The organism is Mycetocola sp. Y171, assembly GCF_056713165.1.
On sequence record NZ_JBWYGX010000001.1, the window covers coordinates 1,020,035 to 1,077,073 of the forward strand.

The window sequence follows — 57,039 nt, forward strand, 5'->3', positions numbered from 1 at the left end:
TCTGGCCCTGCAATCCGTCGATCACGTCGGACACCGCCGTGGGCGGAGGCGTGGTCCCTGGGGTGGCAGGCGGCGTCGTGGGCACCGGAGCATTCGGGTCGGCCTCGACTCCCGTGCGGTTGGCGTCCGGGTCGGGAGAGAACGGCTGGTCGGCGGCGATCCGCGAGAAGAGCTCGTCAGCGAGACTGCTGAGGGGAATCACCCGGTTGCGGTCGTAAGGGTCGTCCATCACCGGGTACTGGATGAGGTTGAGCTTGTCGAGGTCGATGGTCTGCAGGGTGCGGGCCATGGCGACCATTCTGGTCAGGTTGGTGAGCGAGGTCGACAGTTTGACGTTCTTCGCCGCCACCTGAGCGAGAGCGTACAGCTTCCCCACATCCGTCAGGGTGTCATTGCTCTTGATCGTGCGCACCAGGGAGGAGATGTACTGCTGCTGACTGGCGATGCGTGACAGGTCGCTTCCGTCGCCGACGCCGTGGCGCGTGCGCAGGAACTCGAGGGCGGTCTCGCCAGAGACCACCGTCGTGCCTGCGGGGAGGTCGAGCCCGGAGCGGCGGTCCTTGACCGCTGCGGTGAGGCAGACGGGAACCCCGCCGACGGCATCCGTCATCTTCACGACGGAGGCGAACGACATGAGGGCCGCGTACTCGATGTTGAGGCCGGTCAGCTCCGAGATCGTGGCGACGACACACGACAGCCCTCCGCGTTCGAACGCGGAGTTGAGGGGCTGCGCCCGCATGGCCCCGTGGTTCTCCCCGGTCTCCGGATCGGTGCACGTGGGGTGCGGAATGACGAGGTCGCGCGGGAAACTCACCACGACGGCGGTCGAGTGGTCTTCTGACACGTGCAGCAGCATGTTCACGTCGTTCAGCGTGACGTCGCGCCGTCCGTACGCGTTCCCCTGCTCAGGGTCGTTGTCCGCTCCGACGACGAGTAGGTTGAATCCGCCCTCGAACGCGTTGATGTTCGGGACCTCGGGGAGCGGCGTGTTCTCATCATCGGGCTGGCCGATGTCGATCGCGTTGGAGGTGACGTTCGAGGTGAGGTCCCAGACGACCCAGGCGGCAACCGATACACCGCTGACGAGCACGACGGCCAGGACGATTCCGATGCCACGGAAGAGAGTCGCGACCGCGCCTCGACGCGGCTGACGGCCGTGTTTGACACCCGCCTGGTTTCTCTTCGACCTGCTCACAGAGCAACTCTAGGGGGCAGACAGCCGAGGGGAATCCCCTACTGACCGGGATGTCTAATCGTTACCCTTCGAGCAGGTGTAGTCGCCGGCCGTCTGGCCCTGGACGGATTCGTCGAGCACGACGCCAGGGGGTGTTGCTTCGCCCGTGGGCGGAGCCGTGGTTTCCGGGTCCGGTGTTTCAGCGACGGGCGCGTTCGGATCAATGACGGAACCCGGGCCGGTCTCACCGGTGAGGGTCAGTGGCTCGTCCGCGGCGAGGGCGTCGAACAGCTCGGTCGCGGGCCCCTCGAGCGGGAGGACTCCCTCGTAGCCGTTGATATCGCCGTACTCGGTGGGGTACTGGGCGAACACCACCTGGTCGAGCGGGATGTTCTTGAGCGCCATGGCGATCGACACCATCGTGTTGAGGTTCGACAGGCTCGTCGACAGGGTCATGTTGCTCGCTGCCGCCTTGGCGATACCGAACAGCTTCGACGGGTCGGTCAGGGTCTCGCTGCTCTTCAGCGTGCGAACCAGAGACGACAGGAACACCTGCTGGTTGCTGATGCGGCCGAGGTCGGAGCCGTCACCGACACCGTGGCGGGTACGCAGGAACTGCAGGGCAGCCATCCCCTGGAGAGTGTGCGTGCCCGCGTCGAGGTAGGTCTCTGTCCGCCAGTCGTCGATCGGCTCGGCGACACAGACGTCGACACCACCGACGGCGTTGGAGAGTTCGATCACTCCGCCGAACTTGACCTCAGCCGCAAACGGGATGCTCAGACCGGTGAGCTTCTCGACCGTGAGTACCGTGCACGCCAGTCCGCCGTACGACAGTGTCGTATTGATCTTCTGCGCAGCCATGGCGTCGTACGTTCCGCCGTCCTCCTTCGGGCAGGAGGGGATCGGAACGAACATGTCTCGGGGGAAGCTCACCACAGTTGCCGAGGTGTGATCCTCGGAGATGTGCATGAGCATCGTCACGTCGTTCAGGGTCGCCGAGTCCTTGTCGACATCGCCGAAGACGGCATCCTGACCTGAGCGGCTGTCGCTGCCGACGAGAAGGAGGTTCACCCCTCCTTCGATGGCATCGATGTTCGGCGCGGCAGCGCCGGGTGTCTCGTTGGCGAGCGCGACGGGAGGAGCGACGCTGGAGGTGATGTCCCAGACCGCGTACGCCGCGATGGCGGATCCGCTGACGAGAACGACGGCAAGAGCTGCTGAGATGAACTTGGCGATCGTGCCCGCAGGTGTCGACTTCTTGAGCCGGCCATGGCGGGCGGTCAGCGGAGAACGCCGGGAACGGCGGACGGGTTCGCTCACGCAACGTTCCTTTCGCGACATGCTGGTGTCAGGTGGGGCTTCGGCGGAGGGCGTGGGATTCGAACCCACGAGACATTTCTGCCCACCAGTTTTCAAGACTGGCTCCATCGGCCGCTCGGACAGCCCTCCATGCACGCCGTTCGGGAACAGCGGGCAACGCTCGATTGTAGCCGATGAGGACTGTTCCAGAGTGACAGGACCTCCTGACAGGAGCCTGAATGACCGGGTCAGAGCGAGGCGAGCACCGCGACGAGGCCGTCCTCGTCGATGGTCCCAGTGACCTCGGTGGCCGCGGACTTCACTTCGTCAGGAGCCTGTCCCATCGCGACGGCGCGACCGGAACGGCCGGCCCACTCGAGCATTTCGATGTCGTTGCGACCGTCTCCGACGGCGACGATCTGCTCCGCGGGGATGTCGAGCCATTGCCGCACCCTTTCGAGCGCCGTCGACTTGTTGACGCCGAGCGGGGCGATGTCGAGCCATGCCGTCCAGCCGATGGCGTACGTGACCTGGTGCAGGCCCATCTTCTCGACGATCGAGAGGAAATCGAGCTCGTCGTGCTCTGGCGAGACGACGACGACGCGCGTGACCGGCTCAGAGAGGAGCCGCTCGAAGTCGACTTCTTCGGCGTTCTCGAGATTCCAGTCGGTCATGCCCTCGGTGTAGCGGCGGTATCCGCTCGGGTATTCGACCATGTAGCGGCCGTCGGCGAGATGGGAGCGGATGGTCCTCAGCACTTCACCCGGATCGAAGGTCTCGATCAGGTGGCGGTTGTATCCGGTCGGCTCGGTCGGGTCCCTGCGCATGACGAGGGCGCCGTTCGCGCAGACGACGTACTCGGGAGTGATCCCGAGCTGATCGAGGACCTGGTGGGTGGTCTCCCAGCTGCGACCCGTCGCGAGCATGAGGTGGTGCCCACGATCGGATGCCGCCTGCGCGGCCTCGATGACGGCATCCGCCATCGTGCCGTCCTCGTGGAGCAGGGTTCCGTCGACGTCGAGTGCGACGAGAAGACCGGTGCCGGTCACAGGGGCCTGACGACGTCGAGTCCGCCGAGGTACGGACGCAGCGCCTCGGGAATGACGACCGACCCGTCCGCCTGCTGGTGAGTCTCGAGCAGGGCGACGAGCCAGCGGGTCGTGGCGAGCGTGCCGTTGAGCGTGGCCACCGGTGTGGTCTTGCCGTCTTCGCCTGCCCGATAACGGATGTTCAGTCGCCGCGCCTGGTAGGTGGTGCAGTTCGACGTGGACGTGAGCTCGCGGTAGGCATCCTGCGTCGGAACCCACGCTTCGACGTCGTACTTGCGAGCCGCGCTCGAGCCCAGGTCGCCTGCGGCGGTGTCGATCACGCGATAGCTCAGGCCGAGGGCCTTGAGCATGCCTTCCTGCCAGCCGAGCAGGCGCAAGTGCTCGGCTTCGGCTTCGGCGGGTGTCGTGTAGACGAACATCTCGAGCTTGTTGAACTGGTGCACGCGGATGATGCCGCGGGTGTCTCGCCCGTAGGAGCCGGCTTCGCGTCGGTAGCAGGTGGACCAGCCCGCGTACCGGATCGGGGCATCCGCGACGTCGATGATCTCGTCGGCGTGGTAGCCGGCGAGCGCGACCTCGCTCGTGCCGGTGAGGTAGAGGTCGTCTGCAGGCAGGTAGTAGACCTCGTCGGCGTGGGCGCCGAGAAATCCGGTCCCTGCCATGATCTCCGGCTTCACCAGCGTCGGGGTGATCAGCGGGATGAAACCTTCAGCGAGCGCCCGGTCGAGCGCCATGTTCATGATGGCGAGTTCGAGGCGAGCCCCGATGCCACGGAGGTAGTAGAAGCGGGCACCAGAGACCTTGGTTCCCCGCTGCATGTCGATGGCGCCGAGGAGTTCGCCGAGTTCGAGGTGGTCCTTCGGTTCGAAGTCGAAGCCCGGCTTGTCGCCGACCTCGCGGAGGGTGACGAAGTCGTCCTCGCCGCCGGCGGGCACGCCGTCGAGAATCGGATTCTGGATGGCGCCGACGACCTCGGTGAAACGGGCCTCGGCATCCGTCGCCCGCTGCTGGGCGAGCTTGACCTGCTCAGAGAGGCCTTTGACCTCGGCGAGGAGGGCGGGCTTCTCCTCTTTGGACGCCTTGGCGACCCGCTTGCCGAACGCGTTCTGCTCGGCGCGGAGTTCTTCGAAGGCGGTGATCGCCGTACGGCGTTCACGGTCTGCGTCGAGGGCCTGGTCGACAAGGTCGACCGGCGATCGCCGCGCCTCCTGCGAACGCCTGATGAGGTCTGGGTTTTCGCGGAGGAGCACTGGATCAATCACGGGTGCAAGTCTAACGGCGCGGGGTACGGTTGCAGGTATGAGTGAGCCAGGCCGGAAGCACGCGGCCGTTATCTACAACCCGACCAGGGTCACCGTCGGGTCCCTTCGACCACTCATCGACCGCGCAGCCGCCGACGCCGGCTGGGACGAAACACTCTGGTACGAGACGACAATCGAGGACCCGGGGGCCGAGGTGACGCGCGAGGCCGTGCGCGCAGGGGCGGGCTTGGTCTTCGTCGCCGGCGGAGACGGAACGGTCAGGTCGGTGTCCCAGGGCATGCGTGACTCCGGGGCCGCTCTGGCACTCCTGCCGTCTGGCACCGGAAACCTGCTGGCCAGGAACCTCCGCATCCCCGTGGCGAACCTGGCCGAGGCGATCGCGATCGGCTTCACCGGCAGGACCCGCAACATCGACCTCGGCATCGCAACACTGAGCCGCGTGGACGGCACGATCGAGGAGCACGGTTTCGTCGTCATGGCCGGTATGGGGATCGACGCCGACATCATGGCGAACACCAACGAGACCCTCAAGAAGACCGTCGGCTGGCTCGCCTACGTTGACGCCGGCATCCGGGTCATCCCCGACGCTCGCCCGTTCCGGATCCGGTACCAACTCGACGACAAACCACAACACAGTGCCCACGTGAGCACCATCCTGTTCGGCAACTGCGGCACCCTGACCGGCGGTCTCGAGATGATGCCGGATGCCATCGTCGACGACGGCCTGCTCGACGTCGCCGTGCTCCAGCCGAAGGGCACGCTGGGCTGGATCGAGGTGTGGCGCAAGCTGCGCTGGGAGAACGGATTCCTCCGCCGGTCGAGCATCGGGCGCAAGATCATCAAGGCGACCTCGGGGAGCGCGTCGACGATCACCTACCTGCGCAGCGCGGGCATCACGGTCTCGCTCGACAAACCGCGTGACGTCGAGCTCGACGGCGACGAGTTCGGTGTCGTCTCCGGGGTGCGTTTCGCAGCGGATGCCGGCGCGCTGGCCGTGCGGGTGCGGTAGCAGTACACGCCAGACAGGAGAATGTGCTGCCCGCGCATACCCAACAGGAGTCAGAGCCCCGTTTGAACGCACTCTTCCTGTTGAGTGGCCACGGACGAGGACGTGCCGGCTAGATCACGCCCTGGGCGAGCATTGCATCCGCAACCTTGACGAAGGCTGCCGTGTTTGCGCCGATGACGTAGTCGCCCGGGTGACGATAGCGCTCGGATGCCTCGTACGCGGCAGCGTGCACGCCACGCATGATGTTGTGGAGACGGTCCTCGCTGTCGCTGAAGCTCCAGCGCTGGCGCGAAGCGTTCTGGCTCATCTCGAGCGCACTGGTCGCGACACCGCCGGCGTTCGCCGCCTTCCCCGGGCCGAAGAGCACACCTGACTGCTGGAACGCGTGGACGGCGTCGGGGTAGCAGGGCATGTTCGCGCCCTCTGAGACGGCTTCGACACCGTTGGCGATGAGGGACTTCGCGTCGGCGAGCGTGAGCTCGTTCTGGGTGGCGCTCGGCAGCGCGATCTGTCCAGGCACGTCCCAGACGCTGCCGCCGGAGATGAATCGCGCAGATGGGCGACGCTCGGCGTACTCCGAGATCCGCAGGCGCTCGACCTCCTTGATCTGCTTGAGCAGGTCAAGGTCGACACCCTTCTCGTCGACGATGTACCCGGACGAGTCGGATGCCGTGATCGCGCGCCCGCCGAGCTGGTGAACCTTCTCGATGGCGTAGGTAGCGACGTTCCCCGAGCCTGAGACGATGGCGGTCTTGCCGTCGATCGACTGGCCCTTCATCGCGAACATCTCCTCGGTGAAGAAGACGGCTCCGTAGCCTGTCGCCTCCGTGCGGACCTCCGCGCCACCCCACCCGGTGCCCTTGCCTGTGAACATCCCCGACTCGTGGCGGTTGGTGATCTTGCGGTACTGGCCGAAGAGGAAGCCGATCTCGCGCGCGCCGACTCCGATGTCACCGGCAGGCACATCGGTGTGCTCGCCGAGGTGACGGTACAGCTCGTTCATGAAGCTCTGGCAGAACCGCATGATCTCGGCGTCGCTCTTGCCGTGCGGGTCGAAGTCGCTTCCTCCCTTGGCGCCACCGATGCCCTGCGCCGTCAGCGCGTTCTTGAAGATCTGCTCGAACCCGAGGAACTTGATGATCGACAGGTTCACCGTGGGGTGGAACCGGAGTCCGCCCTTGTACGGGCCGAGCGCCGAGTTGAACTGCACCCGGAATCCGCGGTTGACCTGCACGCGGTTCCTGTCATCGGTCCACGGCACGCGGAAGATGACCTGGCGCTCGGGCTCGACCAGGCGCTCGAGGATGCCAGACTCACCGAATTCCGGATGCTCGGCGAGCGCAGGCTCAATCGACTCGAGGACTTCGTGGAGCGCCTGATGGAACTCCGGCTCCCCCTGGTTCCGTGCGACCGCGGTTTCATAGACGGCGCGGGTGAGTTCGGCTGGCGTGGGAGAAGAGGGCACGGAGGGACTTTCTGGAGCGTGGAGAAACGCGGACGACGCTGTACGCGGGAACGGGCGGAAACGCCCGGACGGTGGATCTACCGGGTGCGCGTCGCGCAGAAAGGCCGTTGTGCGGCCTCAGACAGTCTGACCCGGCCGGGAGGCATCCGTCAATTTCAGGCGAGCGGATGCCGTGGGCGCCACCGGGCCGCTGCGACGAAGAGCGAGCCGATGACCATGGTGAGTCCGGCGAACACGACAAGCGCGAGAGGCTTCGGTTGCCAGCCGCCGAGCGACCCGACGATCGGGGTGTCCTCGGGTGCCCAGGACCACGTGATTCCTTCGTCGCCGTCGGAGATGTCCAGCACGAGTTTCGGCATCGGCCCACCGGTCGTCAGTCCCCGGGTGATCAGCCAGTCGCGGTACGACTCCTGGCCGATGTCATCGATTCCCGCTTCGCTGAGCTGTTCGAGTTCGTCAGGGGTGAGGTACACGGCGGCGGTCGCAGCGTCCATCCTCAACTGCGACTCCACGGCAACGAGGGTGACACCGATGATCAGGAGAAGGATGCCGGCGAGCGCGGCGAATCCCACCACGCCGACGCGGCGAACCAGGCCTGGCTCAGCGGACGACGTCGATGTCATCGAAGTCGCCGTACTCGTCGTCGGTGCGCGCCCGATGAGGCCGCCAGGTGACGGCCACGAAGAAGATCACGCCGAGCAGAGTGAGCACGCCGGCGAGCGCGACCAGCGGCGAGAGTCCCCACGCGATCTGCGCCGACAGCCAGGCCTCCCGTGCCTCCGAATCTTCACTCGCGAAGCCGTACTGGCCCATGTAGACCTGCTCGACCGACCACCGGAACGCGCCGACCCCTGCAGCCAGGAGAATCAGCCCGACGATCGTGAGGACGATGACCCACGGGTTCCTCCACGGCGAAACCCTGACATCCTCCACCGGTTCGGCGAACTCCCCGGCTTCGCCGTCAGGCAGGGGCGGCGGCGGAACGACGTCACCCTGTGCCGGCGCCGGGGGCACGCGCTGCGCGACGGGCTCAGGGATCACCGGGATGCGCTCGTGCGTCTGCGGACTCGTCGCCGGTCCGTTGTGGACGGCGGGATCGAAGCCGCGCTGGAACTCCGGGTTGTAGCGGGGGTCGAATCCTGCGCGGTCCATCAGGAGCTCCTTCGTCGGCATCCATGTCGATGTCTGGAGCCTAGTCAACCGGCGCCACGGCGGCGAGAGGTCACTCCTCGGGTTCGCCCGAGATCAGCCCGCGGAGCCAGTCGCGCGCCTCGACGAAGACCTCGTCTGAATACCGGGAGTCGAACTCGATCGACGCTTTGTCCGCTCGCGGGTACGACCCGAGGAACCGCACGCTCGGGCTGAACCGTCGCACGCCGAGCATGGCATCTGCGACCCGTTCATCGCGGATGTGTCCGTCCGCGTCGATGATGAAGCGGTACCGGCCGAGTTCGTCTCCGATCGGGCGGGACTCGAGAAGGCTCATGTTCACGCCGCGTGTGGAGAACTGCTCGAGCAGTTCGAGCAGCGCGCCGGCCCGGTCGACGGGAAGCTCGGCGATGAGGCTCGTCTTGTCCGCTCCCGTCGGCTCTGGCAGCACGGCGGTCCGGCTGACGAGGAGGAAGCGCGTCACGGCGTTGGGGTTGTCGCCGATGTTCTCGGCGAGCACGTCGACGTCGTAATGAGCGACGATGCCGGGTGGAGCGATGGCGGCGTCGGCCAGGTCGTTGTCGAAGAGGGCGGATGCCGCAGCCACGTTGCTCGTCGCCGGGATGTGCCCGTGTCCGGGGAGCGCTGCGTCGATCCAGAGGTGGCACTGCGCGTACGCGACCGGGTGGGCGTTGATGACCTTGACGTCGGCGAGGGTGGTCCCCTTCCTGGCGACGAGGACGAAGTTGACCGGCACGAGGTACTCGCCGATGATCCGAAGTCCTGGGATCGTCGCGAGCGCATCCTGGGCGACCGAGACCCCGCCTTCGATCGAGTTCTCGATGGCGATCACCGCGGCGTCACTGCGTCCGGCGAGAACGTCGTCGAGCGCCTCGCCGACATTGTTGACCGACCGCCAGTTCTGACCGACAGCCTCAGGCACCTGGGCGAGTGCCGCCTCGGTGAACGTCCCGCGCGGACCCAGATAGCTGTAGGTGCGGATCGGGGGGCCGTCTGGGGTCTCTGCCATGGTTCAGAGCCTACTGGTCACTGCCCGGACTGGGGCCGCTGCAGGCCCGAACTGGGACTGCGCAAACGCCCCATGCACCGATACAGTTGGGGAGTCTGCCCAACTGCGTCTTCGCCGATGGGAGCGACATTCGGGAGTCGTGGGACAGAGGTTGGAGTCAAGTGGGCGTATGGGGGGCTGCCAGGGGAACGATGTCACGTCGTCTCTCCCCGGTCTTGCATGCCTTCGGTGGCGCTGCCACTGCGCTCGCGGTCGGAGCCGCCGGTGTGGGTTTCATCGCAGACCTCCGTCTCCCTGATGGCCCGATCCACGACATCGTCTCGGTGGAGCCGATCCCGGTGCACGGGGACGAGTTCGTCGCCCAGTTCACCGGCCGGGAGTCCGAGGCGGCTGACGCCCTCCTGACCCTCTCACCGCTCGAGGTCGCTACGCTCTGGGTTGATTTTCCCAGCGCGTTCGTGAGCGACCTCATCCAGCAACGACCGGATGCCGTCGGCAACCTCGAAGGCGCCAGTTACCTCGCTCGCGACCGCGCGAACATCCGCAGGCTCGCCACTGTCAAGAAGGAAGCCGTCGCTGCCGAACAGCGGGCGCTGTCGCGGATGCATGCGACGGGACCGCAGAGCGCTTCCGGACGGGAACTGGCCGAAGCGGAAGACCGGGTCGAATCGGTCGAGGTCCTGCTCGGACTGTTCGATACCCAGCCGGCGACGGCGACGGACCCGCGCCGCTACCTGATCAGCCTGGACGACTCGGTCGACGGCCCACCGCTCGCGGCCATCTCGGTCGGCGACCTCGACTCGGCGCTCTACGCGACCTATTTCGTTCCCGGCATGAACAGCTCGGTGCTCGAGGCGGAGGACTATCTCCGCGGAGTCACGCGCATCCAGCAGGCGTCAGACGACAGCGCTGCGGTGCTCTGGCTCGGTTACGAAAGCCCCGGTCCTGTGGAGACCGTTTCGACGGCACGCGCTGAGGCCGGCGCCCTCCAGCTCGGCAAAGCCCTCGATGGGTACGACTCCCGGCGGGACACCGTCGGCCTCCCCTCCGAACTCACCGTCCTGGCTCACTCATACGGTTCGACGACAGCGGCCATCGCCCTGACCGGCGGCAACTACGGGGTGAGCTCGTTCGTGATGATCGGCTCGGCAGGCGTTCCGGCAGACATCAGCCTCGATGACCTGCACGTACTGCCCGAGCGCGTGTACGCATCGGAGGCGATGGCGGACGTGATTGCCGGCAAGGGTCAGTTCTGGTCCGGCAGGGTCAACCCGGCATCGGTCGACTGGGGCGCCCAGCTGTTCGGTAGCAACGGAACGACGCTCGAGGACGGAACGATCCTCAGCGCCGTCACCGCCCACGACGTTGTCGGCCCTGACACCGACGCAGACCACGACAAGTACCTCGGCGACGGCACCGAGAGCCTGTACGACATCCGTAACATCGTCACAGGGCGATTGCACGAGATCACGCCAGGCGCTCGCACGCCGTCCGCCGACTCTCCTATCCTCGCCGAAGGGGCGAAGTAATTCGCTGACGCATGCCGGTGGCTTGGTGCCACAATGGGGGCATGACCGACCGCGCAGGAACTCCAGCAGCTGAGTCCGACCTCATCGACGTCCCCGCCCTCCTCGATGCGTACTTCGTCCTGAAACCCGACGTCTCGATACCTGAACAACGGGTCATTTTCGGAACGTCAGGTCATCGCGGCTCGTCCCTCAACACGGCGTTCAACGAGCACCACATCGCCGCAACGACGCAGGCGATCGTCGAGTACCGCGCAGACCAGGGCGTCACAGGACCGCTGTTCATCGGATCGGACACCCACGCTCTCAGCCACCCGGCCCAGACCACAGCGCTCAAGGTCCTCGTCGGAAACGACGTGCGCGTGCTCGTCGACGAGTTCGACGACTACGTTCCCACCCCGGCACTCAGCCACGCCATCCTCGCCTGGAACCGTTCGGGCGCCGAGGAGCAGGCTGATGGAATCGTCGTCACCCCCAGTCACAACCCGCCGGCCGACGGCGGCTTCAAGTACAACCCACCGCACGGCGGACCTGCGGACAGCGACGCCACGAGCTGGATCGCCAACCGCGCCAACGAGATCATCGAAGCGGGGCTCATCGACGTGAAGATGGCGGAGCCGAGCGCCGTCGAGACGTACGACTTCCGTGGGAAGTACGTCGAGGACCTCGGCAACATCATCGACATGGATGCCATCAAACGCTCGGGAATCCGGATCGGCGCCGACCCGCTCGGCGGCGCGAGCGTTCACTACTGGCAGGCGATCGCCGACCGTTACGACATCGACCTGACCGTGGTGAACCCGCACGTCGACCCGACCTGGCGGTTCATGACGCTCGACTGGGACGGCAAGATCCGAATGGATCCCTCGTCGCCGTCGGCGATGGCATCCGTACTCGCCCGCAAGGATGACTACGACATCCTCACGGGCAACGACGCGGATGCCGACAGGCACGGCATCGTCACCCCTGACGGCGGGCTGATGAACCCGAACCACTTCCTCGCCGTCGCGATCGACTACCTCTACCGCAACCGTTCGGGCTGGGGGGCGGATGCCGCGATCGGCAAGACGCTCGTCTCCAGCTCGATCATCGACAAGGTCGCCGAGTCGCTCGACCGCACCCTGTGGGAGGTCCCTGTCGGCTTCAAGTGGTTCGTTCCAGGGCTCATCGACGGGTCGGTGGCGTTCGGCGGCGAGGAGAGCGCCGGCGCGAGTTTCCTGCGCATGGACGGCACGGTCTGGACGACGGACAAGGACGGCATCCTGCTCTGCCTGCTCGCGTCCGAGATCCTTGCCGTCACCGGTAAGACACCATCGGCGCTCTACCGCGAGCTGACCGAGAAGTACGGCGACCCGGTGTACGAGCGTGTGGATGCCGCTGCGTCTCCTGCTCAGAAGGCGGCTCTCGGCAAGCTCGATGGCGAGGCGATCACGGCCACCGAGCTGGCAGGCGACGCCATCGTCGCGAAGCTCAGTGCGGCCCCAGGTAACGGCGCGGCCGTCGGCGGAGTGAAGGTGGTGACCGCGAACGCATGGTTCGCGGCTCGTCCGAGCGGCACGGAGGACGTCTACAAGATCTACGCCGAGTCCTTCGTGGGACCGGACCACCTCAAGCAGGTGCAGGCTGAGGCGAAGCTGATCGTGGATGCGGCCCTCGGAGCGTAGAGCGCCCTAGAGCCCGAGCTTCTTCAACTCGGTGTCCATGCGCTCGGCCATGGCCGCGTAGCCGTCGTCGTTGGGGTGGATGCCGTCGGCGGCCATCCACTCCGGGTGACCCTCGATCCAGTACGACGCACCGGCGATGTAGTCGGCGCCGACACCCTCGGCGGCGTCCCGGACCCACGAGATGATCGAGTCGACGGATGCCGGCCGCTCGTCGGTGTACCAGAACGGCTCGACGACGATGAGCCGCGCTTCCGGAAGCTCGGCCGCCAGCGTCTCGATGTCGTCGCTGATCGCGGCTTCGATCTCCGCGGCGCTGCCAGGCATCGAAAAGTTGTCGTTGAGCCCCATGGTCACGAAGACGATGTCAGGGTCGGCATCGATGATCCGGCCGATGAGGTCGCCAGGAAGCGCTGAGCGGTTGTTCACGAATCCGAGACCGTTCACGCTCGGATTGAATTCCGCCCAGCCGCGGTCGGCGCAGATGAGCGTCGACCAGCGCTGGGACGGTTCGCTCGCGCCGGTGCCCAGCGTGTAGGAGTCACCGTAGAAGGCGACGACCGGTTGCCCCGGTGTCGCCATCGGCACACCGCCAGGCTGGGCCGACGTGCACGCCGTCAGCGCTCCGACGCCGACGAGCAGCCCGATGGCTGCGAGAAGCCGTGTTGCCGCAGTTGCTGTCACACGAGTCATTCGTGGCCCGCCCCTTCGCGGATTGGCGTTGCAGACGATTATGCCGGGATGCTCCAGAACCAGGCGTTCCCACCCGGGTGCTCGTCGGTGATCGCGACATCGAGGTCTCGGTATGGGCCGTCGAGGTTGTGGCTTGCGAACCCGATCCTGGTCACGCCGTCAACGACCTTCACGCTCGACACGAGCATGACGTGGTCAGGAATGTCGTTGTTGTTCCAGTCGAACATACCGATGTCGCCGATCTTGACCTGGTCACGCTGGTCGAGGTTCAGCCGGGTGACATCAGGACCGTTGTCGCTCGCGAACCAGTCGTGCATAGCGGGCACGTAGCCCCAGGCCGGGCTCCAGTCAGCGGTCGTGGCCGCAGCGTTCTTGTTGAACCAGGTGGAGTTCTGCACCCAGCCGCGCTGAATCAGCGTCTGGCTCACGAAGTTCGCGCAGTCGCCGCCGACCGGGTTCAGGTTGCCCCACTCGGCCTCGTTGTAGTCGTCCCAGTGCGCGAGGGCGTACTGCATCTGGGCGTCGACTCCGGTGACGACGGCGTACGAGTGCGTCAGGGCCTTCGGCTGTGAAAGTGCCTTCTCGGCGGCCGAGACGACGATGGCGGCGTCCGCCGGCTGGTAGTCGACAGCAGCGGGCGCGACCGCCGTGACCGTGCCGTCAGCGGTGACGGTGACGTCGGTGGCCGGGATCCCGCCGACGGTTACGTCGGTGACATCCGCCAGCCCTGTGCCTGTGATCGTGAGAGTCGTTCCGCCCGTGACCGATCCGGATGCCGGCGACACGGCGGTCACCGCGCTCACCGCCGAAGGGGTCGGGGTGCTGGTCGGTTGCGGGCGCGTCGCTGTCGGTGTCGAGGGGCTGGCACATCCGGCCCACAGCAGTGCAGAGCAGGCGATGACGGCGGCGGCCACGATCCTGCGGCTGCCGACACGGATGCGTGAGGGCCTGCGGACACTGCTCGACACGAAAACTTCCTTCGGATGGGCTGACCCTCCATCGTAATCGACCTCTTTGGGCAATCTCTGATGGCGCGCTTGACAACAGGCTCTTCCACAACGTAGCTTGTCCGTAATCCGTGAGAGCGCTCTCATGCTTCGAAATGAGAGCGCTCTCACGAAGCCACTGCACCCGTCCACGCACACACAAAGGAGTGACCGTGAACCTCTCACGACGCACCAAGCTCGCCACCGGCATCGCCGGCGCCGCAGCTTTCGCCATTATCGCCACCGGCTGCGCCCCCCAAGGCGGCGGCTCATCCGAAGACGAGCAAATCGAACTCTCCATCACGACGTTCGGAACGTTCGGCTACGACGAGCTCTACAAGGAGTACGAAAAGGCCAACCCGAACATCACGATCAAGGCAGAGAACATCGACACCGGTGGAAACGCCCGCACCGATGCATTCACCAAGATCTCAGCCGGCTCTGGCCTCACCGACATCGTCGCCATCGAGGAAGGCTGGCTCGGACAGATCATGGATGTCTCCGACCAGTTCGTCGACCTCAACGAGTACGGCGCAGAAGACATCAAAGACAACTGGGTTCCCTGGAAGTACGAGCAGGGCACAGACTCCGAGGGCCGCGTCATCGGCTACGGTACGGACATCGGCCCGCAGGGCCTCTGCTACAACGGCAAGCTCTTCGAAGCCGCTGGCCTCCCGAGCGACCGCGAGTCGGTCGCCGAACTCTTCGGCGGAGACGACGCCACCTGGGACACCTACTTCGAACTCGGTGAACAGTACAAGGAAGCCACGGGCAAGGCCTGGTACGACCACTCCGGTTTCGTCTGGAACTCCATGGTCAACCAGCTCGATGAGGGCTACTACACCAAGGACGGCGAGCTGAACGTCGAGGGCAACACCGAAATGCGCGAGCGCTTCGACCAGCTCGCAGCAGGAACCGCCGCCGGCCTCTCCGCCAACCAGAAGGCATGGGACTGGGGCAAGGGCAAGGCCTTCGTAGACGGCTCCTTCGCCACCTTCGTCTGCCCGGGCTGGATGCTCGGAACCATCAAAGGCTCCCTCGAGTCCGGCGGCGGCGACGCCTCCACCGGCTGGGACTTCGCCGACGTCTTCCCCGGCGGCGCGTCCAACTGGGGCGGCGCATTCCTCTCAGTGCCGACCACGTCTGAGCACCCTGAAGAAGCAGCTGCACTTGCCGAGTGGCTGACCGACCCCGAGCAGCAGGTCAAGCAGTCGGCTGCAGCTGGCAACTTCCCCAGCACGATCGAAGCTCAGAAGAAGCTCGCCGAGGAGGCAACGCCGAACGAGCTGTTCAACAACGCCCCGACGGGAGCGATCCTGGCATCGCGCGCCGAAGGCGTCGTCGCTCAGTACAAGGGCCCGGATGACTCGCTCATTCAGGAGAACGTCTTCGGCCCCGCGCTGAAGAACCTTGACACCGGCAAGATGAACGCTGACGAGGCGTGGGACCAGGCGCTCCAGCTCCTCAACGACCTGGTCGTCAACAACTAGGAACACCAACCGCGAGGCTCCCGGGAGAAATCCCGGGAGCCTCCGATCTGGACGCGAGAACATGACAAGCACACTGAACAGGCCGCCGGTCGAGAGCTCTTCTCCTGGCAAGCCGCGAACGCCAGCCAAGGCGCCGAAATCACTCAAGCATCGCCTGAGCGCCTTCGACGTCAAAGCCTCCCCCTACTTCTACGTCGCTCCCTTCTTCATCCTCTTCGCCATCGTCGGTCTCTTCCCGCTGATCTACACCTTCGTGGTGTCGCTCTACGACTGGCACACGCTCAAGGGCCAGGGCGACTTCGTCGGTCTCGACAACTTCACCGCCGTCCTCGGCGACCGGTACTTCTGGAACTCCCTGTTCAACACCGTCAGCATCTTCTTCCTTTCGACGATCCCGCAGCTCATTGCGGCCGTCGTCATCGCTGCCGTCCTCGACCAGAACCTGCGCGGCAAGACGTTCTGGCGCATGAGTATTTTGTTGCCGTACGTCGTCACGCCCGTCGCGGTCGCCATGATCTTCTCTAACGTGTTCGGCGAAAGCTACGGTCTCATCAATAACATCCTCGTCAGCTTCGGCGTCGACCCCGTGATGTGGCAGAACGAAACGCTGCCGAGCCACATCGCCATCGCCACCATGGTCAACTGGCGCTGGACCGGCTACAACGCCCTGATCCTTCTGGCCGCGATGCAGTCTGTTCCCCGAGACATCCACGAATCTGCCGCTCTTGACGGCGCCGGGGCCATCCGCCGCTTCTTCAGCATCACCCTTCCCTCGATCCGCCCGACGATGATCTTCGTCATCATCACGGCGACCATCGGCGGACTGCAGATCTTCACCGAGCCGCGCCTGTTCGACCCGGTGACAGCGGGTGGATCGCAGCGCCAGTTCCAGACCACGGTGCTGTACCTCTGGGAGATGGCCTTCTTCAGGCAGAACTTCGGCAAGGCGTCGGCAATCGCCTGGCTGCTCTTCCTTCTCATCGTCATCTTCGGGCTGATCAACTTCCTGCTCTCGCGGAGCATAGCCACCGCGGAAGGGCGAGGAGCGAAGGCTCGGTCACAACGCCGCCTCCTGAAGGTGCGCCAGCGTCAGGCGCGGGCCGCTGTGCGAACGGGCAGCGCGGCATCCGTTGTCGATGAAGTGATTCCCGTACCCGGTCCAGCAGAGAACATCGAACAGTCCGGATCGACAGAAGAAAGGAGCATCCGATGAGCGCGAGCACCCTCACCCGCCCGGCTGAGACTTCCGGAAGCCTCCCCACGCGGCGCAAGGCCAGGTTCTTCGGCATCGACAAACGGCCCGGTTGGCTGACCTACTCGCTCCTCGGCGTGTTCTTCCTCTGCTCGGCTTACCCCCTGTGGTGGTCGTTCGTGATGGGAACCCGCGACAACGCGGCATTCGGCTCGACGTGGCCTCCCCTCCTTCCCGGCGGCAACTTCTGGAAGAACGTCGGCGAGGTCTTCGACACCGTCCCGTTCTGGCTGGCTCTCGGCAACAGCATCCTGATCTCGAGCATCATCACCGTCTCGGTGATCACTTTCTCGACCCTCGCCGGCTACGCGTTCGCGAAGCTCAGGTTCAAGGGTCGCAACGGGCTGATGGTCTTCGTCATCGCGACCATGGCGATCCCGACCCAGCTCGGCATCATCCCGCTGTTCATGGTGATGAGGACCCTCGGCTGGACCGGCGAGATCGGCGCGGTCATCATCCCGACCCTCGTCACGGCATTCGGTGTGTTCTTCATGCGCCAGTACCTCGTCGACGTCATCCCGGACGAACTGATTGAAGCTGCACGCATGGACGGGGCGAGCATGATCTCGACGTTCTGGCACGTCGCTGTTCCGGCAGCCCGCCCGGCCATGGCGATCCTCGGTCTGTTCACGTTCATGACCGCATGGACCGACTTCCTCTGGCCGCTCATCGTTCTCAACGCGAGCAACCCCACCCTGCAGACGGCTCTCAGCCAATTGCAGTCAGCGCGGTACGTCGACTACTCGATCGTGCTCGCCGGGGCCATCATGGCAACACTCCCCCTGCTCGTACTCTTTATCGTGGCAGGCAAGCAACTCATTTCAGGCATCATGCAAGGAGCAGTGAAGGGCTAATGACGTTCAACTTTCCCCCCACCTTTATCTGGGGGTCCGCCACCGCTGCGGCCCAGGTCGAAGGCGCAGCCCACGAAGACGGCAAGGAAGACTCGGTCTGGGATGCGTTCGCTCGCGTCCCAGGGGCCATCGCCAACGGCGAGAACCTCGATGTCGCTGTCGATCATTACCACCGCTACGCCTCCGACGTCGCGATGATGAAGGAGCTGGGCCTCGACTCCTACCGGTTCTCGACGAGCTGGTCGCGCATCGTTCCCGGCGACCGCGAGCCGAACGCCGCGGGACTCGACTTCTACTCCCGCCTCGTCGACGAACTCCTGGGTGCCGGCATCCTGCCATGGCTGACGCTGTACCACTGGGACCTGCCGCAGGCCCTCGAGGAAAAGGGCGGCTGGGCAAACCGGGACACCGCTCTGCGCTTCGCCGACTACGCCGAGACCGTGTACGGAACGCTCGGTGACCGCGTGAAGAACTGGACGACGTTCAACGAGCCGTTCTGCTCCTCGCTGCTCGGCTACGCCGCAGGCGTCCACGCCCCTGGGCGGCAGGAACCGGCCGCCGCCGTCGCCGCCATCCACCACCAGCACCTCGGTCACGGCCTCGCCGTCAACCGGCTGCGCGACCTCGGCGCCGAGCAGATCGGCATCACGCTGAACCTGTCGAACGCCATCCCGCTCGACGCGAACGACCCCGTCGATGTCGAGGCAGCCCGCCGGTTCGACGTGCTGCAGAACCGCGTCTTCCTCGACCCGATCGTGACCGGGGCGTACCCGGAAGACGCGCTGTCCGACCTCGAGCAGTTCGGCATCCGCGACGTGATCCAGCCGGGTGACATGGAGATCATCGGAACGCCGATCGACTTCCTCGGCGTCAACCACTACCACGACGACCAGGTCTCCGGACATCCGGACGACTCGGGCACGGACGGCCATTCCGGAGCGACCGAGAGGGAACTCTCCTCGTGCTGGATCGGGTCGGAGTACATCACGTTCCCGAGCCGTGGCCTGCCCCGCACCGCCATGAACTGGGAGGTCAACCCGTCTGGCCTGCACAAGCTGCTCGTGCGCCTCGGCCGTGAATACCCGAACATGCCTCCCCTCTTCGTCACCGAAAACGGGTCGGCATACGAAGACGTCGTCTCCGCAGACGGCCACATCCACGACGTCGAACGTACCCAGTACGTCACCGATCACGTGCAGGCGGTGTCGGATGCCATCGCAGACGGCGCGGATGTGCGCGGCTACTTCGTCTGGTCACTTCTCGACAACTTCGAGTGGTCGTGGGGCTACGGCAAGAGATTCGGCATCGTCCGCGTCGACTACGACAGCCAGGAGCGAACCATCAAGGACTCCGGCCTGGCGTACTCGCGGATCATCGCGGACGCCAAGGTCGGGATTCCCGCGCATTAGAGTGGTGCCATCGAGGGGAGGCTGGGGACCATGACGACACAGACGCAATCTCCGACACTGGAGATGGTCGCGGCACGCGCAGGCGTGTCACGCGCGACCGTGTCGCGCGTGGTCAACTCCTCCCCCAAGGTCACCGCCGAGGTCGTCGAACTCGTCAATTCCGCGATCGCCGAACTCAACTACGTACCCAACCGTGCCGCGCGTTCCCTGGCCAGCCGGAAGACGCAGGTGATCGCGCTCGTGGTGCCCGAGTCGACGGCGAAAGTGTTCGCCGACCCGTTCTTCGCATCCGTCGTGCAGGGCGTCGCGCTGTACCTCGCCGACACGGATTACACGCTCAACCTGCTCATCGCATCCGAGACGAAGTCTGACAAGACCAGGCGCTACCTCCTCGGCGGCAACGTCGACGGCGCTCTCGTCGTCTCGCACCACTCCGGCGACCACTCGTACACGCACCTCGGACAGAAGCTGCCGATCGTCTTCGGTGGCCGGCCGATCAGCCCGGACACCTCACAGGGCCACTTCGTCGACGTCGACAACGTCAGCGGCGCCCGCGTTGCGACGCAGAGGCTGATCGACCGCGGCTGCCGCTCGATCGCGACCATCGCCGGGCCACAGGACATGCCGCCAGGGGTCGACCGGCTCACCGGCTGGCGGGATGCCGTCACCGGCGCCGGACTCGACGATGCCCTCGTCGAATATGGCGACTACTCACCCGATGACGGTGCTGCAGCGATGCGCCGCCTGCTCGCTCGCGGCGTGCCCATCGACGGGCTGTTCGCCTTCAGCGACCAGCTCGCCGCCGGCGCGTACACGGTCCTCAAGGAGGCCGGGCTCCGGATCCCCGAGGACGTCGCGGTTGTCGGCTACGACGACGACCGTTACGCGGCGACGGTGAGTCCGACCCTGACGACCGTCAACCAGGCCCCTGTCGAGATGGGCGCGAAGATGGCCGAGATCGTGGTGCGACTCATCGACGGCGAGCAGGTCGAGACGGCGACGATCATGCCGACGAAGCTCGTCGTGCGGGAGTCCGCTTAAGCTCGCGAATTGCTGGGTTTGCGGTGGTTCAGACACCAGGGAACCACCCCAAAGTCAGCATCTGGCGGGGTGTTGGGGAGACAATAGAAGGAATACCGCGCTGCTACCGGTGCTTGACACAGGTGGACGCCCGGTCACCGGTGCGAGCGACGGCGCTGCCCCCGGACGCCCAGCCGTGCCCCGAAAACAGATCGTGAGTTGCCCATGCCCCACCCCACCGGATCGACGACGGAGCTGGCGACCACCCCGCTGACCGACGCCGAGGTGCTGCTCCTGCGCCGCGACTTCCCCGCGCTGAACCAGCGGGTGAACGGGCACGAGCTCGTCTACCTCGACTCCGGCGCCACCTCGCAGAAACCGGTCAGCGTGCTCGACGCCGAGCGTGCGTTCTACGAACACGACAACTCCGCCGTCCACCGTGGCGCACACACGCTCGCCGCCAACGCGACCGAACTCTTCGAAAACGCGCGCGCGACGGTCGCCCGCTTCGTGGGCGTGGGCGAGAACGAGATCATCTGGACCTCGAACGCCACAGAGGGCCTCAACCTCATCGCATACGGCATGTCCAATGCCAGCCTCGGTCGCGGTGGGGCGGATGCCGCTCGGTTCGTTCTCGGCGAGGGAGACGAGGTCCTGACCACGGAGGGTGAGCACCATGCGAACCTCGTGCCGTGGCAGGAGCTCGCGGCACGCACAGGGGCGACCCTGCGGCACATCCCGGTCGCGGACGACGGAACGCTGCGGATGGATGAGGCCGAACGGCTGATCAACCCGCGCACGAAACTCGTCGCATTCACGCACGTCTCCAACGTCACCGGTGTGATCAACCCGGTCGATGAACTGGTCCGGCTCGCTCACGGCGTCGGAGCGCTCGTCGTGCTCGACGCCTGCCAGTCCGCTCCGCACCGTGCGCTCGACCTCGCCGCGCTCGACGTCGACTTCGCCGTCTTCTCCGGCCACAAGATGCTCGCCCCCACCGGGATCGGCGTGCTCTACGGCAGGGGCGAACTTCTCGACGCCCTCCCTCCCTTCCTCACCGGTGGTTCGATGATCACCACGGTGACGCTCGAGGCATCCGGCTACCTGCCTTCGCCGCAGCGGTTCGAAGCGGGTACCCAGAAGGTGTCGCAGGCCATCGCCCTCGCCGCGGCGATCGACTACCTCGGTGCCGTGGGAATGGACCGGATCGAAGCCTGGGAGACCGAGCTGGGCGCCCGGCTGGTCGAGGGATTCAGCTCCATCCCAGGGGTCCGCGTGCTCGGTCCGGATGCAGGTGTTGAACGGGCGGGGCTCGCGAGCGTCGACGTCGACGGGGTGCACGCCCACGACGTCGGCCAGTTCCTCGACGACAGGGGGATCGCCGTGCGGGTCGGGCACCACTGCGCGCAACCGCTTCACCGTCGTTTCGGGGTGACCGCTTCGACGCGGGCGAGCGCCTACCTCTACAACACCACGGCAGACGTCGACGCGGTCATCGACGGCATGCGCGACGTGCGCTCGTTCTTCGGGGTGAACTGATGGCTTCAGGAGATCTCGCAGGCCTGTACCAGCAGGTCATCCTCGACCATTCGAAAGAGAAGCACGGCTTCGGGCTCAAGTCTTCGGCGGATGCGTCCAGCCACCAGGTCAACCCCACCTGTGGTGATGAACTCACCCTTCAGCTGCATGTCGCGGACGGCGTCGTGAGCTCCGTCACGTGGGAAGGGGCAGGATGCTCCATCTCGATGGCATCCGCATCGCTCCTGCACGACCTCGCACCGGGGCTCACGCTCGCTGAAGCACGGGAACGGATCGCGCTGTTCCGTGAGCTCATGCACTCCCGCGGTGCCGGCGTCGAGGACGAGGACGAACTGCTCGGCGACGCCATCGTGCTCGAAGGCGTCTCGAAGTACGTGGCGAGGGTCAAGTGCGCGATGCTCGCGTGGGTGGCACTCGAGGCGGACCTGGCTCAGCTCGAATCGTCTCACTGACGCCTCCGCCGCACCCGCGCAGGCTCGACAGGAGAAACCCGCACTTCTCAGTCGGGGTCTCCTGTTGAGGGTTCGGCGGGCGGCCTCACCAGGCACGCTGCTCGACCCCCACCGGGGGTCTACGCGAAGTGCGGAACCACCTCGGCGGCCAGGAACTCCAGGTGCTCGAGGTCGCTCAGGTCGAGGATCTGCAGGTATGTGGTCTGCACACCGTCGTCCTGCAGCGCACCCAGCCGATCGATGATCTCTGACGGCGTTCCTGCCAGACCGTTCTGACGCAGTTCGCCCGGCGCCCGGCCGATCGCGGTCGCACGACTGACGTATTCGGCCTCGCTCGCGCCGGCGGCCGCCACGAATGCCGCCGAGTACACGAGCTCACCCGGGTCTCGGTCGATCGCCTCACACGCCGCCCTGACCCCGGCGAACTTGCCGGCGATCTGATCGAACGGCACAAACGGCAGATTGAACTCCGTCGCGAATCTGGCGGCAAGCGCCGGCGTGCGTTTGGCGCCGCCTCCGCCGACGATGATCGGCAGCTGCGACTGGACGGGCTTCGGCAGCGCAGGCGATTCGGTGAGCGAGTAGTGCTTCCCGGCGAACGAGTAGGTGTCGCCGACGGGGGTCTCGAACAGGCCTGTCACGATCTCGAGCTGCTCCTCGAGCATCCCGAATCGCTTCGGAGGGAACGGTATACCGTAGGCGGCATGTTCTTCTTCGAACCAGCCGGTGCCGAGTCCGAGCTCGACGCGACCGCCGGACATCTGGTCGACCTGCGCCACCTGGATGGCGAGGATCCCCGGCGAGCGGTACGTCACACTCGATACGAGGGTGCCGAGTCGGATGCTATTGGTCTCGCGCGCGAGGCCTGCGAGGGTCGTCCAGGCGTCGGTCGGACCAGGCAGCCCGGAGAAGTGGTCACCCATCACCATGTAGTGATCGCTGCGGAAGAACGCATCGAAGCCGAGTCTCTCGGCTGTCTGTGCGACCGCGAGGAGATCGTCGTAGCTCGCGCCCTGCTGCGGTTCGGTGAAAATGCGGAACTTCATCTGCGGGGTTTCTCCTCGGGGTCCTGGATGGTGTGCCATTCGACGGGTATGCCGTCGAATCGCTTCTGCATGACGGTGAGCGCTTCGGGGTTCTGGTCGATGAGAACGAACGAGCGGCCGAGGGACGCGGCGACGGCGCCGGTCGTGCCGCTTCCGGCGAAGAAGTCGAGCACGCGGTCGCCTTCGCGGCTGGATGCCTGGATGATCCGCCGCAGCACGCCGATGGGCTTCTGCGTCGGGTAGCCCGTCTTCTCCTTGCCGGTCGGCGAGACGATGGTGTGCCACCAGACGTCCGTCGGCAGTTTGCCCCGTTCGACCTTCTCGGGGGTGACGAGGCCTGGTGCCATGTACGGTTCGCGATCGACGGCATCCGAGTTGAAATAGTACGTCTTCGGATTCTTCACGTAGACGAGGATCGTGTCGTGCTTGGTCGGCCACTTGCTCTTCGACTTGGCGCCGTAGTCGTAGGCCCAGATAAGTTCGTTGAGGAACGAGTCGCGCCCGAAGATCGCGTCGAGCAGCACCTTCGCGTAGTGGGCCTCACGGTAGTCGAGGTGCAGGTAGAGCGTGCCGTCGTCGGCGAGGAGCCGCCAGGCCTCGACGAGCCTCGGCTCGAGAAAGGCCCAGTAGTCGTCGAACGCGTCGTCGTACCGTTTGAGCGCTCCGCGGATCCGCTCGTAGCTCTGGCCCTTGAACCCGAGTTGCCCGCCTCCTCCTGGCTCGGCGCGCACACTACTGGTCTCGTGTCTCTTCTGCTCCCGCCCGGTGTTGAACGGCGGGTCGATGTAGACGAGGGTGAAGGACCCGTCCGGCAGCGTCGGCAGGATGTCGAGGTTGTCGCCGGAGTAGACCACGTTGCCGGTCGGCGCCGTCGGCGTGACGGCGCTCAGATCGACGGTGATTGAGACCGTCCCGTCGAGGATGTCGCCGAATCCGTCTCCCGGGATCGGTGCAGGGGCAGGGATCCGGGTTGCGCGGTCGCGCTCCAGCTGGGCCTCATGTCGGGTTGGGGCGAAGATCTCGTCGACGATGCCGAGGGCGCCGCCCGTCGTGGTTCCACTCGGCCGCTTGCGCTTACGGCTGCGCGGGGCGTAGCCCTCCGGCAGCACCTCGTCGGGGGTCAGGTCGTCGCTCACGGCACCCGGTTCAGCCACGCGTCCGTCACGAACTTCGACTCGACGAGAGCCTCTGCCGCTTCATATTCCTCCGGGGTTATGTTCCCGGGCTTCGCGCCGGTGAGGCTGACGAAGGTGTCCTTCATCCGCTCGATGATCTCGGCTCTGCTGAGTCCGGTCTGCGTTCGCAGCGGGTCGACGCGCTTGGCTGCGGACTTGGTTCCCTTGTCGCTGAGCTTCTCCCGGCCGATGCGCAGGACGCGTGCCATCAGCTCGCCGTCCATGTCGTAGCTCATCGTGACGTGGTGCAGCACTGCGCCGTTGCCGAGGCGCTTCTGCGCGGCTCCGCCGATCTTGCCGCTCGGGCTCGTGATGTCGTTGAGGGGCTGGTAGCTCGCATCGATGCCGAGCGACTGCAGCGCGGTGAGCACCCAGTCGTCGAGGTAGGCGTAGCTGTCTGCGAAGGTCATGCCCTGCACGAGTTCGGCCGGGACGTAGAGAGAGTAGGTGATGACCTCGCCCTGCTTCATCAGCATCGCTCCGCCGCCTGAGACCCGTCGAACGACCTCGAAGCCGTTCGCTTTCGCCTGGTCGAGGTCGACTTCGTTCTTCACCGACTGGAAGCTCCCGAGCACGACGGCGGACTCGTCCCATTCCCAGATCCTCAGCGTGGGCCCGCGGCGGCCTGCGCCGACTTCGGCGGTGAGAACCTCGTCCAGGGCGAGGTGCATCCGCGGTGACACCGAGCCGGTGTGGATGAGCTCCCAGTCGAAGTCCTTCCAGTCGGCGGCGCCGGCCAGGGACCGGCGGATCGCGGTGCCGACGGCTTCAGGGCTGAAGCCGAGCAGGGTCGCCCCGTCGGGAAGACCGCGGCGGATCGCGGATGCCAGCGAAGCGGCATCCGTTTCGACAGGCAGTCCGTTGACAGACCTGTTGATGTCGTCGAGGGCCGAATCGGGCTCGAGGAAGAAGTCGCCGGCGAGCCGGAAGTTCGCGATCGCGCCGTCGATGACGTCGAGGTCGACGACGACGAGCTTTCCGCCTGGGACCTTGTACTCACCATGCATGCGTTCAGCCTAGTCTCGGGCATCGGGCGGCAATCCGCTCGGGCGGGAGCAGAATGGGAGTATGACGACTCTCTTCCTGGCCAGGCACGGTGAAACCGTGTGGCACGCCGAACACCGCTACGCCGGACGGGCGGACGTCGAGCTCACCGACAAGGGCCTGCGCGAGGCCGAGTCGCTCGCCCTCTGGGCCGCTGACGCGCGCCTCGATGCCGTCTACTCGTCGACACTGAGCCGGGCGATCCTCACGGCGGAGCCGAGCGCGCGGGCAACAGGTGAGATCGTCGAAACGGATCCCGACCTGGACGAGGTGGGCTTCGGCGTCGGCGAGGGACGAACCCTCGACGAACTCCGTCCGGAGTACTCGGCCGAGGTCGACGCGTTCATCGCCCGCCCGGCCGAGGCCGTCCTGCCCGGCGGCGAGCAGGGACTCAACGGCATCACGCGCTACCTGCGTGCATTCGACCGGATCGAAGCGGCGTTCCCGGACGGCCGCGTGCTCGTCGCCTGCCACGGCACCGCGCTCAGGCTCACGCTCTGTTCCCTGCTCGGAATCGACCCGAACCGATACCGCGACCTCATGCCGGAGATCCAGAACTGCGCGGTGACGGCCCTGTCATACATCGACGGCAAAGCCCGGCTGTACGCGTTCAATGTGCCTGCAGATGCGGCGGCGCACCGGTACTGACGCGCGGCCCGCGCGGCACGCGCAACATCCGCTCGAATCGCCACGACATGCCGTCCATCGCGTCCACGGATGACGGTTTGTGGCGAATCGGTGGCCTGAACGACACTTCGTGGCAACTCGACGATGCGCTCCAGCGCCAACCACATCTCAGGATGCCGTGTGCAGGTCCAGCCACTCCACGAGGTCGGCGATGATCTCGTCGCGGTTCGTCTCGTTGTAGATCTCGTGCCGACAGTCCTGGTAGATCTTCAGCGTCACGTCGCTGAGCTTCGCCCGCTTCACGTACGCGTTGCGCAGCATCGTCAGGCCGCGCGTGCCGCCGAGCGGATCCTCCGACCCACCCTGGATGAGCATCGGGATGTCGCGGGGCATCGTCCTCGGCGGACGCCCGAGATACGTCAACGCCTGCCCCGTCGTCCACGCCGGGGTCACCGCGACGTCGAAGTTGTACTTGTCCGCAGTGAACGCCGCCCAGACAGCTTCGTCACGGCTGAGCCACTCGAGCCCGGTGGCCGTCGGCGACTTCCATTTCTTGTTGTAGTTGCCGCTGCCGACTACCCCAAGGACGGAGAGCGATGACCCACTGAGCACAACGGCGTCGTAGATGCTCGTACGGTTGATGACCTTCTGCGCCATAAACGAACCCCAGCTGTGGGCGAGCAGCACGAGCGGAAGATCGCGGTAGTCCTCGCGCAGATGTTCGCCCACGAGCTGCACCGACGCGAGCGCCGTCTTCGTGGGCTTCTCGCCGAGCTTGCCGACACCGAGGTGGTTGGTTCCGGTCTGCCCGTGGCCCCGGTGATCGTCGGCGACGACGGTGTACCCGGCGGCATTGAGGTCCGCGGCGAGCGCCCTGTAACGACGTGCGTGCTCGCCGACACCGTGGCTGAGGTGAACGACGGCTTTCGGCTGCGGCACCGCCCAGACGTAGTAGTAGATCGTGACGCCGTGTGCATCGGTGAGGGTCCGGGTTTCGGGGGAGGCGGCATCCGCCCCGGTCTGATCGTCGTCGGTCATTTCCCCAGAGTAGCGGCAGGACCGCCGACCGCCCGGCGAGCACGGTTAATTAGCATCGCTAAGCAGACCTTTACCTTTGCTAACTATTTTGATAGACTGTCTCTCTGTGGCAAAGACAATCGCAGAGCAGGCGTCCGACCTGCGCATGGGCACCTTCAAACTCGCACGGCGCCTCCGCGCCGAACGGGCTGACGACGAACTCAGCGATGGCCAGTTCTCCGTGCTCGGAGGGCTGTACACCCACGGACCACACACCCTGAGCGGCCTGGCCGAACGTGACCATGTCTCTGCCCCGTCGATGAACCGCACGGTGAACTGCCTGGAGGAATCCGGCTACCTCACCCGCGTCGCCGACGCCGCAGACAAACGCCGCGTGACGATCGAGCTGACGGATGCCGGAACGGCGATCGTCAAGGAAACCGTCAAGAAGAGAGACGCCTGGCTTCACCACCAGTTGCGCGCCCTCGACCCTGCAGACAGAGAAACCCTGGCGAAAGCCACAGAACTGATGAGGAGAATCGCCACCCAGTGAGTGCAATGTTCCGATCGCTTTCGAGCTACAACTACCGCCTGTGGTTCATCGGCGCCCTCGTGTCGAACATCGGCGCGTGGATGCAGTCGACCACCCAGAGCTGGGTCGTGCTCACCGTCCTGACCGACAACGACGCCGTTGCCGTCGGAATCACGATGGCCCTGCAGTTCGGACCTCAGCTCCTGCTCGTGCCGATCACCGGCCTCATCGCCGACCGTTTCGACCGCCGCAAGATCCTCATGATCACGCAGAGCGCTCTGATGCTGCTCGGCGTCGCCCTCGGCCTGCTCCTCATCCTCGGCCATGCCGAGCTCTGGCACCTCTACGTCTTCGCCCTACTCCTCGGAATCGTCAACGCCGTCGACGGCCCTGCTCGGCAGACCTTCGTCTCCGACCTCGTCGACGAGCACAACATGTCGAACGCTGTCGCTCTCAACTCGGCATCTTTCAACGCGGCACGCATGATCGGCCCAGCACTCGCAGGCCTGCTCATCGTCGTCATCGGCTCCGGCTGGGTGTTCATGGTCAACGCGTTCACGTTCCTCGCGGTGCTCTTCGCGCTCTACAAGCTTCGCGCGAGCCAGCTGCGCAGTCGCCCGCGCGCACCACGCCAGCGCGGTCAGCTCGTCCAGGGCTTCCGCTACGTGATGTCACGACCCGACCTCGGTGTCATCTTCGTGATCGTGTTCATCATGGGGGCGTTCGGCATGAACTTCCCGATCTTCGCGTCGACCATGGCCGTCGAGCTCGGCGGTGGCGCAGGCGACTACGGCCTGCTCTCGTCGATCCTCGCGATCGGGTCACTCACCGGCGCCCTACTCGCCGCGAGGCGCGACCGGGCACGAATGCGCGTCGTCATCGCGGCCGTCGGCCTGTTCGCGATAGCCGCGTTCACGGCATCCGTCATGCCGACGTTCTGGACGTTCGCCTTCGCCCTCATCTTCATCGGGTTCGCCACGGTCACCATGCTGACGACGGCCAACGCCTTCGTGCAGACGACGACGGATGCCGCGGTGCGTGGCCGCGTGATGGCCCTCTACATGGCCGTGCTGATGGGAGGCACCCCGCTCGGTGCGCCGATCGTGGGCGGAATCGCGAACGCCTGGGGTCCGCGCTGGGCACTTGCCGCTGCCGGTGTCGCCGCGCTGCTCGCCTGCACATTCGCGCTGACCTGGGCCGTGATGGCGCGGAGCCTGCGCGTGCAGCTGCACCCTGACTACCGCTGGCGCCCCGTCGTCACCCACGCGGGCAAGCCGCTGCCGGTGTCGTCGATCGTGCCTGAGGACTTCTCCGAGGAGGTGGCGCTCACGTCGCCGATCTCGCTCCCGGCACTCGCGGGTCAGAAGCCGCGCCCGCGCGTGACAACCTCCGAGATTCCCGCCGGCGCGGGTGTTTCGGCTTCGCGCCGGTGATTTTTCACCCGCGCGAAGCCGGAACGCCAGCGCGAGCCAACGGGTGTGCCGCTACGACTCGCGCGTGATCTCGACCTTGACGAACAGGCGTGAGCTGAACGGGCCGGCGTAGACCCCGCGCAACGGCGCGACATCCGAATAGTCCCGTCCGCGGCCGACGAGCACGTGGCGGTCGCCGATCTCGATGAGGTTGGTGGGGTCGTATCCACGCCACGATCCGCAGTTCCATTCAACCCAGGCGTGGGATTCGCCGGTGATGGTCTCGCCGATCTCAGCGTTCGGCTTCGGCAGCAGGTAGCCGGAGACGTATCGGGCGGGGATGCCGACCGAGCGGAGGGCGCCGAGCGCGATGTGCGTGATGTCCTGGCAGACGCCCTGCTTGCGGGACCAGGCATCCGCCGCCGTGGTCTGCACCCCTGTGACACCCTGCATGTATGTGACCAGGCGCCCGACAGTCTCGACGATCTCGAGCGCCGCTTCGCACGGGCTCTCGTGGGCGTCGGCGATCTCCCTCGCGAGCGCAGAGAGATCGTCGGGCGGGTCCGAGCGGCGCGTCTGCGACAGCTGCTCCATCGTCTCGATGCTGCGGGCGGTCTGCTGCTCGAGCTGCTCCCAGGTCATCGGATGCTCCGTATGCGGCCTCGGCCGCACCTCGACGAGGCTCGTAGCGGTGAGCGACAGCTCGGTGTGTGGCGTGAGCACTTCGAAAGTGGTCACCTTGGTGCCGAAGTAGTCGACGTAGCTGTGCTGGGATGCCGGCGGGTGGATGTCGATCTGGGACGACAGCACGAACTGGCCGTCTGTCGTCGACGGGAGCATCCGTGCCTCGTTGTATGACGCGTTGACCTGGCCTTCGTAGCTGAAGCCGGTCCGGTGACGGATCCGCAGTCGTTTCACGAGTGTTCTCCGATCCAGCTCGGTTCGGCGTGCGTGGGGAAGAACCGGTGCCTGATCGCCTCCGACGTGTCGAGGGTCACCTGCTGCACGGCGTCCATGTGCGCGGGCAGGTCCTCGAGGACCTCGCCGATGGGCGTGTACTCGAGTTCGCTTCGAGCCTGGCCGAGCAGGCGCTGCGCCTGTCCGCCGACACCGACGCGATTGGTGCGCGGCTCGAGTTCGCGCACGCAGTCCTCGGCCTGGCTCAACGCGAAGAGGATCGATCGGGGGAACAGGCGATCGAGGATGAGGAACTCGGCCGCATTCTTCGAACTCGGCACGCCCCGGTAGGACCGGAGGTAGGCCTCGTAGGCCCCGCAGGAGCGGAGGATGGTGGTCCAGCTCGGACCAGACGCCTCGGTGAGCGACCGTGTGGCGAGGAGCCTGGCGGTCATGTCCGCGCGTTCGATGCTGCGTCCGAGGGTGAAGAACTGCCACGCCTCATCCCTGCTGGTGGCCGAGTCGATGATCCCGACGGCGAGAGCTGCCCGTTCGCGGACCCAGCCGAAGAATTCGTGGACCTTCTCGGTCTGCAGCCGCCGCGGCATCCGTGCGCTCGTGGTGTTGAGGCACTCCCAGAGTTCCGTCGAGACGATCTCGCGGGCACGGCGGGCGTTCTCGCGTGCGGCGGTCAGCGAGTAGGCGATGGATGCCGGCTCGGTGCGGTCGATCGCGAGGTGCTGCAGGACGTCCTGCCTGGCGAGGCTGGTGTCGACGGGCGCGACGCTCCCCATCACGCTGAGCAGGGACCGGCACGCGGAGTCCTCGTCGATCCACGGATCCTCGAGGAGGAGCTGCAGGTGGACGTCGAGGATGCGAGCGGTTCCGTCGCTGCGTTCGATGTAGCGGCCGATCCAGAACAGGCTCTCGGCGATCCGGCTCAGCATGTCGCGTCTCCCGCCTGCTGCTGCTGCTGTTGTTCGTGCTGGTCGCGTCGACCGCGCGGCTCGTCCTGCGGCGAGTGTTCCGGTTCGTGCTGCTCGTCGTAGACGATCGGGAGAGCCTGGGTGACGGTGGCCTGGTCGGCGACGAGACCCTGGATGTCGTGGGGGCCGACTGGGGATCCGCGGCGCCCGACCACCCAGGTGTCCTTCGAGCCGCCACCCTGGCTGGAGTTGACGACGAGCTGCCCTTCGGGCAATGCGACGCGGGTGAGCCCTCCCGGCAGGACCCAGATGTCGTCGCCGTCGTTGACGGCGAACGGGCGGAGGTCCGCGTGCCTCGGCCGCATCCCGTCCTCGACGAGGGTGGGGATGGTCGACAGCATGACGACGGGCTGGGCGATCCAGCCGCGCGGGTCTTTGCGGAGCCGGGCGGCGAGGTCGTTGAGTTCCTTCTTCGACGCGTCCGGGCCGACGACGAGGCCCTTGCCTCCCGAGCCGTCCACGGGCTTCACCACGAGTTCGTCGAGGCGGTCGAGCACCTCTTCGAGCGCACCGGGATCTTCGAGGCGCCAGGTGTCGACGTTCGGCAGGATCGGCTCTTCGCTGAGGTAGTACCTGATGAGGTCGGGTACGTAGGTGTAGACGAGCTTGTCGTCGGCGACACCGTTTCCGACCGCGTTGGCGATCGTGACGTTGCCGAGGCGCGCGGCGAGCATGAGCCCGGGAGACCCGAGCATCGAGTCGGCCCGGAAGGTCAGTGGGTCGAGGAACTCGTCGTCGACCCTGCGGTAGATGACGTCGACGCGCTGGGGCCCCGAGGTGGTGCGCATGAACACCTTGCCGCCCGAGCAGAAGAGATCGCGACCCTCGACAAGCTCGACGCCCATCAGCCGGGCGAGCAGCGTGTGCTCGTAATACGCGGAGTTGTAGACGCCAGGGGTCAGCACGACGACGTTGGGCTCTTCGATACCGTTCGGCGCGCTGGCCCGAAGGGCATGAAGCAGCTTGTTCGGGTAATCCCCGACCGGGCGCACGCGCATCGAGACGAAGAGTTCTGGCAGGGTCTGTGCCATCACCCGGCGGTTGGAGATGACGTAGCTCACTCCGCTCGGCACTCGCACGTTGTCCTCGAGCACCCGCATCTTGCCTGCGCCGTCACGGATGAGGTCGATCCCGGAGACCTGGATACGCACGTTGTTGGCGCTCACGATGCCTGCCGCCTGGCGGTGGAAGTGACTCGACGAACTGATCAGGCCGGCGGGGATGACGCCGTCACGGACCGCGTTCTGCCGGCCGTCGCCTCCGCGAGGAACATTTCGAGGGCGCGCACCCTCTGCTTGATGCCGCCCTCGATCTCGGTCCACTCGTCCTGCTGGATCACACGCGGAACGGCGTCGAGCGGGAACGGCCGTTCTTCACCGGCGAAGTCGAAGGTGACGCCCTGAGCGAGGTACGAGCTGGCAAGCGCATCCGTGCGGCCCCGCAGCTCAGTCTGGGTCATCTGGGCGAGGCCCGCGTAGATCTCGCGGTAGGCGTCTCGAGACTCCGCAGCATGCCCTGGAGCGGGGGGATCCTGGAACATTTCGTCGAACGGCGTCTCGCCTGTGGCGCTGACGCGTGGTGCAAGGGTGCCGCCGTAGCCGTCAAAGAGATCCGCCATGGACCGAGCCTAACGGTGTGCATGTTGCCGGGGTGTTTCGCGATCAGGCGCGGGGATCCGTGGAATCGCGGACGATGAGCTCGGGCTGGAACACGACGTGCTCGTGTTCGAAGTCCTCGGGCGCGGCGGCCTCCCTGATGAGGAGATCGACGGCCGTGTGGCCGATCAGCGCACTCGGCTGGCGGATAGACGAAAGCGGAACCACAGCAGCGGACGCGAAGTCGATGTCGTCGTATCCGATCAGGGCGACGTCGTGAGGTACGCGGACCTTCCCCAGCATGTTGAGGGCCTGCAGAACGCCCATCGCGAGCAGGTCGTTCGCGGCGAAGACGCCGTCCGGCCGGGACTCGGGGCTGCGGTCGCGGATGCCTTCTCCTGCATGGCGTCCCTGCAACACCGTGAGGGCATCCGTTTCGAGCACCTCGAGTTCGGCACCGGGCGTCTCGTCCACGGCGCGGCGTGCCCCGGCAAGCCGGTCAGCGACCTGGCGCAGGCTGTCCGGTCCGCCGACGAAGGCGATCCGGCGCCTGCCGGTGTCGAGGAGATGCCGCACGGCCAGGTATCCGCCGGCGACGTCGTCGACAGAGACCGAGGAGAACCGCTCGTCGTCGGTCTGCCGGTCGACGAGGACGGCTGGGATACCCCGGCGGAGGAGCCGTTCGAGCCTGGCGCTCTCATCACCCACCGGGGTGATGAGCACGCCGTGGACGCGCTGTTCCTCGAACAGATCGAGGTAAGACTTCTCGCGATCACTGTTCTCGTCGCTGTTGCCGAGGAGGACGGTGAGGCGCTCTTCGGCGGCCCGGTCCTCCGCACCCCTGGCGACGTCGGTGAAGAAAGGGTTGGAGACGTCGAGGACGATCATGCCGATGCTGTGGCTCCGCCCGGCGCGAAGCTGCCTGGCGGCATCGTTTCGCACGAAGCCGAGTTCGTCGATCGCCGCGTGCACACGCTCGATGGTGGCAGGCGACACCTTGTCAGGACGATTGAGGACGTTCGAGACCGTGCCGACGGACACTCCGGCGCGTCTGGCGACGTCACGCACGCTCATCGACGCCATCTCAACCTCCCCGCCCCTGTCGAGCCATAGCCTATGGCACCGGATCTGAAACGTGTCACGGTGCCCGATCTTGACGGCGGAGCGATGGGACACGTATATTCGGATCATGCTTTTGAAACGATTCATGGCAGCGAGGATGCTTCCGTGCCGTCTTGTTCTCCGCGACACCTGCGAGGTGGGCTGAGATGGAACGAGTCTGTTTCCAGTTGCAGGTGAAGCCCGACCGGATTCCTGAGTACACCGAACGCCACCGGGCGATCTGGCCGGACATGGCGGAGGCGCTCAGGGCGACGGGCTGGAACAACTATTCGCTGTTCCTCCGGCCCGACGGCCAGCTCATCGGGTACTTCGAGACGGAATCGCTCGAGGCGGCCCAGGCCGGAATGGCCGCGACCGAAGTCAACGGCCGCTGGCAACGCGAGATGGCCGGTTTCTTCGAGGGTCTCGACACAGCTCCTGACGAAGGCTTCACACGCATCCCCGAGATCTTCCACCTCGAAGACCAGCTCGACGACACAGGCATCCGTTCATCCGCAGACCCCATCACCACCGGCACCACAAGCACAGAGAAGTGACACCATGACGACATTCGACTCCATCGCCGACCAGCTCGCCCAGCAGGCCATCGAGCTCCCCTCGTGGGCATTCGGTAACTCGGGCACGCGCTTCAAGGTCTTCGGCACGCCGGGAACGCCCCGCACCATCCAGGAGAAGCTCACCGATGCGGCACAGGTCAACACGCTGACCGGCCTCGCCCCGAAGGTGGCCCTCCACATCCCGTGGGACAAGGTCGACGACTACGCGGCCCTCCGCGAGTTCGCCGGAGAGCTGGGTGTCGAGCTCGGCACCGTCAACTCGAACACGTTCCAGGACGACGAGTACAAGTTCGGCAGCCTGACGCACACCGACGCGGCTGTCCGCCGCAAGGCGATCGACCACCACTTCGACTGCATCGACGTGATGCACGCCACCGGTTCGAGCGACCTGAAGATTTGGCTCGCCGACGGCACCAACTACCCGGGCCAGGGCGACATCCGTGGACGGCAGGAGCGACTCGCAGACTCGCTGCAGCAGATCTACGCCCGCCTCGGCGACGACCAGCGCCTCGTGCTCGAGTACAAGTTCTTCGAGCCGGCGTTCTATCACACGGATGTTCCCGACTGGGGAACCTCGTACGCTCATGTGACAGCGCTCGGCGAGAAGGCGATGGTGTGCCTGGACACCGGTCACCACGCCCCAGGCACCAACATCGAGTTCATCGTCGCCCAGCTTCTTCGCCTCGGCAAGCTCGGGTCGTTCGACTTCAACTCCCGGTTCTATGCGGACGACGACCTCATCGTCGGCGCCGCGGACCCGTTCCAGTTGTTCCGCATCCTGTTCGAGGTCGTGCGTGGCGGCGGCTACGGCCCCGACAGTCCCGTCGCGTTCATGCTCGACCAGTGCCACAACGTCGAGGACAAGATCCCCGGCCAGATCCGCAGCGTGCTCAACGTGCAGGAGATGACCGCACGGGCACTTCTCGTCGACCGCCTCGCACTGACCGCAGCGCAGGACGCAGGTGACGTTCTCGGAGCGAACGCGATCCTGATGGATGCCTTCTACACGGATGTCCGATCCGACCTCGCTGCCTGGCTTGAGTCCCGCGGTCTTCCGGCCGACCCGATGGCCGCGTACGCGGCATCCGGCTATCAGCAGAAGATTGCCGCCGAGCGTGTGGGTGGACAGCAGGCCGGTTGGGGCGCGTAGGCAGCACCTGATTCATGTGTCGAACAGGGCCTCACGACAGGTTATCCATACCCTCGTCAGGAGGCCCTGTTTTGCCGTGCTGATGTCAGTGGTCTCTGATTCACTGGAGGTATGAAAGCACTGGTCAACCGCTCGATACCGGCCCGCTGCGAGGTTCGCCCGGCCGCGGGGCAATGTCAGTGGTCGGTGGTGGAATAGAACCCAAAAGCTCCAGTTGCCACCTCCGATCCGGCGCCGCCGGTGTTGTCAGGGTTGATGCTCTCGCTGTGTGTTTTCACGCCCACCCTCGGTGGTGACCTGGAACCATGACTTCCCCGGTCAGCGTCCTCGCGCCTGCACCCGATGTGCCGGCCGAAGAGTTCGCGCTTGACCGGTTGGGAGAACAGCTCGCCGAGGTGATCGAAACGCTCGATCTGGAGCGTCTCGACCGACTGACCGGCGACGGCGTGCTCAGCGTGTTGTCGAAGACCGCAGCACTGGGGCGTGGGATAGAGGCGATCCTGGTTGCTGCGGCAAACGAGGTTGCGGTGCGGTCGGATCCTGTCCGCGGCAGCGCAGGGCTCGCCGCCCGGTTGAACTTCTCCCGGCCCTCACACCTGGTCGAACTGGTCGCCGGCGTGTCAGCATCGACAGCGTTGCGGTTGCTCCGGGTCGGCTCCCGCACCTCACCACGGGCGACGGATGCCGGACTCCCACTGCCACCCCTGTTCCCGGCGGTGGGAGACGCGTTCCGGGCCGGGCTGATCGGCGTCGAGACCGCTGACGTGATCAGCAAGGAACTCACCACCGCGGCCCCACGGGCCGACGTCGAACAGCTCGCCGTCGCCGAGCAGGTCCTGATCGGGCAGGCGACCGGCAGCAGCACCGACATCGGCCTGCCGCTGCCACCGGACCTCGTCGCCGTTCAGGCGAGACAATGGCGCGACCGACTCGACCAGGACGGCATCGAGCCACGAGCCGAGAAAGCGTTCCAGAACCGCGACTTCTGGGTCTCGAACACCACGACCAACGGGCTGGTCCGGTTCGGCGGGCAGGTCACCGTCGACGTCGGCGCGAAACTCCGCACCCTGTTCAACACCGTCCTCAGCCCCCGAACCGCGCCCAGGTACCTGACCGGCGACCCCTCGAACTCCGGCGACGCTGACAAACCCACCGGCACCACCGAGCGCAGCGAACCGCGAGAGACCCGCACCCCAGGCCAGATCCGCGCCGACGTGTTCGCGGCGATGATCGACTCCCTGGCCCGCTCCACCGACGCCCCCACCGTCTCAGGCGCAGCACCCACCGTCATCGTCACAGTCACCGCCGAAGTCCTCAAGAACGAAAAAGGCACCGGCAAGATCGTCGGAGAGCCAGACCCGGTCCCCTACTCCACGATCAGGCAAATCCTCTGCGACAGCAGCATCCTCCCGGCGATCATCGACCCCGACGGAGCCCTCATCGCCCTCGGCACCGAGAACCGGCTGTTCGACCGCACCCAACGCCTCGGAATGATCGCCCGTGACGGACCCACCTGCGGCATCCCCGGCTGCACCATCCCCGCGTCCGCGTGCGAGGCCCACCACATCATCGAATACTCCGACGGTGGGCCGACCCACACCGACAACGGCGCCCTCTACTGCTGGTTCCACCACCGGATGATCGACACCGGCGTCTTCTCCGTCACCATGGTCGACGGGAGGCCGGTCGTCACCTTTCCCGACTGGCTGAAGCGGAAACCCTACTTCCACTGACCAGGGCGCTGATCGCCTCAACGCGAAGCATCCCCGACGACGAGGTGTTGTCCGGTCGATGTGCCCGCCTCGCCGGAGTCGTCTCCAGCGATTCTGCCCCGTCAGCCGACGCGGTCGAGGAAGACCAGAACGCGTTCAGTGAGCATCGCCGCGTCCGCCTCGTCGTACGACGCGAGGCTGCTGTCAGCGAACAGGTGCTCGCCGCCAGGATAGAGGAACAGTTTGGCGTCTTCCGCCTCCTCGACGAGTGCCCGCGCGGCATCGATATCTCCCGAGTCCACGAATTCCGGGTCGGCGTCCTTGCTGTGGATCTGAACCGGCACGCCTGCCGGCCACGAACCAAACTCAGCAGTCGGCAGGCAGCCGTGGAAGAAGAGGGCTCCTTGCGCGCCAGGCCGGGTCTGGGCGAGGTACTGCGCGGGCATCACTCCGAGCGAGAAGCCCGCATAGACCAGCCGGTCAGGGAGGCCCTCGACTGCCGCCCGACCACGCTCGAGAACGGTGTCGAAGCCCATCTTCTGCACGTACGCCATGCCGTCGTCCAGCTCTTCGAACGTGTGCCCGTCGTAGAGGTCGGGCAGGTGGACGACGTGCCCGGCCTGCTTCAGCGTCTCGGCGAACGCCTTCACCCCTTCGGTCAGGCCCTGGGCGTGGTGGAACAGCAGAATTTCAGTCACGGTCAACCCTTCGCTCGGCGCCCCTCCGGGCACATCTGACGATTATGGTCCGCCAGCCGCCACCCGGTACAGGGGTTGAGGCTGGGCGTCAGGTTCGCTCCGTGCCTCAGATGCCGCCGTACTTCCGTTTCGTCAGGCCGTTCAGCAGTGAGGCGAACACGAGCACGAGACCCAGCGCGAGCAGCTGCACCTGGACTCCGTCGTTCCCAGGGAACGCCAGCAGGATGCCCGCGTTGAGCCACACGATGAGTACGGTGGCCAACACGACGCCAGCCACCCGGCCGATCCCGCCGGTGATGGCAACGCCACCGAGCACGGCGATGGTGATCGCGGGGAGGGCCATGCCGTTTCCGCTCGTCCCGGCATCCGGTCTCGCCGACGCGAACTGCGCCACGGTGACGATCCCGACGAGCCCGGAGATGACGCCGGAGAGGATGTACACGACGAGACGGTTCGGCCGGACGTTGATGCCCGCCCACGCCGCCGCTGTGTCGTTCGTGCCTGCGGCGTACACCCGGCGCCCGAACGTCGTCTTGTTGAGCAGCACCCAGACGACGATGATGACCGGGATGAGGAAGGTGAAGATCCCGAGCGGCACCAGCGGCAGCGATCCGCCGATCAGGGGAAGCTCGATCGCCTTCGCGGCCGAATAGAAGGCCTGGATCTCGGTCGAGTTCACCGGCTTCTGATCACTCCAGACCAGTGCGATCGAACGGTACGCGTAGAACGTCGCGAGGGTGGCGATCAGGGGCGGGAAACCGACGTAGGCGACGAGGAAACCGTTGATCCCCCCGAGGATGCCACCGAGCACGACAGCGAAGATCATCGCGGCCACGAGATTCCAGCCCCACAACCCGTAAGACATCCCGAATGCGACTCCGGTGACCGACACCATCGACCCGACGGACAGGTCGATGCCTCCCCGGCCGGAGAGGATCACGAACAGCTGTGCCAGCCCCAGCATGGCGAGCGGGACAGCGTTGATGAGCGACGCGGCCAGGTAGTCGGAGTTGTACGACCCGCTCAGCGCACCGGTCGAGTCGAGGATCGTCATGACGACCAGGAGCACGACGATGAGCACGGCGAGCAGGACGATGCGCTGGGTCAGGAGCGCCTCGAGCGCCCGCGAGCCGAGGCTCCGCTTCTCCGCCGTCGTTCCGGGCTTCTCGACGGTCGATGTGGCGCTCATGCTTTCCTCCTCCGTGCCCGCTCGCGGAGCAGGTCGGTGCCGACGGCGATGATGATGAACAGGCCCACGAAGAGGTTCGCGAGCTGGGAGGGCCAGCCGAGCTGGGTGACACCTGACGTCACTGTCTGGACGAGGATCGCACCGAGCAGCGTTCCGATGACCGATCCCCGCCCGCCGAGAATCGACGTGCCACCGATGACGACGGCCGCGATGACCGCGAGCTCCCGTCCGGCACCGACACCCTGGTCGAGTGTCGACGTTCCTGCCGCGATGAGGAAGCATGCCCCGATTCCGACGAGCGCACCGGTGATGGCATAGGCGAGGAGTACGCGAGGCTGCACCTTCACACCCGCGAGACGTGCCGCGTTGGCATTGCCTCCGATGGCGAAGAGATGACGACCGCCAGCGGTGTGCCTGAGATACCACCAGCCAAGGATCACGACGATGACCGTGATGGCGAAGCTGTGCGGGATGCCGAGGGTGCGTCCTGCCTCGCCGCGACCGAAGACGTCGAGTGTGGCAGGGATGTTGTTGACCGTCGAGGAGCCGAACACGCGGAGGGCGAAGAACTGGAAGATGTTCGCCGTACCGAAAGTGATGATGATGGCGTGGACACGGCCGTAGGCGATGAGCGTTCCGTTGATCAGGCCGAGGATGAGCCCGAGGACCATGCTGGCTCCGACGGCGACCAGCAGGGGGACGTCGTAGTTGACGAGCATCTTCGCGGTCACCACGGCGCAGAGGGCGATGGCGCCTCCGACCGAGACGTCGATGCCCGCCGTGATGATGATGAACGTCATCCCGACGCCGATCAGGGCGAGCGGAGCCACGGAGACGAGAAGAGGCTGGATCGACGACGGGCTGAGGAACGACGGCGTGAAGATGCCCAGGAGCACCCAGAGCACCGCGATCACGGCGACGAGAACGAGTTCCTGCCCGGTCACCGGAGGCGGGAGGATCCTCCGCGCAACGGGCTTCACGGCCTCGGGCGGCTTCTGGTCGAGAACGGTCATCGGGAGTCCTCCTGGTGTTGCTCGCCCGCTGCCGCCGCGAGGATCTGGACCTGCGTGGCATCCGGTGCGAATTCGCTGACGATCTCTCCCCCACGGACGACGAGGATGCGGTCGGAGATCCTCTGCACCTCGCCGAGGTCGCTGGTGACGACGAGCACGGCCGTGCCCTCGGAGGCAAGGCCGTCGATGATCCGGTGGATCTCTTCCTTCGCCCCGACGTCGACACCCTGTGTCGGTTCGACGAGGACGAGGAGCTCGGGCCGGTTGACGAGCTGCCTGGCGAGAACGACCTTCTGGGCGTTTCCACCGGACATGGCGCTGATCGGCTGCTTCTCACTCGGCGTCTTCACCGACAGCCTGCTGATGAACTCGCGGGCGATCTCACGCTCGCGGCGTCGTTCGACCCACCCGCGGAGACGGGAGAGCATCCTGAGCTCACCGACGGTGATGTTGAAGGCGATGCTCTGGAACGAGAACGAGCCCTGCGCGCTGCGGTTGGCCGGGAGCAGGTGGATGCCGAGCTTCTTCGCCTGGGACGGCCGCTTCATCCGGACGGTCTGATTCTTCACCCGGATGCTTCCGCCTGTTGGCCGTTCCATTCCATAGACCGAGCTGGCGATCTCGCCGGCACCCGAACCAATGAGGCCGTAGAGCCCGACGATCTCACCGGCGCGGACCGTGAGGCTGATGTCATCGAAGTGCTTGTCGAGGTGAAGCTTGTCGAGCTCGAGCACGACGTCACCGAACGTCGCGGATTCGGCGGATCTCGACTCGGCGAGCACGCCACCGACCATGAGTTCAGCGATCTCGCGGACACTCAGCTCACCGATCGGCCGCGTGGTGATGGTCTCGCCGTCGCGCATCACGGTGACCACGTCTGCGATGCGGAAGAGTTCGTCGAGCCGGTGGGAGATGTAGATGACAGCGACACCCGTCGCCGTCAGCTTGCGGATCACCGAGAAGAGCACGTCGATCTCGGAGTCGGTGAGGATGGCGGACGGTTCGTCGAGGATGAGCACAGAGGCGTCACCCGCGAGGGCCTTGGCGATGGACACCTGCTGCTGTTGCGCGATCGAGAGGGCGCCGACGACCTCGGTGGAGATGGTGTCGGGGAGCCCGACGGTGTCGAGCAGGCTGTGCATCGCGTCGGCCTGGGCCGACCAGTCCACGCGAATGCCCTTCTTCAGCTCACGTCCGACGAAGACGTTCTCGGCGACGCTGAGCTCGGGGAAGAGCTGCGGCTCCTGGTAGACGGTCTGCACACCGAGAGCGATGGCATCCGTCGTCGACGCGATCGAGACCGCTTCACCGTCGAATTGCAGTGAACCGGCGTCTGCGCGCTCGGCCCCTGCCACGATCTTGATCAGCGTGGACTTGCCCGCGCCGTTCTCGCCGACGAGCGCGTGCACCGTACCCGGTGCGACACTCATGTCGGCATTCCGGATGGCGCGGACACCTCCGTAGCTCTTGACCACTCCTGAGAGCGCCACGCGTGGCACCGTCGCCACGGTTTCGCTTGCGTTCGGCATGGATTCCTCACTGCTTCTGGGACGGGAGGGAGCCGGAGGGGTACGGTCGGGCCGAACCCCTCCGGCGGTCATTCACCTCTAGTAGTCGAAGTCGTCGACGTTCTCGGTGGTGATGCGAAGCGGCGGGCCGAGGAGAAGAACCTTGGTCTCCTCGTCGTACTCGACCTCGGGCAGGGCGTCGCTGACGTCGTTCGTCGCTTCGAACTCGTTGCCTTCAGCGAGCTGGAGTCCTGCCCACGCCGTCAGGTAGCCGAGTGCCTCGACGTCCCAGAGGATGGACGCGCTCGAGGAACCGTCCTCGAGGTACGGCTTCATGGACTGCGGCGTTCCGAGTCCGACAGTGAAGACCGTTCCGGTCTTTCCGGCGTCCGAAACCGCCTGGGCGACACCGGGCGCGGACGAGGTGCACTCGCCGACGAGACCGGTGAGGTCAGGGTGCGCGTTCATGAGGTCGGTGGCCATCGACGTCGCGACGGCCTGGTCCTCTCCTGCGTACACGATGTCGACGATTTCGGCGTCCGGGTACTTCTCCGCGGTGTAGGCCTCCTGGACCTCGATCCACGCATTGAGGTTCGCGGCGGTCTCACCACACGACACGATCGCGTACTTGCCCGCCCCACCCATGGCCTCGAGCAGCGCGTCGGTCAGTCCCTGGCCGATGCCCTCGACCGATGCCTGGTTGACGAACACCTCGCGCACCGAGTTCGGCGCATCCGTGTCACTGGTCGCGACCGCGATTCCGGCATCGGCCGCTTCCTGCAGGAGTGGAGCCATCGAGTCGGGGTCGTTCGGCGCGACGATGAGCGCATCGACACCCTGCTGGATGTACGAGCGGACGATGTCGGCCTGGGCGGCGGCATCCGCCGTCGTCGGGCCCTGATAGAGCCACTCGATCCCGAGTTCCTCTGCTGCGGCCTTTCCTCCGGCGTTCATCGCCTCGAAGTACGGGATGCCCTGGAGCTTGGGAACGAACGCGACCGAGACCTTCTCGTCGCCGCCTCCTCCACCGGCATTGTCGTCTCCTCCTCCGTCACCACGGCTGGTACATGCTGTCGTGACGAGGGCTGCAGTCAGCGCAAGGGCGCCGAACGCGAGTGCTTTCCTTTTCAACATTGGGTTGCCTCTTTCTGGTGGTGACCCTGGCATCCCTGCCGGGCCGGATTGAGCGCGACGGTTCCGCCGCTGGGGGTCGTTTGCCGGGGGTCCGGCTCGCCGTGTCATGCCGTCATGCTTTCGCCGTGCTGCCCGCCGGGGTGCGACACCGGGACGGTGACGATCTCGACGTTCGAGTCGTTCCACGCTGCAACGAAGCCCGGGTCGACAGCGTCGTCCGTGTAGAGGGCGGTGATGCCGTCAGGTCCGACGAACGGGTGGAGCCCGAAACCCTGGGTCTTCGACGAGGTGAACAGGCCGATGACCGAATCGCACGCTCGCACGAGGCCCTTCTTGAATTCGCTCTCCTCAGTGGAGAGCTCGAGCAGGCCGAGCGTCCTGGACACGCTCGCGACGCCGAAGAACCCGGCCTTGATCCGCCCGCGGCCCTCGAGAACGTCGGAGAACGCTCCGACCACCGAGTGGGATGCCCGGCGAAGCACACCGCCGGGAATGACCACAGTGGCGTCCGAGCGTTCCATCAGGAGGGTCGCCGTCCGCATGCTGTTGGTGACGACCATCAGACCGGAGCGGGAGAGAAGCTCGGCTGCGAGGTAGTGGCTCGTGGTCGACGAATCGATCGCGATGACGTCGCCGTCGCTCACGAGCTTCGCGGCGGCAACAGCGATGGCGTGTTTCGCATGGGAATCCGACCGGAGACGGGTCTCGAAAGCTCCCTCATCCCGCGGAGCAGCGACGGCGCCCCCGCGCACCCGGCGAAGGAGGGACCGGCGCTCCAGGAGATCGAGGTCCTTGCGGACGGTGACGGGAGAGACGCCGAAACGGCGGGCGAGGTCGTTCACCGTCACACGGCCGGCCGCATGGAGTTCGTCGAGAATGATCTCTTCTCGTACGAAGTCGTAACGACTCATGGGGCCCTCCAGCCGGCGACAGTGACGAACTTTTGAGGATTGCTCTCGAAATTCAAGCCCAAAAGACAATTCGCGTCAATAAACGAAACCAAAAAGATACAAACGACTTGCGTTGTCCTGACGTCAGCTCGCCAGCCCCGCAGGTGCGACCGCCGCCTGGCGTTGTAGCATTTCAGGCGAAGCGAGGAGCAGCAGATGGCAACGACATCGACCGTCGACGCGGAGTCACGTCGTGAGCGCCTCCTCGAAATCCTCAGCGCAGACGGCATCATCCGCCTGGATGCCGCAGCCGAGCGCCTCGGCGTCTCGGCGATGACCGTGCGCCGCGACCTCGCCGACCTCGAAACCGAAGGGCAGCTCCGCCGGGTCCGTGGAGGGGCAGTCCCGTCGCTGAAGCCCCGGTCCTTCCTCGAACGGATGTCGACGGGAGCGGATGCGAAACTCGTCATCGCAGACAAGGCGCGCACCCTGATCCCCGCGTCCGGTGCTGCGGCGTTCGACGCGTCGTCGACCGTCGGGACCCTCCTGTCCCGCTTCGACGGGGCATCCGATCTCTCGATCGCGACGAACTCGTACGAGAACTTCCAGGTGGCGCGTCGACTCCCAGGGGTCACCGCGTTGCTCGTGGGCGGCGAAGCCGAGGAACGGACGGACAGTTTCGTCGGCCTTCTGGCCTGCCAGGCCGCCGCATCGCTGCACTACTCGCGGTTCTTCACATCGTCAGCTGCGGCAGACCCTGAGCGCGGAACGAGCGAGGTCACTCTCGCTGAGACGCAGGTGAAACTGGCCTTCGTGGATGCGTCTGACGAAACCGTGCTGCTGATCGACTCGACGAAACTCGGTCAGCGTGCGCTGGCCCGGGCGCTCGACTGGGACCGGATCTCGATCATGGTGACCGAACTCGATCCGGCCGATGAGCGACTCGAGCCCTACCGGGAGCTCACGGACCTCCTCTGAATTCTTGACTCCGGGGATCACGGCTGTTACTTTTTGTAACAGTTAACACAAACAAACACCGGGAGACGGCCAATGACGAACGACACCGCAGCGGAATTGATCGCGCGCAGCAACAGGCTCGGAGCCGATCCTCGGAACACGAACTACGCCGGCGGCAACACGTCGGCCAAGGGCACCGCCATCGACCCGGCGACCGGCGAGGACGTCGAGCTCCTCTGGGTCAAAGGCTCCGGCGGCGACCTGGGCACCCTCACCGAGCAGGGCCTTGCGGTCCTGCGCCTCGACCGGATGCGTGCGCTGACCAACGTCTACCCCGGTGTCGACCGCGAAGACGAGATGGTCGCAGCTTTCGACTACACCCTCCATGGCAAGGGCGGTGCAGCTCCGTCGATCGACACCGCGATGCACGGCCTCGTCGACGCGGGGCACGTCGACCACCTGCACCCGGACTCCGGCATCGCCATCGCGACCGCCGCAGACGGCGAAGAGCTCACGAAGTCGATCTTCGGCGACAGAGTCGTCTGGGCGCCCTGGCGCAGGCCGGGCTTTCAGCTCGGACTCGACATCGCGGCAATCAAGGCCGAGAACCCGGATGCCGTCGGCTGCATCCTCGGCGGACACGGGATCACCGCGTGGGGCGACACGAGCGACGAAAGCGAGAGGAACTCCCTCTGGATCATCGACACGGCCGCAGAGTACATCGCAGCGAACTCGCGTCCGGAACCGTTCGGCCCTGAGCTCGACGGCTACGGCGCCCTCCCCCTCGCCGAACGTCGCGCCAAGGCCGCCGCCCTCGCGCCGACCCTCCGCGGCCTCGCATCAACGGACAAGCCCCAGGTCGGCCACTTCACCGACCACGCCGTCGTCCTCGACTTCCTGGCCAGCGCAGAGCACCCTCGACTCGCCGCGCTGGGCACGAGCTGCCCCGACCACTTCCTCCGCACCAAGGTGAAGCCGCTTCTCGTCGACCTGCCGGCATCCGCATCGGTGGAGGAGACGATCGAACGCCTCACAACTCTCCACGAGGAGTACCGCAACGACTACCAGGCCTATTACGACCGCAACGCGACGGCTGATTCCCCCGCGATCCGCGGCGCGGACCCCCTGATCGTTCTCGTTCCCGGCGTCGGCATGTTCAGCTACGGCGCCAACAAGCAGACCGCCCGCGTCGCAGGCGAGTTCTACATCAACGCGATCAACGTCATGCGCGGCGCCGAGGGGCTCTCGACCTACGCACCGATCGATGAGGCCGAGAAGTTCCGCATCGAGTACTGGGCTCTCGAGGAAGCCAAGCTGCAGCGCATGCCGAAACCGAAGCCGCTCGCGACGCGCGTCGCGCTGGTGACCGGGGCGGCGTCTGGAATCGGGAAGGCCATCGCTACCCGACTCGCCGCCGAAGGCGCCTGCGTCGTCATCGCCGACCTGTCGCTCGAGAAGGCGCAGGAAGCCGCGGCGGAGATCGGAAACACGGATGTCGCCATCGGCGTCGCCGCAGACGTCTCCAGCGAGAAGGCGGTGCAGTCGGCGATCGACGCCGCCGTGCTCGCGTTCGGCGGGCTCGACCTCGTCGTGAACAACGCCGGGTTGTCGCTGTCGAAGTCGCTGCTCGACACGACCGAGGCGGACTGGGATCTGCAGCACAACGTCATGGCCAAGGGCTCGTTCCTCGTCTCGAAGGCGGCCGCCCGCGTGCTCATCGACCAGAAACTCGGCGGTGACATCATCTACATCTCGTCGAAGAACTCGGTCTTCGCCGGCCCGAACAACATCGCCTATTCGGCCACGAAGGCGGACCAGGCTCACCAGGTCCGGCTGCTCGCCGCCGAGCTCGGCGAGTACGGCGTCAAGGTGAACGGCATCAACCCCGACGGCGTCGTCCGCGGTTCCGGAATCTTCGCCTCCGGCTGGGGTGCGAACCGGGCCAAGACCTACGGCATCGAGGAAGAGGACCTCGGTAAGTTCTACGCCCAGCGCACCATCCTCAAGCGTGAGGTCGTTCCTGAGAACGTCGCCAACGCTGTGTTCGTCCTCTGCACGAGCGACCTCTCGCACACGACCGGGCTCCACATCCCGGTGGATGCCGGCGTCGCTGCCGCGTTCCTCCGATGAGCGTGCACCCACTCACTCCTTCCGGACGCACTCACCCGTTACGCCGCGTGAGTACGTCCGGAACAGGTGACTACGTGGCGACGGACAGGTCCGCTTCGTGAGCGCCGCCAGCGGGACCGTCGCGGCCGTCGACCTCGGCGCGACGAGCGGCAGGGTCATGCTCGGCCGCGTCGGCCCTGACGTGTTGCGGCTTGAGCCTGTGCACCGGTTCCCGAACGGACCGACGACCACTGACGACGGGCTGCACTGGGACGCGACGGGACTGCTCAGTGCTGTCGTCACCGGTCTCACCGAGGCCGCACGGCGCGACCCGGGCATCCGGAGCGTCGGCATCGACTCGTGGGCGGTGGACTACGCCCTCCTGTCGGATGGACGGATGCTGTCCGAGCCGTTCCACTACCGCGACGATCGCAACGACCGAGGCGTCGCCGACGTTCACTCCCGTGTCCCGTTCGCCGAGCTGTACGGCCAGAACGGGCTGCAGTTCCTGCCGTTCAACACTCTGTACCAGCTGGCAGCAGACAGGCCCAGGCTCCACGATGCCGACTCCGTGCTGCTCATCCCCGACTTCCTCGCCAACCGGCTGACCGGCTCCCGCAGCGCGGAGGTGACCAACGCGTCGACGACGGGACTGCTCTCGCGCGACGGCAGCTGGAACGACGATCTCATCGCCCGCCTCGGCTTCCCCAGGAACATCTTCCCGCCGCTCGTGAAGCCGGGCACAGTGCTCGGCACCCTGCTGCCCGCCGTGGCCGCCGAAACCGGACTCTCCGCCCAGACACCGGTCACAGCCGTCGGATCGCACGACACGGCATCCGCCGTCGTGGCCGTGCCCATGACGACAAGCCAGGCGGCCTGGATCTCCTGCGGAACCTGGGGGCTCGTCGGCCTCGAACTCGAGCGCCCCGTTCTCACCGAGGCCAGCAGAGAAGCCAACTTCACCAACGAGGGCGGCGTCGACGGTCGCGTCCGGTTCCTCCACAACGTCATGGGACTCTGGCTCCTGAGCGAATCCGTGCGCACCTGGGAGCGCGAATCAGGCGAGACGATCGACCTCCCTGCGCTCCTCGCCCAGGCCGCGGCGGTCACAGCGCCCATGCCGGTGTTCGATGCGGACGACCCGCGCTTCCTGCAGCCGGGCGACATGCCCGGGCGCATCGCCGAGGCACTCACCGAACACGGCCAGCCCGTGCCGCGGTCGAAAGCAGAGTTCGTACGCACCATTCTCGAGAGCCTCGCGGATGCCTTCGCGCGCGCCGTGCACACGGCATCCGCTCTCGCGAACGCCCCGGTCGACGTCATCCACGTCGTCGGGGGTGGGTCGCTGAACACGCTCCTCTGCCAGATCACCGCCGACCGGGCGGGACTCCCTGTGCTGGCCGGACCGGTCGAGGCCACCGCGCTGGGGAACGTCCTCGTGCAGGCGCGAGCCGTCGGATTGCTCACGGGCGATCTCGAGTCGATGCGGGCGCTCGTGGCGCGCTCGTTCGAGCCCGTGCGCTTCGAGCCGCTGGGCCGCTGACCCGGGCTGTTCCGAACGTCGGAGATGTGACGCCTCAGGCCGCGGATCGAGCAGAACGACGGCATTCTGCGGAGAATCTCCGACGTTACGCACGCCTGCCGGAGTGCCCTCTGCTCGGCGGCTAACGGACGAGCAGGACGATCCCGGTGATCGCACTCGCCACAGCCAGGAGCACGGCGATCGTGACGAGGACGAGGTGGACGGTGAGGAACGTCGTCCGCTTTCCGGCTGAATCGCGTGCCCGGGGATCGCGCATCACCCGCCGGAGGAACTGCGGCCACGCGATGAGGTTGAAGACGGCATTGGCCAGCAGGAGCACGGCCACGAACGGGGATTCCATCCCTCGAACCTACAGCGGTGCGGGCGGACGATCGTCAAGCACCTCGCCTGGCTGTGGGGCCTTCGGTAGGCTCGGGAGATGACCGCTCCGCTCCTTGTCAGTGTCCCCGGTAACGCCCTCCGCAAAGAGATCGGCGAGCTCGACGGCGTCGAATTCGTCCGCTGGGACATGGACGGGCCGCCTCCCGCCGCATCGATCGACATCGTCATTCAGCCATACATGGACGGCACGGCGAAGCTCGCGAACCTGGCCGGCGTCAGCGCACGTCTCGTTCAGAGCCAGTCGATCGGATACGACAACGTCGATGACGCGCTGCCGCCCGGCAATGTGTTCGCCAATGCCTCGTCGGTGCACGAGACCTCGACGGCCGAGCTCACGCTTGCGCTCATCCTCGCGTCACAGCGCGGCATCCCGCAGTTCGTCCGTGCGGCCGACCAGGGCCGTTGGGCGCCCGCCCGGTTCGAGAGTCTCGCCGACCGCACCGTCCTCCTTCTGGGTTACGGCGGGGTCGGGAAGGCGATCGAGGACCGCCTGCTCCCGTTCGAAACGACCGTCGTCCGCGTCGCGAGTCGTGCCAGGACGGATGAGCGTGGCACGATCCACGGCCTCGACGAACTGCCCGAGCTGTTACCGGAGGCCGACATCGTCGTGGTCGGAGTCCCGCTGACCGATGGGACGACCCACCTGGTCGACGACCAGTTCCTCGCCGTGATGCGCGACGGCGCCCTCCTCGTGAACATCGCGCGCGGGCGGGTCGCCGACACGGAGGCGATCCTGCGGCACGCCGAATCCGGTCGCCTGCGGTTCGCGCTCGACGTGACCGATCCAGAGCCGCTGCCAGACGAGCATCCGCTGTTCGCCCTTCCCAATGTGCTGATCAGCCCGCACGTCGGAGGTGCGTCGACCGCGATGCTGCCGAGGATGGCGCGCCTCGTCAGGGAGCAGGCCGAACGGATGCTCAAGGGTGAGGAGCCCGTGAACGTGGTGCTGCGCAGCTAGCAGCGTGCGCTCGCACCTGACCGTCGACGTGTGTAAACTGTGTGGTCAGACCACACCATCGACGGAGGGGCAGCGTGACAGACGACCGACGCGCGTGGCAGGTGGTGCTCGAGACGATCGAGCGCGACCTGCTCGACGGTCGACTGCGCCCCGGTGACCACCTGCCTGGGGAGCGCGCCTTGTCTGCCGATCTCGGCGTCGGGCGGTCGAGTGTTCGTGAGGCCATCCGTGTTCTCGAGGTACTCGGTCTCGTCCGCACCGCGACCGGTTCAGGACCGAACGCCGGCGCGATCATCGTCGCCCTCCCCGGCGGCGGGATGTCTGCGCTCATGCGCCTCCAGGTCGCAGCGACCGGGTTCGCCGTCGCCGACATCGTGAAGACCCGCCTCGTGCTCGAGACCGCGGTCGCCGGTGACCTCGCGGACGCCTCCCCCCGGCCCGATCTGTCGGCATCCGCAGTGCTTCTCGACGTCATGGAATCGCGCGACCTCCCCGAGGCCGAGTTCCTGGCGCTCGACGCGCAGTTCCACCTGTCGCTGGCCGAAGCGTCGGGCAACCAGGTCATCGCGGCGACGATGGCCGGGCTTCGGAGCTCGATCGAGAGCTACGTCATGGCAGGGGCTTCGAACCTCCCGTCGTGGGCGGGCACCTCGGCCCGCCTCATGCGCGAGCACCGAGACATCCTCACCGCCATCGCGTCCGGCGACGCGGCGAGCGCCCGCGCGGTCGTGCACGCCCACATCGCCGACTACTACTCCGAAACCAACCTCCCCTCCCACCGCTCAGACGAGTTACAGACAATGGTTCCGGATGTCGCCCCTCGCGGCGCGTAGACGACCCATTCCGGTAACTCGACACGACAGAAGGACACTCCCATGGTCGAGAGACGAATCCCCAAAGTGCGTGACCTCGCACCGCTCATGCAGTTCAAGAAGCCCGAGTTCAACGCCAGGACCCGCCGCCTGGCCTCGGCGACGAGCATCGCCGACCTGCGGACGATCGCCAAGCGCGTGACCCCGAAAGCTCCGTTCGACTACACCGACGGTGCCGCCGAGGGCGAGATCTCGCTGAGCCGTGCGCGGCAGGCATTCCAGGACATCGAGTTCCACCCGTCGGTTCTCCGCGACGTGTCGAAGGTCGACACCACCCGCGAAGTCCTCGGCAAGACGAGCGCCATGCCGTTCGGCATCGCGCCCACCGGATTCACGCGGATGATGCAGACCGAAGGTGAGCGCGCAGGCGCGACAGCAGCAGAGGCCGCAGGCATCCCCTTCACCCTCTCCACCATGGGAACCACGTCGATCGAGGATGTCGCCGCTGCGGCGCCAGGTGGACGCAACTGGTTCCAGCTCTACATGTGGACGGACAGGGACCGCTCACTCGCCCTCGTCGACCGAGCGGCAGCTGCCGGGTACGACACTCTCATGGTCACCGTCGACACCCCCGTCGGCGGCGCACGTCTCCGCGACGTGAAGAACGGCTTCTCGATACCGCCCGCCCTCACCCCGAAGACCGTTCTCAACGCCCTGCCGCGTCCGGCCTGGTGGATCAACTTCCTCACCACGGAGCCCCTCGCCTTCGCGAGCCTCGACCGCTGGTCTGGCACCGTCGCCGCGCTCATCGACACCATGTTCGACCCGACGGTCGGCCCGGACGAGGTGAGGTTCATCCGCGAACAGTGGAAGGGCAAGCTCGTCGTCAAGGGCATCCAGTCCGTCGCGGATGCCCGTCTCGCCGTCGAGCTCGGCGCAGACGCCATCGTCCTGTCGAACCACGGCGGTCGCCAGCTCGACCGCGCGCCGATCCCGTTCCACCTGCTGCCGAGCGTCGTCCGCGAGGTCGGTTCAGAGGTCGAGGTCCACCTCGACACTGGCATCATGAACGGCGCCGACATCGTGGCATCCGTCGCCCTCGGCGCCCGGTTCACGCTCATCGGCCGCGCCTATCTCTATGGCCTCATGGCCGGTGGACGTGAGGGAGTGGACCGCACGATCCAGATCCTGTCCGAGGAGATCCGCCGCACCATGAAGCTGCTCGGGGTCGCGAGCCTCGATGAGCTCGAACCGCGCCACGTCACCCAGCTGGCCAGGCTGGTGCCCTACGCGCAGCCCGCAGCGGATGCCGTGGCCGCCTCTCAGAAGTAAGCGACCGCGGTTTCGGGAGGACAATCGCGAGGTCCATCGTCCATAGCCGGACAGACCCCCTGATTGTCCTCCCGAAGCGATCGCGCTCGGCCTATCGCCGCCGGAACAGCCGGCGAACCCGGCCGGGCAGCGCCCCGATCCCCCACAGGGTGACCCGCAGCATCGCCTCGGCGACGATCCCGCCCGTCATCTTCGACTCCCCGAACTCGCGTTCGATGAAGGTGATCGGAACCTCGACGATCCTCAGCCCGGCGCGATGGGCGTGGAACAGCAGGTCGACCTGGAATCCGTAGCCCTGGCTGTGGACGTCCTCGAGCCGGATGCTCCGCAGCGCGTTCGCGGTCAGCACGCGGTATCCGCCGGTCACGTCCCGTTGCGGCAGCCCGAGGACGATCCGGGCGTAGACGCTGCCGCCGCGCGACAGGAGTTCGCGGTAGGCGGGCCAGTTCCGCACGCCCCCGCCGGGTACCCACCGTGATCCGAGAACGACGTCAGCGCCGGCATCCGCCGCGGCGAGGAGCACGGGGAGCTGTTCGGGCTGGTGCGAGCCGTCTGCATCCATCTCGACGAGCCGGTCGTAGCCGCGGTCGAGCCCCCAGCGGAACGCGGCGCCGTACGCGCCGCCCAGTCCGGCCTTGCCGGTGCGGTGAAGCACATGGATGGCCTGATCGGATGCCGCCAGGCCGTCGGCGATCGCTCCGGTGCCGTCCGGGGAGTTGTCGTCGACGACGAGGACGTCGACCTCAGGCGTTGCCGTGCGCACCCTGCCGACGATGCCTGCGACGTTCTCACGCTCATTGTAGGTGGGAACGATGACGAGCGTCGTGGCCACGGGGTCCTCCCTCGCGCGGCTCCGGCCGCACGTCGAGCCCAGCGGCACGGGCGCCGGGGCAGTCGGGATCCCAGACTACCGAACGCCGCTCATCAACCTGAGCACGGGGCGGGCCATGAGCGCCAGTGCGACACCGAGGACGATCGCGATTCCACCGAGCACCCCGAAGTAGAGCGTCTCAGGGACCGTGAGGTACCACTCGGCGAGGCGACCTGAGACCGCTGTGCCCAAAGCGACGGAGAGGAAGAACAGCGCCACCATCTGCGTCGTGAACGCCTGGGGCGCGAGCTTGGTCGACACGGACAGACCTACAGGAGACAGGAGCAACTCCGCAACGGTGAAGACGAGAAGGATGCCGATCATCGCCAGGAGCGGCGTCGAGTTGGCCGCGCCCCCGGCGAACGGAAGGAAGAGGAGGAATCCGACACCCATGATGATCGTCCCAGCGGCGAACTTCAGAGGGGTCGATGGTTGTCTGGCGCCCCACTTCGTCCACAGGGCGGCGAACACCCCCGAGAGCAGGATGATGAAGATCGGGTTGATCGATTGCACCCAGGAGACCGGCATCTCCCAGCCGAACAGGGAGCGGTCGAGTCTCTCGTCCGAGTAGATCGTCACAACAGTGAACTGCTGCTGGTAGAGCGACCAGAACGCGGCGCTCGCGATAAACAGGGGAATGAACGCGAACACGCGCCTGCGCTCCGTGGTCGTGATGAGCTTGCTCGACAGGATGACGACGAAATACGCGATCGTCGCGACGATCGTCACGCCGATGACGACAGTGACGAGGTTGTCCGCCGTGATGAGACCGACGGCGACCAGAACGACGATGAGGATCAGTCCGAGGGCTGCCACGATTCCGAACAACAACCAGCGCGAACGTGGGAGCGGGTCGGGAACTCGCCTGGCGATGTCAGGGAGGTGCTTGCGGCCGAACGAATACTGAGTGAGCCCGATCGCCATACCGACGGCCGCGAGGCCGAAGCCGAAGTGGAAGCCGAGCGATTGCTGCAGGAGGCCGGTGAGGATCGGTCCGAGGAAGGCCCCGAGGTTGATGCCGAGGTAGAAGATCGAGAAACCGGCGTCGCGGCGGGGATCCTCAGGGGCGTAGAGCGCGCCGACGACGGAGGTGGCGTTGGCCTTGAGCCCGCCGCTGCCGACGGCGACGAGGATGAGTCCGACCGTCACGCCCGCCACTCCGGGGATCAGCGCCAGGGCGATGTGCCCGCACATGATGACGATGGCGCTGTAGAAGAGCACCCGCTCCGAGCCGAGAAGCCGGTCTGCGACCCATGCCCCGAGGATCGTGGAGAGGTAGACCGAGCCTCCGTACGCGCCGACGATCCCCGCAGCCGTCGACTGAGGGATGCCGAGGCCCCCCTCCTCCACCGAGTAGTACAGGTAGAGCAGGAGGATGCCCTGCATGCCGTAGAAGGAGAACCGCTCCCACATCTCCACACCGAAGATGCTCGCGAGAGGGCGGGGCTGCCCGAAGAAGCTGTGATCCTCACGCGCAGTCGACGGGTCGGTGACCTGACTCATGCGCTCGAAGGTACTCTCCGCGGCTTTCGGCCGCTAGTCTTCGCTACCTCTGAAGCTCCTCCAGAACTTCTGCCAGCTGGTCGACCATCCAGTCGAGGTCGGACTCCTCGATGACGATCGGCGGGGCGAACCTGATGGTGGAACCGTGGGTGTCCTTCGCGAGGACTCCCCTGTCCATCAGCAGTTCACAGACCTCGCGGCCGGTGGCGAGCGACGGTTCGATGTCGACGCCGGCCCAGAGGCCTGCACCATGGACGTCGACGACTCCCCGTCCGACGAGGTCGCCGAGACGGCGGTGCATTCGCGCACCGAGGACTCGGGCGCGCTTCTGGTACTCGCCGCTCGCGAGCATCCTGACAACGGCGTGGCCGACGGCGGATGCCAGCGGGTTGCCACCGAAGGTCGATCCGTGTTCGCCCGGCCGGAGCACTCCGAGGATGTCGCTGTTGCCGACGACGGCAGAGACGGGAACGATACCGCCGCCGAGCGCCTTGCCCAGCAGGTAGAGGTCGGGGACGACGCCGACGAGCTCGCAGGCGAAGGTCGCTCCCGTGCGCCCGAGGCCGGACTGGATCTCGTCGGCGATGAACAGGACGTTCTGAGCCGTGCAGATCTCTCGGACCGCAGGCAGGTAGCCGGCCGGCGGCACGACGACACCTGACTCGCCCTGGATCGGCTCGATGAGCACGGCGACCGTGTTCTCGTCGACGGCAGCCGCGAGCGCGTCTGCGTCTCCATACGGCACCGTCCGGAAACCGGGCGTGTACGGGCCGAAATCGGCGCGCGCCTCGGGGTCGTCGGAGAAGCTGATGATCGTTGTGGTGCGGCCATGGAAGTTGCCCGCCATGACGATGATGTTCGCGCGGTCGGCCGCGACGCCCTTCACGCGGTAACCCCACGCCCTGGCGACCTTGATCCCCGACTCGACGGCTTCGGCGCCCGTGTTCATCGGCAGCACCATGTCTTTGCCGCAGAGGTCGGCGAGCGCCTGGGCGAACGGGCCGAGCTGGTCGTTGTGGAACGCGCGGCTGGTGAGCGTCACCCGGTCGAGCTGGGCGCGCGCGGCGTCGAGCAGGATCGGGTTCGAGTGCCCGAAGTTCACGGCCGAGTATGCGGCGAGGCAGTCGAGGTAGCGCTTGCCGCTCACATCGGTGACCCACGCCCCCTCGGCGGATGCCACGACGACGGGAAGCGGGTGGTAGTTGTGCGCGACAACGGCTTCCTCGCTGGCAATCGCTGCTGCAGCCTCCTCAGGGACACTGGCGGCGTCCGCGAGACCCACGGCGGCGACGCCGAGTGGTCCGGGTGCGGTCGGGCCTCCATGGGCGGGACCGCTCGGCGTCGTCGCCGTCCCCGCGAGACCCGTCTCCCGCACACTCATCGTCGCAATTCCAGCGTGCAGCACTTCACTCCGCCGCCGCCGAGCAGCAGCTCGGAGAGGTCGACGCCGATCGGGTTGTAGCCCCGCTCGCGCAACTGGCGTTCGAAGCCCGTCGCGCGTACGGCGATGACCACGTTGTAGCCGTCGGAGATCGAGTTGAGCCCAAGGATCGACGCGTCCTCTTCGCTCACGATGATGGCGTCCGGGTAGCGGTCCTCGAGGATGGCGAGCGACTTCGCGTCGAATGCGGAGGGAAGGTAGGCGATGTTCGCATTCTCGTCGCCTGTGAGCGGATCGAGCACGGCGATGGCGGTGTCGAGGTGGTAGAAGGCCGGGTTGGTGAGGTTGAGGGTCACGACTTCGCGCCCGAACAGTGAACCGACCTCGGAGTGGCTGCGGGACTCGCTGCGGAATCCGGTACCGGCGAGAATCGTGTTGCCGACGAGCAGGAAGTCTCCCTCCCCCTCGTTGATGTTCTCTGGAACACGCACGTCATATCCGTTCGCCCGGAACCAGTCCATGTATGCGGGGCCTTCCGCCTGGCGCTGGGGGAAGGTGAAGCTCGCCCCGTACGCGATGTTGTCGATGACGAAACCGCCGTTGGCCGAGTAGACCATGTCTGGCAGTCCGTCGACGCCGTCGATGAGTTCGACGGTGTGGCCGAGGCCCACATAGGTGTCGTAGAGCGTCTGCCACTGGGCGACGGCCTTGGCCGTGTCAGTGGGGGTGGTCGGTTCCATCCACGGGTTGATCTTGTACGAGACCGTGAAGAAGTCAGGCCGGCACATGAGGTAGGTGCGAGGGGTGGGGGTCCTGGTGACCGATGCCACCTGCGCCGCCGTTTCGATGTTTGTCATGCTCGTCTCCATCAGAGGGAAGCGGCGGACGCTGTCCTCGAGTCCCTGCAGCTCAATTCGATCGCGAGGGCACGCCGTGTCTCCAGTGTGACACGCACCGATGCGAAGTTGTTCGCAGTGACGCGCAGGAATCATGCGTCACAGTGGGGCCAAACGCAACGAAGGCCCATAGAATGGCCGCATGGACAATCTCGATCGCGGCATCATCGACCTTCTCCGCCAGAACGCGCGGGCGGGTTACGGCGACATCGGCCAGGAGGTCGGGCTGAGCGCGTCAGCGATCAAGCGTCGGGTCGACAGGCTCGTCGCCGACGGCGTCATCCGTGGATTCACGATCCAGGTCGACCCCGCCGTCGACGGTCTGCACACCGAGGCCTACGTCGAGTTGTTCTGCCGCGGCACTGTCGCGCCGGATGAACTGCTGAGGATCCTGTCGGCGGTTCCCGAGGTCGTGGACGCCGGGACGGTGACCGGCGGGGCCGACGCGATCGTCCACATGCGCTCACGTGACATCCCGAGCCTCGAGGCCGCCCTCGAGCGGGTGAGGAACGCTCCGAACGTCGACCACACCCGCAGCGCCATCGTGCTCTCCCGCCTGATCCACCGCACCGCAGACTGAGCGGCGGCCGGCGGCCGATCCCCGGACATGACAAAACCACGCCCCCGAAACCCCGTTCGGTTTCGGCTCGCACTGGTGTGCGGCGGCGTGGTC

At 66.3% G+C, this 57,039-nt stretch carries 51 protein-coding genes, 1 tRNA gene and 1 pseudogene (1 of these 53 running past the window's edge); 23 read left to right on the plus strand and 30 right to left on the minus strand.

Annotation, left to right across the window (positions count from 1 at the left end; all coding sequences use genetic code 11):
- The 5 genes from AC1M2K_RS04820 to serS all read right to left on the minus strand — a co-directional run.
- A protein-coding gene (locus tag AC1M2K_RS04820) for an LCP family protein (protein ID WP_480238259.1) crosses the window boundary here: on the minus strand, positions 1-1,195 show its 5' portion. Its footprint begins 38 nt before the window's first position; 1,195 of the gene's 1,233 nt are visible here — the first part of the coding sequence; it begins with the start codon at positions 1,193-1,195; the stop codon falls past the left edge of the window.
- A 54-nt stretch (positions 1,196-1,249) separates the two neighbouring features.
- A complete protein-coding gene (locus AC1M2K_RS04825; RefSeq protein ID WP_480240053.1) occupies positions 1,250-2,494 on the minus strand; it encodes an LCP family protein in 1,245 nt (414 codons plus the stop codon).
- Between the two features lie 44 nt (positions 2,495-2,538).
- Positions 2,539-2,623, minus strand: a tRNA-Ser gene (locus AC1M2K_RS04830).
- Between the two features lie 98 nt (positions 2,624-2,721).
- Positions 2,722-3,522 carry a Cof-type HAD-IIB family hydrolase gene (locus AC1M2K_RS04835; protein ID WP_480240054.1) on the minus strand — a complete coding sequence of 267 codons (801 nt, stop codon included), beginning with the start codon at positions 3,520-3,522 and terminating at the stop codon, positions 2,722-2,724.
- The gene (gene serS, locus AC1M2K_RS04840) at positions 3,519-4,784 is read right to left on the minus strand and encodes a serine--tRNA ligase (RefSeq protein WP_480240055.1); all 1,266 of its coding nucleotides are present in this window, start codon (positions 4,782-4,784) and stop codon (positions 3,519-3,521) included. The genes AC1M2K_RS04835 and serS overlap by 4 nt, the downstream gene beginning before the upstream one ends.
- A 37-nt stretch (positions 4,785-4,821) precedes the next feature.
- Between serS and AC1M2K_RS04845 the strand changes: the two genes are divergently transcribed.
- The gene (locus AC1M2K_RS04845; protein ID WP_480238263.1) at positions 4,822-5,793 is read left to right on the plus strand and encodes a diacylglycerol/lipid kinase family protein; all 972 of its coding nucleotides are present in this window, start codon (positions 4,822-4,824) and stop codon (positions 5,791-5,793) included.
- A 109-nt stretch (positions 5,794-5,902) separates the two neighbouring features.
- On the opposite strand, the gene gdhA is transcribed toward AC1M2K_RS04845, so the two are convergent.
- The 4 genes from gdhA to pheA all read right to left on the minus strand — a co-directional run bounded on the left by gdhA (position 5,903) and on the right by pheA (position 9,437).
- Positions 5,903-7,258, minus strand: a complete 1,356-nt coding sequence (gene gdhA, locus AC1M2K_RS04850; RefSeq protein WP_480238264.1) for an NADP-specific glutamate dehydrogenase — start codon at positions 7,256-7,258, stop codon at positions 5,903-5,905.
- Between the two features lie 155 nt (positions 7,259-7,413).
- Complete coding sequence (locus AC1M2K_RS04855; RefSeq protein ID WP_480240056.1) at positions 7,414-7,881, minus strand: hypothetical protein; 468 nt, start codon at positions 7,879-7,881, stop codon at positions 7,414-7,416.
- The gene (locus AC1M2K_RS04860; protein ID WP_480240057.1) at positions 7,859-8,410 is read right to left on the minus strand and encodes a hypothetical protein; all 552 of its coding nucleotides are present in this window, start codon (positions 8,408-8,410) and stop codon (positions 7,859-7,861) included. The genes AC1M2K_RS04855 and AC1M2K_RS04860 overlap by 23 nt, the downstream gene beginning before the upstream one ends.
- Before the next feature lie 70 nt (positions 8,411-8,480).
- Entirely contained in the window at positions 8,481-9,437 is a 957-nt protein-coding gene (pheA, locus tag AC1M2K_RS04865; RefSeq protein WP_480240058.1) for a prephenate dehydratase, read from the minus strand.
- A gap of 191 nt (positions 9,438-9,628) precedes the next feature.
- Between pheA and AC1M2K_RS04870 the strand changes: the two genes are divergently transcribed.
- Positions 9,629-10,966, plus strand: a complete 1,338-nt coding sequence (locus AC1M2K_RS04870; RefSeq protein ID WP_480240059.1) for an alpha/beta hydrolase — start codon at positions 9,629-9,631, stop codon at positions 10,964-10,966.
- A gap of 41 nt (positions 10,967-11,007) precedes the next feature.
- On the plus strand, positions 11,008-12,627 hold the full coding sequence (gene pgm / locus AC1M2K_RS04875) for a phosphoglucomutase (alpha-D-glucose-1,6-bisphosphate-dependent) (protein ID WP_480240060.1): 1,620 nt from the start codon (positions 11,008-11,010) through the stop codon (positions 12,625-12,627).
- 6 nt (positions 12,628-12,633) lie between these two features.
- On the opposite strand, the gene AC1M2K_RS04880 is transcribed toward pgm, so the two are convergent.
- Together AC1M2K_RS04880 and AC1M2K_RS04885 are read right to left on the minus strand one after the other, a co-directional pair.
- Positions 12,634-13,317 (minus strand): SGNH/GDSL hydrolase family protein, encoded by a 684-nt coding sequence (locus AC1M2K_RS04880; protein WP_480240061.1) that lies wholly within the window; start codon positions 13,315-13,317, stop codon positions 12,634-12,636.
- Between the two features lie 38 nt (positions 13,318-13,355).
- Positions 13,356-14,285 (minus strand): amidase domain-containing protein, encoded by a 930-nt coding sequence (locus AC1M2K_RS04885; protein WP_480240062.1) that lies wholly within the window; start codon positions 14,283-14,285, stop codon positions 13,356-13,358.
- 191 nt (positions 14,286-14,476) lie between these two features.
- Here AC1M2K_RS04885 and AC1M2K_RS04890 point away from each other — a divergent pair, with 191 nt between their 5' ends.
- The 7 genes from AC1M2K_RS04890 (at position 14,477) to sufU (ending at position 22,319) form a co-directional block, all read left to right on the plus strand.
- Positions 14,477-15,793, plus strand: a complete 1,317-nt coding sequence (locus AC1M2K_RS04890; RefSeq protein WP_480240063.1) for an ABC transporter substrate-binding protein — start codon at positions 14,477-14,479, stop codon at positions 15,791-15,793.
- A 61-nt stretch (positions 15,794-15,854) separates the two neighbouring features.
- The gene (locus AC1M2K_RS04895) at positions 15,855-17,006 is read left to right on the plus strand and encodes a carbohydrate ABC transporter permease (RefSeq protein WP_480240064.1); all 1,152 of its coding nucleotides are present in this window, start codon (positions 15,855-15,857) and stop codon (positions 17,004-17,006) included.
- Positions 17,003-17,899, plus strand: coding sequence for a carbohydrate ABC transporter permease (locus AC1M2K_RS04900; RefSeq protein ID WP_480240065.1), 897 nt, complete (start codon positions 17,003-17,005; stop codon positions 17,897-17,899). The genes AC1M2K_RS04895 and AC1M2K_RS04900 overlap by 4 nt, the downstream gene beginning before the upstream one ends.
- Positions 17,899-19,308, plus strand: a complete 1,410-nt coding sequence (locus AC1M2K_RS04905; RefSeq protein WP_480240066.1) for a GH1 family beta-glucosidase — start codon at positions 17,899-17,901, stop codon at positions 19,306-19,308. Before AC1M2K_RS04900 ends, AC1M2K_RS04905 begins: the two co-directional genes overlap by 1 nt.
- Before the next feature lie 30 nt (positions 19,309-19,338).
- Positions 19,339-20,349 (plus strand): LacI family DNA-binding transcriptional regulator, encoded by a 1,011-nt coding sequence (locus AC1M2K_RS04910; protein ID WP_480240067.1) that lies wholly within the window; start codon positions 19,339-19,341, stop codon positions 20,347-20,349.
- Positions 20,350-20,553: 204 nt separating this feature from the next.
- Positions 20,554-21,867: a cysteine desulfurase gene (locus tag AC1M2K_RS04915; RefSeq protein ID WP_480240068.1), complete on the plus strand. Its 1,314-nt coding sequence runs from the start codon at positions 20,554-20,556 to the stop codon at positions 21,865-21,867.
- Positions 21,867-22,319, plus strand: a complete 453-nt coding sequence (gene sufU, locus AC1M2K_RS04920) for a Fe-S cluster assembly sulfur transfer protein SufU (protein ID WP_480238278.1) — start codon at positions 21,867-21,869, stop codon at positions 22,317-22,319. Before AC1M2K_RS04915 ends, sufU begins: the two co-directional genes overlap by 1 nt.
- A gap of 119 nt (positions 22,320-22,438) precedes the next feature.
- Here the strand turns inward: sufU and AC1M2K_RS04925 are convergent, their stop codons facing one another.
- The 3 genes from AC1M2K_RS04925 to lplAB form a co-directional block, all read right to left on the minus strand.
- Positions 22,439-23,365, minus strand: coding sequence for an LLM class F420-dependent oxidoreductase (locus AC1M2K_RS04925; RefSeq protein WP_480240069.1), 927 nt, complete (start codon positions 23,363-23,365; stop codon positions 22,439-22,441).
- On the minus strand, positions 23,362-24,267 hold the full coding sequence (locus AC1M2K_RS04930; protein WP_480240806.1) for a DNA-methyltransferase: 906 nt from the start codon (positions 24,265-24,267) through the stop codon (positions 23,362-23,364). The genes AC1M2K_RS04925 and AC1M2K_RS04930 overlap by 4 nt, the downstream gene beginning before the upstream one ends.
- A 230-nt stretch (positions 24,268-24,497) precedes the next feature.
- Complete coding sequence (gene lplAB / locus AC1M2K_RS04935; RefSeq protein WP_480238280.1) at positions 24,498-25,547, minus strand: lipoate-protein ligase LplAB; 1,050 nt, start codon at positions 25,545-25,547, stop codon at positions 24,498-24,500.
- Positions 25,548-25,608: 61 nt separating this feature from the next.
- On the opposite strand from lplAB, the gene AC1M2K_RS04940 reads away from it, so the two are divergent.
- The gene (locus AC1M2K_RS04940) at positions 25,609-26,232 is read left to right on the plus strand and encodes a histidine phosphatase family protein (RefSeq protein ID WP_480238281.1); all 624 of its coding nucleotides are present in this window, start codon (positions 25,609-25,611) and stop codon (positions 26,230-26,232) included.
- A gap of 147 nt (positions 26,233-26,379) precedes the next feature.
- Here AC1M2K_RS04940 and AC1M2K_RS04945 read toward each other — a convergent pair whose 3' ends face one another.
- Positions 26,380-27,249, minus strand: coding sequence for an alpha/beta hydrolase (locus AC1M2K_RS04945; RefSeq protein WP_480240070.1), 870 nt, complete (start codon positions 27,247-27,249; stop codon positions 26,380-26,382).
- A 106-nt stretch (positions 27,250-27,355) separates the two neighbouring features.
- On the opposite strand from AC1M2K_RS04945, the gene AC1M2K_RS04950 reads away from it, so the two are divergent.
- Positions 27,356-27,781, plus strand: a complete 426-nt coding sequence (locus AC1M2K_RS04950) for a MarR family winged helix-turn-helix transcriptional regulator (protein ID WP_480238283.1) — start codon at positions 27,356-27,358, stop codon at positions 27,779-27,781.
- A 5-nt stretch (positions 27,782-27,786) separates the two neighbouring features.
- Positions 27,787-29,193: an MFS transporter gene (locus AC1M2K_RS04955; RefSeq protein ID WP_480238284.1), complete on the plus strand. Its 1,407-nt coding sequence runs from the start codon at positions 27,787-27,789 to the stop codon at positions 29,191-29,193.
- Positions 29,194-29,244: 51 nt separating this feature from the next.
- Here AC1M2K_RS04955 and AC1M2K_RS04960 read toward each other — a convergent pair whose 3' ends face one another.
- The 4 genes and pseudogenes from AC1M2K_RS04960 to AC1M2K_RS04975 all read right to left on the minus strand — a co-directional run bounded on the left by AC1M2K_RS04960 (position 29,245) and on the right by AC1M2K_RS04975 (position 33,733).
- Positions 29,245-30,090: a transglutaminase family protein gene (locus AC1M2K_RS04960; protein WP_480240071.1), complete on the minus strand. Its 846-nt coding sequence runs from the start codon at positions 30,088-30,090 to the stop codon at positions 29,245-29,247.
- Positions 30,087-31,016 (minus strand): alpha-E domain-containing protein, encoded by a 930-nt coding sequence (locus tag AC1M2K_RS04965; protein ID WP_480238286.1) that lies wholly within the window; start codon positions 31,014-31,016, stop codon positions 30,087-30,089. The genes AC1M2K_RS04960 and AC1M2K_RS04965 overlap by 4 nt, the downstream gene beginning before the upstream one ends.
- A pseudogene (locus AC1M2K_RS04970) lies at positions 31,010-32,673 on the minus strand (circularly permuted type 2 ATP-grasp protein). Before AC1M2K_RS04970 ends, AC1M2K_RS04965 begins: the two are co-directional and overlap by 7 nt.
- A 43-nt stretch (positions 32,674-32,716) precedes the next feature.
- Positions 32,717-33,733, minus strand: coding sequence for a LacI family DNA-binding transcriptional regulator (locus tag AC1M2K_RS04975; RefSeq protein ID WP_480240072.1), 1,017 nt, complete (start codon positions 33,731-33,733; stop codon positions 32,717-32,719).
- A 185-nt stretch (positions 33,734-33,918) separates the two neighbouring features.
- On the opposite strand from AC1M2K_RS04975, the gene AC1M2K_RS04980 reads away from it, so the two are divergent.
- From AC1M2K_RS04980 to AC1M2K_RS04990, 3 genes are all read left to right on the plus strand, one after another.
- Positions 33,919-34,308 carry an L-rhamnose mutarotase gene (locus tag AC1M2K_RS04980; protein WP_480240073.1) on the plus strand — a complete coding sequence of 130 codons (390 nt, stop codon included), beginning with the start codon at positions 33,919-33,921 and terminating at the stop codon, positions 34,306-34,308.
- A gap of 4 nt (positions 34,309-34,312) precedes the next feature.
- On the plus strand, positions 34,313-35,479 hold the full coding sequence (gene rhaI, locus AC1M2K_RS04985; protein WP_480240074.1) for an L-rhamnose isomerase: 1,167 nt from the start codon (positions 34,313-34,315) through the stop codon (positions 35,477-35,479).
- A gap of 305 nt (positions 35,480-35,784) precedes the next feature.
- On the plus strand, positions 35,785-37,212 hold the full coding sequence (locus AC1M2K_RS04990) for an HNH endonuclease signature motif containing protein (protein ID WP_480240075.1): 1,428 nt from the start codon (positions 35,785-35,787) through the stop codon (positions 37,210-37,212).
- 101 nt (positions 37,213-37,313) lie between these two features.
- Here the strand turns inward: AC1M2K_RS04990 and AC1M2K_RS04995 are convergent, their stop codons facing one another.
- The 6 genes from AC1M2K_RS04995 to AC1M2K_RS05020 all read right to left on the minus strand — a co-directional run bounded on the left by AC1M2K_RS04995 (position 37,314) and on the right by AC1M2K_RS05020 (position 43,644).
- Positions 37,314-37,889 carry a dienelactone hydrolase family protein gene (locus tag AC1M2K_RS04995; protein ID WP_480240076.1) on the minus strand — a complete coding sequence of 192 codons (576 nt, stop codon included), beginning with the start codon at positions 37,887-37,889 and terminating at the stop codon, positions 37,314-37,316.
- Between the two features lie 106 nt (positions 37,890-37,995).
- Entirely contained in the window at positions 37,996-39,078 is a 1,083-nt protein-coding gene (locus AC1M2K_RS05000) for an ABC transporter permease (RefSeq protein WP_480238293.1), read from the minus strand.
- Positions 39,075-40,091 (minus strand): ABC transporter permease, encoded by a 1,017-nt coding sequence (locus tag AC1M2K_RS05005; RefSeq protein ID WP_480240077.1) that lies wholly within the window; start codon positions 40,089-40,091, stop codon positions 39,075-39,077. Before AC1M2K_RS05005 ends, AC1M2K_RS05000 begins: the two co-directional genes overlap by 4 nt.
- Complete coding sequence (locus tag AC1M2K_RS05010) at positions 40,088-41,620, minus strand: sugar ABC transporter ATP-binding protein (RefSeq protein ID WP_480240078.1); 1,533 nt, start codon at positions 41,618-41,620, stop codon at positions 40,088-40,090. Before AC1M2K_RS05010 ends, AC1M2K_RS05005 begins: the two co-directional genes overlap by 4 nt.
- A 78-nt stretch (positions 41,621-41,698) precedes the next feature.
- Positions 41,699-42,733 (minus strand): autoinducer 2 ABC transporter substrate-binding protein, encoded by a 1,035-nt coding sequence (locus AC1M2K_RS05015; RefSeq protein WP_480240079.1) that lies wholly within the window; start codon positions 42,731-42,733, stop codon positions 41,699-41,701.
- Positions 42,734-42,837: 104 nt separating this feature from the next.
- Positions 42,838-43,644 carry a DeoR/GlpR family DNA-binding transcription regulator gene (locus tag AC1M2K_RS05020; protein WP_480238297.1) on the minus strand — a complete coding sequence of 269 codons (807 nt, stop codon included), beginning with the start codon at positions 43,642-43,644 and terminating at the stop codon, positions 42,838-42,840.
- 195 nt (positions 43,645-43,839) lie between these two features.
- Here AC1M2K_RS05020 and AC1M2K_RS05025 point away from each other — a divergent pair, with 195 nt between their 5' ends.
- From AC1M2K_RS05025 to AC1M2K_RS05035, 3 genes are all read left to right on the plus strand, one after another.
- Entirely contained in the window at positions 43,840-44,601 is a 762-nt protein-coding gene (locus tag AC1M2K_RS05025; RefSeq protein ID WP_480240080.1) for a DeoR/GlpR family DNA-binding transcription regulator, read from the plus strand.
- Positions 44,602-44,673: 72 nt separating this feature from the next.
- Entirely contained in the window at positions 44,674-46,710 is a 2,037-nt protein-coding gene (locus AC1M2K_RS05030; protein WP_480240081.1) for a bifunctional aldolase/short-chain dehydrogenase, read from the plus strand.
- 97 nt (positions 46,711-46,807) lie between these two features.
- Entirely contained in the window at positions 46,808-48,232 is a 1,425-nt protein-coding gene (locus tag AC1M2K_RS05035; protein ID WP_480240082.1) for a rhamnulokinase, read from the plus strand.
- Between the two features lie 121 nt (positions 48,233-48,353).
- On the opposite strand, the gene AC1M2K_RS05040 is transcribed toward AC1M2K_RS05035, so the two are convergent.
- Positions 48,354-48,572: an SCO4848 family membrane protein gene (locus tag AC1M2K_RS05040; protein WP_480240083.1), complete on the minus strand. Its 219-nt coding sequence runs from the start codon at positions 48,570-48,572 to the stop codon at positions 48,354-48,356.
- 78 nt (positions 48,573-48,650) lie between these two features.
- Between AC1M2K_RS05040 and AC1M2K_RS05045 the strand changes: the two genes are divergently transcribed.
- The 3 genes from AC1M2K_RS05045 to AC1M2K_RS05055 all read left to right on the plus strand — a co-directional run bounded on the left by AC1M2K_RS05045 (position 48,651) and on the right by AC1M2K_RS05055 (position 51,715).
- Positions 48,651-49,571, plus strand: coding sequence for a 2-hydroxyacid dehydrogenase (locus AC1M2K_RS05045; protein ID WP_480240084.1), 921 nt, complete (start codon positions 48,651-48,653; stop codon positions 49,569-49,571).
- A 74-nt stretch (positions 49,572-49,645) separates the two neighbouring features.
- On the plus strand, positions 49,646-50,404 hold the full coding sequence (locus tag AC1M2K_RS05050; protein WP_480240085.1) for a FadR/GntR family transcriptional regulator: 759 nt from the start codon (positions 49,646-49,648) through the stop codon (positions 50,402-50,404).
- Positions 50,405-50,446: 42 nt separating this feature from the next.
- Positions 50,447-51,715: an alpha-hydroxy acid oxidase gene (locus AC1M2K_RS05055; protein WP_480240086.1), complete on the plus strand. Its 1,269-nt coding sequence runs from the start codon at positions 50,447-50,449 to the stop codon at positions 51,713-51,715.
- Positions 51,716-51,806: 91 nt separating this feature from the next.
- Here the strand turns inward: AC1M2K_RS05055 and AC1M2K_RS05060 are convergent, their stop codons facing one another.
- The 4 genes from AC1M2K_RS05060 to ddaH all read right to left on the minus strand — a co-directional run bounded on the left by AC1M2K_RS05060 (position 51,807) and on the right by ddaH (position 56,327).
- The gene (locus AC1M2K_RS05060) at positions 51,807-52,547 is read right to left on the minus strand and encodes a polyprenol monophosphomannose synthase (protein WP_480240087.1); all 741 of its coding nucleotides are present in this window, start codon (positions 52,545-52,547) and stop codon (positions 51,807-51,809) included.
- Between the two features lie 75 nt (positions 52,548-52,622).
- Positions 52,623-54,089 (minus strand): peptide MFS transporter, encoded by a 1,467-nt coding sequence (locus tag AC1M2K_RS05065; RefSeq protein WP_480240088.1) that lies wholly within the window; start codon positions 54,087-54,089, stop codon positions 52,623-52,625.
- Positions 54,090-54,132: 43 nt separating this feature from the next.
- Positions 54,133-55,470 (minus strand): ornithine--oxo-acid transaminase, encoded by a 1,338-nt coding sequence (gene rocD / locus AC1M2K_RS05070; RefSeq protein ID WP_480240089.1) that lies wholly within the window; start codon positions 55,468-55,470, stop codon positions 54,133-54,135.
- Entirely contained in the window at positions 55,467-56,327 is an 861-nt protein-coding gene (gene ddaH, locus AC1M2K_RS05075) for a dimethylargininase (RefSeq protein WP_480240090.1), read from the minus strand. Before ddaH ends, rocD begins: the two co-directional genes overlap by 4 nt.
- A gap of 181 nt (positions 56,328-56,508) precedes the next feature.
- On the opposite strand from ddaH, the gene AC1M2K_RS05080 reads away from it, so the two are divergent.
- Positions 56,509-56,946 carry an Lrp/AsnC family transcriptional regulator gene (locus AC1M2K_RS05080; protein WP_480238309.1) on the plus strand — a complete coding sequence of 146 codons (438 nt, stop codon included), beginning with the start codon at positions 56,509-56,511 and terminating at the stop codon, positions 56,944-56,946.
- Positions 56,947-57,039: the final 93 nt, after the last annotated feature.

Bases quoted from the DNA above. Each gene is read 5' to 3' on its own strand.
- AC1M2K_RS04845 (WP_480238263.1), top strand. From the start codon at position 4,822: ATGAGTGAGCCAGGCCGGAAGCACGCGGCCGTTATCTACAACCCGACC.
- AC1M2K_RS04855 (WP_480240056.1), bottom strand. From the start codon at position 7,881: ATGACATCGACGTCGTCCGCTGAGCCAGGCCTGGTTCGCCGCGTCGGC.
- AC1M2K_RS04860 (WP_480240057.1), bottom strand. From the start codon at position 8,410: ATGGACCGCGCAGGATTCGACCCCCGCTACAACCCGGAGTTCCAGCGC.
- pheA (WP_480240058.1), bottom strand. From the start codon at position 9,437: ATGGCAGAGACCCCAGACGGCCCCCCGATCCGCACCTACAGCTATCTG.
- AC1M2K_RS04870 (WP_480240059.1), top strand. From the start codon at position 9,629: ATGTCACGTCGTCTCTCCCCGGTCTTGCATGCCTTCGGTGGCGCTGCC.
- pgm (WP_480240060.1), top strand. From the start codon at position 11,008: ATGACCGACCGCGCAGGAACTCCAGCAGCTGAGTCCGACCTCATCGAC.
- AC1M2K_RS04880 (WP_480240061.1), bottom strand. From the start codon at position 13,317: ATGACTCGTGTGACAGCAACTGCGGCAACACGGCTTCTCGCAGCCATC.
- AC1M2K_RS04895 (WP_480240064.1), top strand. From the start codon at position 15,855: ATGACAAGCACACTGAACAGGCCGCCGGTCGAGAGCTCTTCTCCTGGC.
- AC1M2K_RS04900 (WP_480240065.1), top strand. From the start codon at position 17,003: ATGAGCGCGAGCACCCTCACCCGCCCGGCTGAGACTTCCGGAAGCCTC.
- AC1M2K_RS04905 (WP_480240066.1), top strand. From the start codon at position 17,899: ATGACGTTCAACTTTCCCCCCACCTTTATCTGGGGGTCCGCCACCGCT.
- AC1M2K_RS04910 (WP_480240067.1), top strand. From the start codon at position 19,339: ATGACGACACAGACGCAATCTCCGACACTGGAGATGGTCGCGGCACGC.
- AC1M2K_RS04915 (WP_480240068.1), top strand. From the start codon at position 20,554: ATGCCCCACCCCACCGGATCGACGACGGAGCTGGCGACCACCCCGCTG.
- sufU (WP_480238278.1), top strand. From the start codon at position 21,867: ATGGCTTCAGGAGATCTCGCAGGCCTGTACCAGCAGGTCATCCTCGAC.
- AC1M2K_RS04925 (WP_480240069.1), bottom strand. From the start codon at position 23,365: ATGAAGTTCCGCATTTTCACCGAACCGCAGCAGGGCGCGAGCTACGAC.
- lplAB (WP_480238280.1), bottom strand. From the start codon at position 25,547: ATGCATGGTGAGTACAAGGTCCCAGGCGGAAAGCTCGTCGTCGTCGAC.
- AC1M2K_RS04940 (WP_480238281.1), top strand. From the start codon at position 25,609: ATGACGACTCTCTTCCTGGCCAGGCACGGTGAAACCGTGTGGCACGCC.
- AC1M2K_RS04945 (WP_480240070.1), bottom strand. From the start codon at position 27,249: ATGACCGACGACGATCAGACCGGGGCGGATGCCGCCTCCCCCGAAACC.
- AC1M2K_RS04955 (WP_480238284.1), top strand. From the start codon at position 27,787: ATGTTCCGATCGCTTTCGAGCTACAACTACCGCCTGTGGTTCATCGGC.
- AC1M2K_RS04965 (WP_480238286.1), bottom strand. From the start codon at position 31,016: ATGCTGAGCCGGATCGCCGAGAGCCTGTTCTGGATCGGCCGCTACATC.
- AC1M2K_RS04975 (WP_480240072.1), bottom strand. From the start codon at position 33,733: ATGGCGTCGATGAGCGTGCGTGACGTCGCCAGACGCGCCGGAGTGTCC.
- AC1M2K_RS04980 (WP_480240073.1), top strand. From the start codon at position 33,919: ATGGAACGAGTCTGTTTCCAGTTGCAGGTGAAGCCCGACCGGATTCCT.
- rhaI (WP_480240074.1), top strand. From the start codon at position 34,313: ATGACGACATTCGACTCCATCGCCGACCAGCTCGCCCAGCAGGCCATC.
- AC1M2K_RS04990 (WP_480240075.1), top strand. From the start codon at position 35,785: ATGACTTCCCCGGTCAGCGTCCTCGCGCCTGCACCCGATGTGCCGGCC.
- AC1M2K_RS05000 (WP_480238293.1), bottom strand. From the start codon at position 39,078: ATGAGCGCCACATCGACCGTCGAGAAGCCCGGAACGACGGCGGAGAAG.
- AC1M2K_RS05005 (WP_480240077.1), bottom strand. From the start codon at position 40,091: ATGACCGTTCTCGACCAGAAGCCGCCCGAGGCCGTGAAGCCCGTTGCG.
- AC1M2K_RS05010 (WP_480240078.1), bottom strand. From the start codon at position 41,620: ATGCCGAACGCAAGCGAAACCGTGGCGACGGTGCCACGCGTGGCGCTC.
- AC1M2K_RS05015 (WP_480240079.1), bottom strand. From the start codon at position 42,733: ATGTTGAAAAGGAAAGCACTCGCGTTCGGCGCCCTTGCGCTGACTGCA.
- AC1M2K_RS05020 (WP_480238297.1), bottom strand. From the start codon at position 43,644: ATGAGTCGTTACGACTTCGTACGAGAAGAGATCATTCTCGACGAACTC.
- AC1M2K_RS05025 (WP_480240080.1), top strand. From the start codon at position 43,840: ATGGCAACGACATCGACCGTCGACGCGGAGTCACGTCGTGAGCGCCTC.
- AC1M2K_RS05030 (WP_480240081.1), top strand. From the start codon at position 44,674: ATGACGAACGACACCGCAGCGGAATTGATCGCGCGCAGCAACAGGCTC.
- AC1M2K_RS05040 (WP_480240083.1), bottom strand. From the start codon at position 48,572: ATGGAATCCCCGTTCGTGGCCGTGCTCCTGCTGGCCAATGCCGTCTTC.
- AC1M2K_RS05045 (WP_480240084.1), top strand. From the start codon at position 48,651: ATGACCGCTCCGCTCCTTGTCAGTGTCCCCGGTAACGCCCTCCGCAAA.
- AC1M2K_RS05055 (WP_480240086.1), top strand. From the start codon at position 50,447: ATGGTCGAGAGACGAATCCCCAAAGTGCGTGACCTCGCACCGCTCATG.
- AC1M2K_RS05065 (WP_480240088.1), bottom strand. From the start codon at position 54,089: ATGAGTCAGGTCACCGACCCGTCGACTGCGCGTGAGGATCACAGCTTC.
- rocD (WP_480240089.1), bottom strand. From the start codon at position 55,470: ATGAGTGTGCGGGAGACGGGTCTCGCGGGGACGGCGACGACGCCGAGC.
- ddaH (WP_480240090.1), bottom strand. From the start codon at position 56,327: ATGACAAACATCGAAACGGCGGCGCAGGTGGCATCGGTCACCAGGACC.
- AC1M2K_RS05080 (WP_480238309.1), top strand. From the start codon at position 56,509: ATGGACAATCTCGATCGCGGCATCATCGACCTTCTCCGCCAGAACGCG.